This is a genomic window from Gaetbulibacter aestuarii (assembly GCF_039537665.1).
Classification (GTDB): Bacteria; Bacteroidota; Bacteroidia; order Flavobacteriales; family Flavobacteriaceae; genus Gaetbulibacter_A; species Gaetbulibacter_A aestuarii.
In genome coordinates this window covers 1845128-1902798 of sequence record NZ_BAABAY010000001.1, presented here as the reverse complement: position 1 = coordinate 1902798, position 57671 = coordinate 1845128, and the positions used below count along the sequence as shown (strand labels likewise).

50 protein-coding genes and 2 tRNA genes (2 of these 52 running past the window's edge) are annotated in these 57671 nt (G+C 36.7%); 32 read left to right on the top strand and 20 right to left on the bottom strand.

Annotated elements, in window-relative coordinates:
- The 6 genes from ABD682_RS08630 to tgt form a co-directional block, all read right to left on the bottom strand.
- A protein-coding gene (locus ABD682_RS08630) for an asparagine synthetase B (RefSeq protein ID WP_344740773.1) crosses the window boundary here: on the bottom strand, positions 1-221 show its 5' end (the start). The gene continues 1039 nt to the left of window position 1, outside the view; 221 of the gene's 1260 nt are visible here — the first part of the coding sequence; the start codon lies at positions 219-221; its stop codon lies beyond the left edge, outside the window.
- A 59-nt stretch (positions 222-280) separates the two neighbouring features.
- Complete coding sequence (gene dnaB, locus ABD682_RS08625) at positions 281-1822, bottom strand: replicative DNA helicase (RefSeq protein ID WP_344740772.1); 1542 nt, start codon at positions 1820-1822, stop codon at positions 281-283.
- A 168-nt stretch (positions 1823-1990) separates the two neighbouring features.
- Positions 1991-2944 (bottom strand): acetyl-CoA carboxylase carboxyltransferase subunit alpha, encoded by a 954-nt coding sequence (locus ABD682_RS08620; RefSeq protein WP_344740771.1) that lies wholly within the window; start codon positions 2942-2944, stop codon positions 1991-1993.
- Between the two features lie 61 nt (positions 2945-3005).
- Positions 3006-3914 carry a DMT family transporter gene (locus ABD682_RS08615; protein ID WP_344740769.1) on the bottom strand — a complete coding sequence of 303 codons (909 nt, stop codon included), beginning with the start codon at positions 3912-3914 and terminating at the stop codon, positions 3006-3008.
- Complete coding sequence (locus tag ABD682_RS08610; protein ID WP_344740768.1) at positions 3901-4977, bottom strand: LptF/LptG family permease; 1077 nt, start codon at positions 4975-4977, stop codon at positions 3901-3903. Before ABD682_RS08610 ends, ABD682_RS08615 begins: the two co-directional genes overlap by 14 nt.
- Positions 4978-5015: 38 nt before the next feature.
- The gene (gene tgt, locus ABD682_RS08605) at positions 5016-6146 is read right to left on the bottom strand and encodes a tRNA guanosine(34) transglycosylase Tgt (RefSeq protein WP_344740767.1); all 1131 of its coding nucleotides are present in this window, start codon (positions 6144-6146) and stop codon (positions 5016-5018) included.
- Positions 6147-6334: 188 nt separating this feature from the next.
- On the opposite strand from tgt, the gene ABD682_RS08600 reads away from it, so the two are divergent.
- Positions 6335-6973: an outer membrane beta-barrel protein gene (locus ABD682_RS08600; protein WP_344740766.1), complete on the top strand. Its 639-nt coding sequence runs from the start codon at positions 6335-6337 to the stop codon at positions 6971-6973.
- Between the two features lie 72 nt (positions 6974-7045).
- Here ABD682_RS08600 and ABD682_RS08595 read toward each other — a convergent pair whose 3' ends face one another.
- The gene (locus ABD682_RS08595) at positions 7046-8020 is read right to left on the bottom strand and encodes an FKBP-type peptidyl-prolyl cis-trans isomerase (protein WP_344740764.1); all 975 of its coding nucleotides are present in this window, start codon (positions 8018-8020) and stop codon (positions 7046-7048) included.
- 103 nt (positions 8021-8123) lie between these two features.
- Between ABD682_RS08595 and ABD682_RS08590 the strand changes: the two genes are divergently transcribed.
- Together ABD682_RS08590 and ABD682_RS08585 are read left to right on the top strand one after the other, a co-directional pair.
- Positions 8124-8507, top strand: a complete 384-nt coding sequence (locus tag ABD682_RS08590) for an RNA-binding S4 domain-containing protein (RefSeq protein ID WP_344740763.1) — start codon at positions 8124-8126, stop codon at positions 8505-8507.
- A gap of 75 nt (positions 8508-8582) precedes the next feature.
- Entirely contained in the window at positions 8583-9086 is a 504-nt protein-coding gene (locus ABD682_RS08585; RefSeq protein WP_344740762.1) for a phosphoribosyltransferase family protein, read from the top strand.
- Here the strand turns inward: ABD682_RS08585 and ABD682_RS08580 are convergent.
- Positions 9075-9599 carry a shikimate kinase gene (locus ABD682_RS08580; RefSeq protein ID WP_344740760.1) on the bottom strand — a complete coding sequence of 175 codons (525 nt, stop codon included), beginning with the start codon at positions 9597-9599 and terminating at the stop codon, positions 9075-9077. The two genes, ABD682_RS08585 and ABD682_RS08580, sit on opposite strands and share 12 nt — an antisense overlap.
- A gap of 134 nt (positions 9600-9733) precedes the next feature.
- Between ABD682_RS08580 and ABD682_RS08575 the strand changes: the two genes are divergently transcribed.
- The 7 genes from ABD682_RS08575 to ABD682_RS08545 all read left to right on the top strand — a co-directional run bounded on the left by ABD682_RS08575 (position 9734) and on the right by ABD682_RS08545 (position 15001).
- Positions 9734-9806, top strand: a tRNA-Lys gene (locus tag ABD682_RS08575).
- A gap of 58 nt (positions 9807-9864) precedes the next feature.
- A tRNA-Leu gene (locus tag ABD682_RS08570) sits at positions 9865-9949 on the top strand.
- 182 nt (positions 9950-10131) lie between these two features.
- The gene (locus ABD682_RS08565) at positions 10132-11031 is read left to right on the top strand and encodes a MerR family transcriptional regulator (RefSeq protein ID WP_344740758.1); all 900 of its coding nucleotides are present in this window, start codon (positions 10132-10134) and stop codon (positions 11029-11031) included.
- Positions 11032-11065: 34 nt separating this feature from the next.
- Positions 11066-12529: a phytoene desaturase family protein gene (locus ABD682_RS08560; RefSeq protein ID WP_344740756.1), complete on the top strand. Its 1464-nt coding sequence runs from the start codon at positions 11066-11068 to the stop codon at positions 12527-12529.
- Between the two features lie 3 nt (positions 12530-12532).
- The gene (locus ABD682_RS08555; RefSeq protein ID WP_344740755.1) at positions 12533-13372 is read left to right on the top strand and encodes a phytoene/squalene synthase family protein; all 840 of its coding nucleotides are present in this window, start codon (positions 12533-12535) and stop codon (positions 13370-13372) included.
- Positions 13373-13381: 9 nt separating this feature from the next.
- Positions 13382-13831, top strand: a complete 450-nt coding sequence (locus ABD682_RS08550; RefSeq protein WP_344740754.1) for a sterol desaturase family protein — start codon at positions 13382-13384, stop codon at positions 13829-13831.
- A gap of 15 nt (positions 13832-13846) precedes the next feature.
- Positions 13847-15001: a lycopene cyclase family protein gene (locus ABD682_RS08545; RefSeq protein WP_344740753.1), complete on the top strand. Its 1155-nt coding sequence runs from the start codon at positions 13847-13849 to the stop codon at positions 14999-15001.
- 32 nt (positions 15002-15033) lie between these two features.
- On the opposite strand, the gene ABD682_RS08540 is transcribed toward ABD682_RS08545, so the two are convergent.
- The 4 genes from ABD682_RS08540 to ABD682_RS08525 all read right to left on the bottom strand — a co-directional run bounded on the left by ABD682_RS08540 (position 15034) and on the right by ABD682_RS08525 (position 16971).
- Positions 15034-15462, bottom strand: coding sequence for a DUF5606 family protein (locus ABD682_RS08540; protein WP_344740752.1), 429 nt, complete (start codon positions 15460-15462; stop codon positions 15034-15036).
- A gap of 54 nt (positions 15463-15516) precedes the next feature.
- Positions 15517-16107 carry a peptide deformylase gene (def, locus tag ABD682_RS08535; RefSeq protein ID WP_344740751.1) on the bottom strand — a complete coding sequence of 197 codons (591 nt, stop codon included), beginning with the start codon at positions 16105-16107 and terminating at the stop codon, positions 15517-15519.
- Positions 16108-16152: 45 nt separating this feature from the next.
- On the bottom strand, positions 16153-16563 hold the full coding sequence (ruvX, locus tag ABD682_RS08530; RefSeq protein WP_344740750.1) for a Holliday junction resolvase RuvX: 411 nt from the start codon (positions 16561-16563) through the stop codon (positions 16153-16155).
- An 84-nt stretch (positions 16564-16647) separates the two neighbouring features.
- A complete protein-coding gene (locus ABD682_RS08525; RefSeq protein ID WP_344740749.1) occupies positions 16648-16971 on the bottom strand; it encodes a hypothetical protein in 324 nt (107 codons plus the stop codon).
- Positions 16972-17250: 279 nt separating this feature from the next.
- Here ABD682_RS08525 and ABD682_RS08520 point away from each other — a divergent pair, with 279 nt between their 5' ends.
- The 3 genes from ABD682_RS08520 to ABD682_RS08510 are packed head-to-tail and all read left to right on the top strand — an operon-like array spanning position 17251 to position 19868.
- Positions 17251-18066, top strand: coding sequence for a 2,3,4,5-tetrahydropyridine-2,6-dicarboxylate N-succinyltransferase (locus tag ABD682_RS08520; protein ID WP_344740747.1), 816 nt, complete (start codon positions 17251-17253; stop codon positions 18064-18066).
- Positions 18067-19113: a glycosyltransferase family 9 protein gene (locus ABD682_RS08515; RefSeq protein WP_344740745.1), complete on the top strand. Its 1047-nt coding sequence runs from the start codon at positions 18067-18069 to the stop codon at positions 19111-19113.
- Positions 19113-19868, top strand: coding sequence for a glycosyltransferase family 2 protein (locus ABD682_RS08510; protein ID WP_344740744.1), 756 nt, complete (start codon positions 19113-19115; stop codon positions 19866-19868). The genes ABD682_RS08515 and ABD682_RS08510 overlap by 1 nt, the downstream gene beginning before the upstream one ends.
- On the opposite strand, the gene ABD682_RS08505 is transcribed toward ABD682_RS08510, so the two are convergent.
- Both ABD682_RS08505 and ABD682_RS08500 read right to left on the bottom strand, forming a co-directional pair.
- Entirely contained in the window at positions 19865-20635 is a 771-nt protein-coding gene (locus ABD682_RS08505; RefSeq protein WP_344740743.1) for a Kdo domain containing protein, read from the bottom strand. The genes ABD682_RS08510 and ABD682_RS08505 overlap by 4 nt on opposite strands.
- Positions 20610-21278, bottom strand: coding sequence for a class I SAM-dependent methyltransferase (locus ABD682_RS08500; protein WP_344740741.1), 669 nt, complete (start codon positions 21276-21278; stop codon positions 20610-20612). The genes ABD682_RS08505 and ABD682_RS08500 overlap by 26 nt, the downstream gene beginning before the upstream one ends.
- An 87-nt stretch (positions 21279-21365) precedes the next feature.
- Here ABD682_RS08500 and ABD682_RS08495 point away from each other — a divergent pair, with 87 nt between their 5' ends.
- From ABD682_RS08495 to ABD682_RS08475, 5 genes are all read left to right on the top strand, one after another.
- Positions 21366-22163 (top strand): glycosyltransferase family 2 protein, encoded by a 798-nt coding sequence (locus tag ABD682_RS08495; protein ID WP_344740740.1) that lies wholly within the window; start codon positions 21366-21368, stop codon positions 22161-22163.
- Between the two features lie 2 nt (positions 22164-22165).
- Positions 22166-23098, top strand: coding sequence for a glycosyltransferase family 2 protein (locus ABD682_RS08490; protein ID WP_344740739.1), 933 nt, complete (start codon positions 22166-22168; stop codon positions 23096-23098).
- A 174-nt stretch (positions 23099-23272) separates the two neighbouring features.
- On the top strand, positions 23273-24691 hold the full coding sequence (locus tag ABD682_RS08485; protein WP_344740738.1) for a CCA tRNA nucleotidyltransferase: 1419 nt from the start codon (positions 23273-23275) through the stop codon (positions 24689-24691).
- 2 nt (positions 24692-24693) lie between these two features.
- Positions 24694-25719, top strand: a complete 1026-nt coding sequence (locus ABD682_RS08480) for a COX15/CtaA family protein (protein WP_344740737.1) — start codon at positions 24694-24696, stop codon at positions 25717-25719.
- A 32-nt stretch (positions 25720-25751) separates the two neighbouring features.
- Positions 25752-26264, top strand: coding sequence for an IS1096 element passenger TnpR family protein (locus tag ABD682_RS08475; RefSeq protein WP_344740736.1), 513 nt, complete (start codon positions 25752-25754; stop codon positions 26262-26264).
- A 6-nt stretch (positions 26265-26270) separates the two neighbouring features.
- On the opposite strand, the gene ABD682_RS08470 is transcribed toward ABD682_RS08475, so the two are convergent.
- Positions 26271-27332, bottom strand: coding sequence for a hypothetical protein (locus tag ABD682_RS08470; protein ID WP_344740735.1), 1062 nt, complete (start codon positions 27330-27332; stop codon positions 26271-26273).
- A gap of 289 nt (positions 27333-27621) precedes the next feature.
- Here ABD682_RS08470 and ABD682_RS08465 point away from each other — a divergent pair, with 289 nt between their 5' ends.
- The 6 genes from ABD682_RS08465 to uvrB all read left to right on the top strand — a co-directional run bounded on the left by ABD682_RS08465 (position 27622) and on the right by uvrB (position 44451).
- Entirely contained in the window at positions 27622-28518 is an 897-nt protein-coding gene (locus ABD682_RS08465; protein WP_344740734.1) for an ABC transporter ATP-binding protein, read from the top strand.
- Between the two features lie 20 nt (positions 28519-28538).
- Positions 28539-29363, top strand: a complete 825-nt coding sequence (locus ABD682_RS08460; RefSeq protein ID WP_344740732.1) for an ABC transporter permease — start codon at positions 28539-28541, stop codon at positions 29361-29363.
- A gap of 28 nt (positions 29364-29391) precedes the next feature.
- On the top strand, positions 29392-32097 hold the full coding sequence (locus tag ABD682_RS08455) for a T9SS type B sorting domain-containing protein (protein WP_344740731.1): 2706 nt from the start codon (positions 29392-29394) through the stop codon (positions 32095-32097).
- A 138-nt stretch (positions 32098-32235) separates the two neighbouring features.
- On the top strand, positions 32236-37146 hold the full coding sequence (locus ABD682_RS08450) for a T9SS type B sorting domain-containing protein (protein WP_344740730.1): 4911 nt from the start codon (positions 32236-32238) through the stop codon (positions 37144-37146).
- 116 nt (positions 37147-37262) lie between these two features.
- Positions 37263-42422: a T9SS type B sorting domain-containing protein gene (locus ABD682_RS08445; protein ID WP_344740728.1), complete on the top strand. Its 5160-nt coding sequence runs from the start codon at positions 37263-37265 to the stop codon at positions 42420-42422.
- Positions 42423-42447: 25 nt separating this feature from the next.
- Positions 42448-44451: an excinuclease ABC subunit UvrB gene (uvrB, locus tag ABD682_RS08440; protein WP_344740727.1), complete on the top strand. Its 2004-nt coding sequence runs from the start codon at positions 42448-42450 to the stop codon at positions 44449-44451.
- Positions 44452-44513: 62 nt separating this feature from the next.
- Here uvrB and ABD682_RS08435 read toward each other — a convergent pair whose 3' ends face one another.
- Positions 44514-44924 (bottom strand): TerB family tellurite resistance protein, encoded by a 411-nt coding sequence (locus ABD682_RS08435; protein WP_344740726.1) that lies wholly within the window; start codon positions 44922-44924, stop codon positions 44514-44516.
- 363 nt (positions 44925-45287) lie between these two features.
- Between ABD682_RS08435 and ABD682_RS08430 the strand changes: the two genes are divergently transcribed.
- Positions 45288-45554, top strand: a complete 267-nt coding sequence (locus tag ABD682_RS08430) for a DUF1456 family protein (protein ID WP_344740725.1) — start codon at positions 45288-45290, stop codon at positions 45552-45554.
- A 40-nt stretch (positions 45555-45594) separates the two neighbouring features.
- Here ABD682_RS08430 and sucC read toward each other — a convergent pair whose 3' ends face one another.
- The gene (gene sucC, locus ABD682_RS08425; RefSeq protein WP_344740724.1) at positions 45595-46785 is read right to left on the bottom strand and encodes an ADP-forming succinate--CoA ligase subunit beta; all 1191 of its coding nucleotides are present in this window, start codon (positions 46783-46785) and stop codon (positions 45595-45597) included.
- 199 nt (positions 46786-46984) lie between these two features.
- Between sucC and lysA the strand changes: the two genes are divergently transcribed.
- The 6 genes from lysA (at position 46985) to ABD682_RS08395 (ending at position 54456) form a co-directional block, all read left to right on the top strand.
- Complete coding sequence (lysA, locus tag ABD682_RS08420) at positions 46985-48220, top strand: diaminopimelate decarboxylase (RefSeq protein WP_344740723.1); 1236 nt, start codon at positions 46985-46987, stop codon at positions 48218-48220.
- Positions 48221-48528: 308 nt separating this feature from the next.
- Entirely contained in the window at positions 48529-49251 is a 723-nt protein-coding gene (locus ABD682_RS08415) for a hypothetical protein (RefSeq protein ID WP_344740722.1), read from the top strand.
- A gap of 280 nt (positions 49252-49531) precedes the next feature.
- Positions 49532-50869 carry an MFS transporter gene (locus tag ABD682_RS08410; protein ID WP_344740720.1) on the top strand — a complete coding sequence of 446 codons (1338 nt, stop codon included), beginning with the start codon at positions 49532-49534 and terminating at the stop codon, positions 50867-50869.
- Between the two features lie 8 nt (positions 50870-50877).
- On the top strand, positions 50878-51918 hold the full coding sequence (locus ABD682_RS08405) for a hypothetical protein (RefSeq protein ID WP_344740719.1): 1041 nt from the start codon (positions 50878-50880) through the stop codon (positions 51916-51918).
- 20 nt (positions 51919-51938) lie between these two features.
- Positions 51939-52988 carry a hypothetical protein gene (locus ABD682_RS08400; protein WP_344740717.1) on the top strand — a complete coding sequence of 350 codons (1050 nt, stop codon included), beginning with the start codon at positions 51939-51941 and terminating at the stop codon, positions 52986-52988.
- A gap of 145 nt (positions 52989-53133) precedes the next feature.
- Positions 53134-54456, top strand: a complete 1323-nt coding sequence (locus ABD682_RS08395; protein WP_344740715.1) for an MBOAT family O-acyltransferase — start codon at positions 53134-53136, stop codon at positions 54454-54456.
- A 68-nt stretch (positions 54457-54524) separates the two neighbouring features.
- Here the strand turns inward: ABD682_RS08395 and ABD682_RS08390 are convergent, their stop codons facing one another.
- Genes ABD682_RS08390 through ABD682_RS08380 form a run of 3 tightly spaced genes read right to left on the bottom strand, consistent with a single transcriptional unit; the run spans position 54525 to position 57332 of the window.
- Positions 54525-55034: a hypothetical protein gene (locus tag ABD682_RS08390; protein ID WP_344740714.1), complete on the bottom strand. Its 510-nt coding sequence runs from the start codon at positions 55032-55034 to the stop codon at positions 54525-54527.
- A 56-nt stretch (positions 55035-55090) separates the two neighbouring features.
- Entirely contained in the window at positions 55091-56473 is a 1383-nt protein-coding gene (locus ABD682_RS08385; RefSeq protein WP_344740713.1) for a M28 family peptidase, read from the bottom strand.
- Between the two features lie 7 nt (positions 56474-56480).
- Positions 56481-57332 carry a PPK2 family polyphosphate kinase gene (locus ABD682_RS08380; RefSeq protein WP_344740712.1) on the bottom strand — a complete coding sequence of 284 codons (852 nt, stop codon included), beginning with the start codon at positions 57330-57332 and terminating at the stop codon, positions 56481-56483.
- A gap of 278 nt (positions 57333-57610) precedes the next feature.
- Between ABD682_RS08380 and ABD682_RS08375 the strand changes: the two genes are divergently transcribed.
- Positions 57611-57671, top strand: the 5' portion of a protein-coding gene (locus ABD682_RS08375; RefSeq protein WP_344740711.1) for a hypothetical protein. It continues 722 nt past the right edge of the window; only the first 61 of its 783 coding nucleotides appear in the window; its start codon is at positions 57611-57613; its stop codon lies beyond the right edge, outside the window.

Sequence of the window (57671 nt, the reverse complement as noted above, 5' to 3'; positions counted from 1 at the left end):
CATTCCCGTTGAATATCTTCGGTATCGGGTAATAAAAAAGATCCGCCGCGATAATTCAGTAGCCATTTGGCCTTTAAATGTTTGCTTAGTGTCCAATAGGTGATGCCATAAGCCTTCAAATGGTTCTTCTGACCTTCGGCATCCATGGGAATCAGGATATAAGAGGCAAAAACCTGAAGAGACAGGCCATAAAATAACAACAGAAGCAGGTATTTTTTCATACCCTCCAAGGTAATGAAATTTTAAAATTCAGAACGAAACTTTAACAATTGAAAAAGGTTTAGAAAGGAACCTCATTCTCGTCATCGTCATTCAGTGAACTACCAAAAGCCTGGTCAGGATTTGCCTTATAATCATCGGGTTTAAAGGTATCATCGTTCGCTGCGGCATTCATTTTAGAATGAAATTCGTAAGGATAATCAAAATCATCCAGATTATCGAATTTACCAAGGTGCCCAATAAATTTCAATCGAATATTATCCAGACCACCATTACGATGCTTGGCTACGATAAATTCGGCTTGTCCTTCGGTTGGAGAACGTTCTTCATCGTCCCATTCATCAATTTTATAATACTCGGGACGATAGATAAAGCTCACAATGTCGGCATCCTGCTCTATAGCACCGGACTCCCGTAAGTCGGAAAGTAAAGGACGTTTACTTCCTCCTCTTGTTTCCACAGCTCTCGAAAGCTGTGAAAGCGCAATTACAGGCACATTTAATTCTTTTGCCAAGGCTTTGAGGTTTCTTGAGATCATCGAAATTTCCTGTTCACGATTACCGGTATTACTGCTTCCTCCCGTCATGAGTTGTAAATAATCGATCATGATCAATTTAATACCATGCTGAGAAGACAAACGGCGTGCCTTTGCTCGAAGATCAAAAATAGAAAGCGACGGTGTATCATCAATGAAAAGTGGCGCCTTTTCAAGATCCTTAACTTTAACGTTAAGCTGCTCCCATTCGTGCTTTTCTAATTTACCAGTACGTAATTTTTCAGAAGATAAGCCCGTTTCACTAGAGATCAAACGTGTTATTAATTGCACAGAAGCCATTTCCAAAGAAAAGAAGGCTACCGGAATATTTTGATCTACTGCAATGTTTCGCGCCATAGATAAGGTCAGGGCTGTTTTACCCATACCCGGACGAGCCGCTACAATAATAAGATCTGAAGGTTGCCATCCGGAAGTTAATTTATCGAGTTTATGAAAACCGGTGGGAATACCACTAAGACCTTCTTTATTTGAAATTTCTTCAATTTTCTTTTTCGCCTGAATCACTAAATCCTGAGCAGTTTCACTGGATTTTTTAATATTCCCCTGAGTAACTTCATAAAGTTTCGCTTCAGCTTTATCCAGAAGATCAAAAACATCTTTGGTTTCGTCATAGGAATCTTCAATAATTTCACTAGAAATTTTGATCAAACTACGTTGAATAAATTTTTGAAGAATGATTCGCGCGTGAAACTCAATATGTGCAGAAGAAGACACTTTTTGGGTTAAAGAAATGAGGTAAAAATCACCTCCAACCATTTCAAGTCTGGCATTTTTCTTTAATTGTGATGAAACGGTTAATAAGTCGATAGGCTCGCTATTTTCAAACAGCTGAAAAATAGCTTCAAAAATATATTGATGTGCCTCTTTATAAAAGGCATCCGGACTTAAAATATCGATAACTTCATCGACTCCTTTTTTATCAATCATCATGGCACCCAACACAACTTCCTCTAAATCAATAGCTTGTGGAGGAATTTTGCCTTTTTCGAGATTAATTAAAGTGCCTTTATCTACTTTATAGCCTTGGACTTGGTTTGGTTGTTTCATGAGAACGAAAATAAATAAAAAGAAGGATTACTAGCCTTTATTTCGGAATTCTATTGTTAACTACTCATTAACAATTGAACTGTTAATAAGTCAAAAATATTGTGAATAAGTGCAAAAAAAACTGAAGACTAAATCCTCAGTTTTTAATTCTATAAGTAAATTATCAGATTAGTCCTTAAAAACACCCATTTGAGAATATTTATCCATACGTTTAGCAACCAAATCTTTTGGTGATAAGTTTTTTAAATTCTCAAATGCCTTAACGATCGAAGTGCTCACTTTGGTAAATGTCTTTTCTCGATCACGGTGAGCTCCACCAAGAGGCTCTTTAATTATTTCATCAATTAATTTCAACTTTTTCATATCCTTGGCAGTCAGTTTTAAAGCTTCAGCAGCTTGTTCTTTGTATTCCCAACTGCGCCAAAGAATAGACGAACACGATTCTGGTGAAATTACTGAATACCAGGTGTTCTCGAGCATTAAAACGGTATCTCCCACGCCAATTCCAAGTGCACCACCGGAAGCACCTTCACCAATAATAACCGTAATAATGGGCACTTTTAAGCGTGTCATTTCAAGAATATTTCTGGCAATGGCTTCACCTTGACCTCGTTCTTCAGCTTCTAAACCAGGATAAGCGCCCGGCGTATCTAAAATGGTAACAACAGGAATTCCGAATTTTTCAGCCGACTTCATTAAACGCAAGGCTTTTCGATATCCTTCCGGATTCGCCATACCAAAATTTCGGTATTGACGCGTTTTGGTATTATACCCTTTTTGTTGCCCAATAAACATGAAACTTTGATCGCCAATTTTACCTAAACCACCGATCATGGCTTTATCATCTTTAAAATTTCTGTCGCCGTGAAGTTCCAGAAAGCTATCGCCGCAAATAGCTTTAATATAATCTAAGGTATAGGGGCGATCGGGATGTCTGGATAATTGTACGCGTTGCCAGGGCGTTAGGTTTTTATATATCTCTTTTTGGGTAGCTTTTAATTTCTTTTCGATCTGATCGCAGGTCTCAGTTACATCAACATCGCTCTCTTCACCTATCAACTGACACTTTTGGAGCTGATCTTCTAAATCTTTTATAGGGAGTTCAAATTCTAAATATTCCATAAGAATTCAATATTTTGATTTGTTCGTTTTGTTAGCTTACAAATATAAAACTTTAATTGTTTTATGACCTTAAGCGGGGTTTTCTTTTTTTAATTCGAATATTTTTCAGTAAGGCATTTATTAAAACGGTTGATATTATTAGGATAGCACCGTAATAAAACGAGGGCGACATAGACTCTTTCTCAGGAAATAAGAACACGGCTAGAATAATCCCATAAACAGGTTCGAGATTATATGTTAGAACTACTGTATATGGACTAATTACACGCATGACATGAACAGCTGCAATAAATGCATAAGCAGTACAAATAGATGCGAGAATAATAAGATACCAAAAATCTGAAGTACTTAAATTGAAAAAAGAAGCCTGTATAAATTCTGAAGAAAATATCAATAAATAAATTGATATAGCGATCATACCGCTTACAAACTCATAAAATGAAATTACCGTAGAACTATAAGATTTAATAAAGCGACCATTTAATACGGCAAAAAAAGCAGAAAGAAATGCAGATAGCACGCCCAAAATAATACCGGTAAGATGGTTTATTTCACTTTTAGTAATAATATAAACTCCGAAAATAACAATAAGCCCAAATAAAATCTCATACCAAATGATGCGTCTTTTAAAAATCAATGGTTCTATTAAAGATGCAAAAAAAGCTCCTGTTGAAAACATGGCCAGGGCAATAGAAACATTGGAGGTTTTTATAGAACCAAAAAAAGTAATCCAATGCAGCGCAATGATAATTCCCGCTAAAGCAAGTTTTACGACTGAACTTGATTTCAATTGAAGCTTAATACCTCTAATTTTTATGTAAACGAACATAAAAACACAGGCAAACACCATGCGATACCAAACCAAAGGAATGGCATTTATAGAGATTAATTGTCCTAAAATAGCTGTAAAACCTGCTATAAAAACAAGGAGATGTAAATGCAGGTAATTTTTCAGTTTAGCGTTTTGCATGATAAAGCATGTACATAGCCAGAATGCCGAAAATTATATTTGGAAACCAGGTGGCTATTATAGGATTAAAATCCGACTGCTCTGTCATCACACCAAAAATCTTATCAAAGAACACAAACACCATAGCAATACAAATACCTATGGCCAAATTTACACCCATACCCCCGCGACGCTTAATTGATGACACCGCAACCGCTATTATGGTTAGAATAAAAACAGAAACAGGCAAACTCCATTTTCTGTAAAGTACCAGCTTGAAACGCCCTACATTCGAAGAACCACGTGCCTCTTCTTTTGCGATAAACTGTTTTAAATCGCCATACATTTTTGTTTCCGCAGCGTAAATCACAGGAATTAAATCGTCTACATCGAATGAAAAAACCGTATCCTTTAGAACATTGTGCTCAATATGATCTTCATCCTTAAAAATATCGCGTTTGGTATAGTTTGTAAGACGATAGGTTGAATCCTGAGGATTATACTTGATGGTTGAAGCGGTAATTTTATATTTAAGTTTATTATCCTCAATATGTTCCAATGTAAAATTATGCCCCATATTATTCTTCACATCAAAGCGACTCACATAAATAATTTCATTGTCATTAATCTGTCTGAATACATTGGTATCGTCAACCGACTTCACTCCTTTTTTCAAATATTTATACGTGAAATCATTAAACCCTTCACTGGCTTTGGGAGCCAGATATAATCCAAGAAAAATGGATAAAATAGCCACAATTGTTGCTCCTATCAGGTAAGGTCGTAAAAAACGCGTAAAGGAAACTCCAGAACTTAAAAATGCAATAATCTCTGTATTATTAGCCAGTTTAGAAGTAAACCAGATCACAGATAAGAACAGGAACAGCGGAAATAATATATGTGCGAAATAAATGGTGAAATCATAGAAATACCAGAGGACTTCAGGAAGTGGCACATGATTTTCAAGAATCTTCCCAATTTTTTCAGCCAGATGTACTGTTATTCCTATTGGAATAAACAGTAATAACATCATAAAAAATGTAAACAGATATCGTTTTAATATGTACCAGTCAAGAATTTTCATAAAACTATAGGCTTCTTCAAAAGTAAAAATGTTAAAGCCTAAAGGCGTTTATCCATTTGTTTAACCATTTTATCTTTCCAACTTTTAAAATCTCCAGCTAAGATATGCTTTCTTGCCTCTCTTACCAACCACAAATAAAATCCTAAATTATGAATGGTTGCAATTTGTTTTCCAAGCATTTCATTCACAGTAAATAAATGACGCACATATGCTTTGCTGTATTCCGTATCTACAAACGTCATCCCCATGGGATCAATGGGCGAAAAATCTTCGGCCCATTTTAAATTTTTAATATTGATGGTGCCCTGAGATGTAAATAACATACCGTTTCTGGCATTTCTGGTTGGCATCACACAATCAAACATATCAACACCTAACGCAATATTTTCCAAAATATTGATAGGCGTGCCAACGCCCATTAAGTATCTGGGCTTATCTTCAGGTAAAATAGAGCAAACAACATCAGTCATGGCATACATTTCTTCAGCAGGTTCTCCAACTGACAACCCACCAATAGCATTTCCCACGGCTCCGGCATTGGCAATATATTCTGCCGATTGTTGTCTTAGATCTTTATACGTACTCCCTTGAACAATAGGAAAAAAAGCTTGCTCATAACCGTATTTAGGAGGCACTTTTTCCAAGTGTGTTTTGCAACGCTCCAACCAACGATGCGTCATATGCATGGAACGTTTTGCGTAGTGATAATCGCAAGGGTATGGCGTACATTCATCAAAGGCCATAATAATATCCGCTCCTATACTTCGTTGGATTTCCATGACATTTTCAGGTGTGAAGGTGTGATAACTACCATCAATATGCGATTTAAATTTCACGCCTTCTTCCTTTATCTTTCTGTTTGCAGATAACGAATAAACCTGATAACCACCGGAATCAGTTAAAATATTTCGATCCCAATTCATGAATTTATGAAGTCCTCCGGCCTTTTCCAGAATAGGCGTTTGAGGTCTTAAGTATAAATGGTACGTATTCCCCAGAATGATATCAGGATTAATATCATGTTTTAACTCGCGTTGGTGCACACCTTTTACCGAAGCAACGGTGCCAACGGGCATAAAAATAGGTGTTTCGATGGTACCGTGATCAGTTTTAATGATACCAGCTCTGGCTTTTGATTGAGGATCTTTTGCTTTTAAATCGAATGTCATTTGTAACTGCAATGCGTTCGCAAACCTACATATTTTTTTGCTCTTAATGGCGATTATTCAATTTAATATCCTTAACATTTCATCGAATTTCAAAAAATAAAAATGAACAAAATCTCAGTTGATTCAGAAATAATTTTGATTTGGCAACGTTTTTGTGTTGGTTAGCAAAATCTTTAAAAACGAACATTATGAGAATTATTAAAAATCAAACAATCACTTCAAAAAACAAAACATGGCTTACAGGTGCATTCCTTTTCGCCTTTTTATTAGCGGTAGCCATCCCGATGAAATCGCATGCGCAAGCTGCTACAGGTTTAGGAATTCGAGCCGGATTAAACTACAACGGTAACGGAAAGTATTTCTCATCTATCAGTGCCAATGCACAGAATCCGGACAAAAACATAGGATATCATATTGGTGTTTTTGGTAAGATAGGAAGTCAGGTTTATTTAAAACCGGAATTTGTTTACACCAATACGAAAAGTGACTACAATGATGGTGATTTTAAAATGCAAAAACTGGATTTGCCTGTTTTAGTTGGCGCCAAAGTGATAGGTCCTGTGAGTGTTTTTGCCGGTCCTGCTTTTCAATATATCCTAAACACCAAGTTTGATGGTATTACTATCAATGATGTTAAAAATGACTTTACAGTTGGATTGAATTTCGGTATTGGATTAAATATTGACAAATTGGGTATCGACCTCAGATACGAGCGTGGTTTCAGTAAAAATGAGGCGACATTTGTTCAGAGCATTGGTACAACGAGTCCGAGTAGAATTGACACGCGACCAGATCAGTTAATTTTAAGTTTATCTCTGATCTTGTAACATCACTAATGTTGAAACATAAAAAACCTCGCGATTGCGAGGTTTTTTTATGTTCTAATGTTAAATAAATATTTACTTATTTGAAGCCGTTTCGGTGGCATCCAGATATTTTGGAATACCATTGGCTCCTATATCGTTGGTGGGATCACCATCGTTATTAGTGTCTTCATTAATCGTTAAAACCCCATCACCATCATCATCTGCATCAAGAAAATCCGGAGTTCCATCACCATCGGTGTCGTCATCGGTTGTACTATCTCTATTTTCGTAATCCACGACAAATTCGTTATCACTGTTTAAATCTTCCAAATAAGAAGGTACACCGTCATTATCATGATCCATGACAGAGGTTTCCAGTAGATCAAATTTAAATGCTAAAACAGCATAAGGAGGAATATTGCTCGTGTATTCAGAAAAATAAGCCAGACCAGATGGTAAAAACATGGCTCCAACACCAGGATTTGTGTATGTTACCGTTCCATCACCATTGTCGGTGTACGAAGCTGCCATATTAAATTCAGTTAAAACCTTACGCCAACCGGTAATAACACCTTGAGTATTAACGCCGTCACCAATTAAATAAAAATCTGTAGGATTTGGCGATTCATCGAAGACCTTATTATCATCATTTGGTAGAAAACCTTGATAGAGTACACGAACCTGATCGCAAAAGTGAGGTGCTTTTTCTCCACCGCCTTGAGCAATTTTAAGAACATAATACTTGTATTCTGTATCAGAAAACGTAGTGGTATGTGTTTCAACGGCATCTATTAATAAGGTATTTTTATCCGGATCCGGCAGCACACCATCGGCGGGTAGAGCCGTAATCACTAGATCTTTCATACTTGGATTTGGATTGGCTTGAAGATCAGCAGAGTTATAATAATAGCTGCTCAAATAATCCTCCAATATAATGTCATCCTCAGCTTGTTGTTCAGTACGATCACGTAAAACCGGAGCTGCAGTAGCATTGTTGTTATTTTTACTACAAGAAAGAACGATTGAGGTTAATATAATGAAAAGTAAACTAAATTTTCCAATTTTCATACAGCACAAGTAATTCTAAGTTATTGCTTATTTTTGAGGTCGCAAGATACAATATTAAAGTATTCCTGCACAAAAACATTAACGTAGTTTTTAGAATAATTATATGCGGATTGATAAATATTTGTGGTGTATACGCTATTACAAAACTCGGTCTTTGGCTACCACGGCTTGCAAGAAGGGCCATATTAAAGTTAATAACGACACCGTAAAACCGAGTCGTGAGGTATACCCCCAGGATACCATAGAGGTTCGAAAGAACCAAATAAATTATAAACTCATTGTAAACGATATTCCCGATAACCGGGTTGGCGCCAAACTTGTAGATATTTATCGAACAGATAAAACACCTAAGGAGCAGTTTGAGGCTCAGGAATTGTTGAAATATTCAAAAGATTACTACCGTAAAAAAGGAACCGGCAGACCCACAAAAAAAGATCGCCGTGATATTGATGAATATAAAAATGATGGATTTGAAGATGAATTATGAAACCATTAAAAATCTATCAATCCTGAACCAAATAAATTAGTTAATTTTACAAAAGGAAATTAAACTTCGGTAATTATGCTTGTAAAAAATAACGTCATTCTAAATGAGCGAGAGATCAATTATAAGATAAGACGTATTGCTTTTCAAATTTATGAAAGCAATGTTGAAGAAACTGAAATAATTCTTGCAGGTATAGATAAGAATGGATACATATTAGCTAAAAAACTTAAAGCTGTACTCCAAAAAATTTCTCCAATAAACCCGGTTCTTTGCAAAGTAATTATCAACAAGAAAGAACCACAAGGCCCCGTTAGTACTTCTATTTCAGAATCGGAATACGCCAACAAATCCCTGATTCTGATTGACGATGTTTTAAATTCAGGAACAACCCTCATTTATGGCGTGAAACATTTTTTAAATGTCCCGCTGAAACAATTCAAAACAGCTGTTTTGGTAAACCGAAATCACAAAAAATATCCTATTAAGGCTGATTTTAAAGGTTTGTCATTATCCACTTCACTTCACGAACACATTGAAGTCCAAATTGATAAAAAACCCTACGAAGCTTTATTGGTTTAAGAATTCTGAAATTTCGTTAGAAATTGCTCCTACACTTTTGTTATCAGTAGTTATGCCCACTTCGGCTTGCTCATAGAATTGCCGTCTTTCAAAAAGGTGCTTTGCAACAAATTCAATCAGATCATCTTCTGATACGATGTGTGCTATTAAAGGACGTTTGCTTTTTTCATTTTTTAAACGGTTAACCAAGGTGTTAACAGAAGCCCTGAGATAAACCGTCTTAACTTGATCTGAATCCAGCAACATTTTCATGTTATCACCATAACATGGCGTGCCCCCTCCAAGCGATAAAACCAGATTATCTTCAGTAGATAAAAGCGCTTGCAAATAATGCGATTCGAGTTTCCTGAAACGAATTTCACCATTCAATTTAAAGATATCCGAAATCGTTTTTTGTTCTTTTTCCTCAATAAAATCATCCAAATCAATAAAGCCATAGTTTAAGTTTTCAGCTAAAACTTTACCTATTACCGACTTACCAGAGGCCATATATCCTATTAAAACTACAATCATATAAGCGCTATATTTTGATAATCAAAGCTTACGAAATGGTGCTGCAAAAAAACGAAAAAATCTTTTAAAAAAGCATTGTTTTATTGATTAAACATTTTATATTTGCACCCGCATTCCGCTAGTTGTCTAGCAATGACCGGGTAGCTCAGTTGGTAGAGCATCTCCCTTTTAAGGAGAGGGTCCTGGGTTCGAGCCCCAGCCCGGTCACAAAAAAAGTTAAGTATTATGCTTAACTTTTTTTATTTTTATACCCTTCTTTTTAAATGCGCACGTGGCGGAATTGGTAGACGCGCTGGCTTGAGGGGCCAGTATCCGTTTAGGATGTGGAAGTTCGAATCTTCTCGTGCGCACTTTAAAAAATTCCACTCGAAATTTGTTCAACTTTTTCATTTACCTCTGATAAGTAGGTGATTTTCCCCTGATATCAGTACTGTAAAGGTCTCAACAGAAATATTATTATTTTTTTTATTCTAAATTAATGTTGTTTTCTAAATAAATAGTTGTACTTTTGTTTAAGAAAAAATGGAAATAGATGAACAATATTCAGGTTAATTTCAGTATCAAAGACCTTGAAAATTTAACAGGAATCAAGGCGCACACGATAAGAATATGGGAGAAACGCTACAATTTACTCAGCCCGGATAGAACAGATACAAACATCAGAAATTATAACCTAAGCAGCTTCCAAAAGCTGTTAAATATTTCTTACCTAAATAACAACGGGTTAAAAATTTCAAAGATCGCTAAGTTAAAAGAAGAAGAAATTCCCATTAAAGTTCGTGAAATAGCTTCCAGAGCTAAAGTTGAAGACCACGCCATTAATGCTTTAAAAATGGCAATGATCAATTTCGATCAAGTACTATTTTACAATACCTATAAAAACCTCATTGAAACAAAAACATTCAGTGATATTTTCTATACGGTGTTCTTACCGCTTTTAAATGAGATTGGTCTGCTATGGCAAACCAACACCATTACACCGGCCCATGAGCACTTTGTATCGGTTCACATCAAGCAAAAAATCTTATTGAACATAGAGCGTATACAATCACTCGAACCTAAGCCGGAAAGTAAAACGTGCATCTTATTCCTGCCCGATCATGAAATTCATGATATAGGCCTGCTCTTTTTAAACTATGAACTTAGAAGTAAAGGGTATCATACCATTTTTCTTGGTTCTAGTGTTCCTATGGATAGCTTGGTAGATCTGCATGAGTTTTTTAATGAAATAACTTTTATATCCTATTTTACCGTGTATCCTGAGGTTGAAAAAATACCGGAATACATTGCTGAGTTCGATAGTACGCTTTTACTAAAAGAAAATACCAAATTTATGATCTTAGGGCCGAAACTCGCCGAAGTTAAAGACTTAAAATTACCTAAAAACGTTGCTACTTACGATTCTATTGAAAAGCTAGTTAAAGCCTTTTAATGAAATTTAGGATTAAAATAATTTCCCAAAACTAATGAGCGCAACGGTTAATATTATAGGTTCCGGATTTTCATCTCTAGCTGCTTCCTGTTATTTGGCAAAAGCAGGTTATACGGTACAAATTTTTGAAAAAAATAGTACGATTGGTGGTCGGGCCAGACAACTTAAGAAAGATGGATTTACCTTCGATATTGGTCCAACCTGGTACTGGATGCCCGATGTTTTTGAGCGTTTTTTTTCTGATTTTGACAAAAAGCCTTCTGATTATTACACCCTTGAAAAACTGAATCCTGCATACAGTGTTTATTTTGGCAAAAATGATTTTATTACCATTGAAGATACTCTAGCGAAGATTAAAACGGCATTTGAAAATGAAGAACCTGAAAGCTCAGAGAAACTTCAAAAATTTATTGACGAAGCCAAAAGCAATTATGATATTGCAATAAAGGACCTGGTATACAATCCCGGTTTATCCCCCCTTGAGCTGGTAACGCCGGCAACCATAAAAAAACTCAACCAATTTTTCAGCACCATCAAAAAAGATGTTCGCAAAGCTTTCAAAAATGAACGTCTTGTTAAGATCTTAGAATTTCCCGTTTTATTTTTAGGAGCTAAACCAAGTGATACACCCTCATTTTACAGTTTTATGAATTATGCCGATTTTGGATTGGGCACTTTTCATCCTAAAAAAGGCATGTATCAGGTTATTTTAGCCATGGAGAAATTAGCTAAAGAATTGGGTGTTGAAATCCATACCGATGCACCTGTCGATCATATTATTGTTGAAGACGGAAAAGCTAAAGGCCTTGTTGTTAATGGAAAGGAGCATTATTCCGATGTGGTTTTAAGTGGTGCCGATTATCATCACACGGAAACCTTGCTTGAAAAAGAGAACAGACAATACTCAGAACGCTATTGGAGCAACAAAACCTTTGCTCCCTCTTCCCTACTTTTCTATGTTGGATTTGATAAACCTCTGAAAAATGTAAACCATCACACCTTATTTTTTGATGTGGATTTTGATACGCATGCGGAGGCCATTTACGATGACCCCAAGTGGCCGGAAAATCCATTATTTTACGCAAGTTTCCCAAGTAAAACGGATGAAGCATCTGCTCCTGAAGGTAAAGAAGCCGGAATTTTTTTGATTCCTCTGGCGCCAGGAATTGAGGATTCTGAAGCCCTAAGAGAAACCTATTTTGAAAAAATAATAACACGTTTTGAAAATTTAACAACGCAAAATGTGAAAAATCATGTTATATTTAAGGAGTCCTTCTGTGTGAATGATTTTATTAATGACTATAATTCATACAAAGGAAATGCTTACGGCATGGCCAATACATTATTACAAACTGCTTTTTTAAGACCCAAATTAAAGAGCAAAAAAGTAAAAAATCTATTTTTCACTGGTCAATTAACGGTTCCTGGTCCTGGTGTACCACCGTCGTTAATTTCAGGAAAACTGGTATCAGAATTAGTAACCAAATACCATAGTTAGTTTATGAAAGATCTTTTCGACACCGTTTCATACCAATGCAGTAAAGTTGTAACAAAGCGTTACAGCACCTCATTTTCATTGGCTACAAAAATGTTGTATAAATCCATTAGAAATGATATTTACAACATCTATGGTTTTGTAAGATTTGCTGATGAAATTGTGGATTCCTTTCATAATTTCGATAAGGAAGATCTTTTTAAGCGCTTCACCGATGATCTTGAGTTTGCGTTAAGAGATCGCATCAGTTTAAACCCTATTTTAAACTCATTTCAATATACCTATCATAAATACAACATCGATAAACATTTGGTAGATGCTTTTATGAATAGTATGCGCATGGACTTACATAAAACTGAATATTTGTCTGATGAAGAATTCAAAAAATACATATATGGTTCTGCCGATGTTGTTGGTTTGATGTGTTTGAAAGTGTTTGTAAATGGCGATCAGGAAAAATATGATGAATTAAAAGATACGGCTATGGCCCTGGGCTCTGCGTTTCAAAAAGTGAATTTCCTAAGAGATCTTAAAGCCGACTATGAAGGTTTGAATAGAACCTATTTTCCGAATACAGATCTTTGTAATCTGGACGAAAAATCAAAAGAAGAAATTATTTTAGATATTGAACGAGATTTCGAAATGGGTTTGAGCGGCATCAGAAAACTACCTATTGAAGCTAAATTTGGTGTTTTTATGGCATATCGTTATTATAGTCAATTATTGAATAAGCTCAAAAAAACACCGGCATTAAAAATAAAAAATTCGCGTATTAGAGTTTCTAATCCTAAAAAAGTTGAACTTTTAATGCGCAGCTATGTTAAATATCAATTAAATTTGATGTAAAATAACTTTATGGATACTTTATATTGGATTCTAATATTTTTAGGAACTTATTGTTTCATGGAATTTATGGCCTGGTTTACGCATAAGTATATCATGCATGGTTTTTTATGGAGCTTGCATAAGGATCACCATCATAAAGATCACGACAGCTGGTTTGAGCGTAATGATGCCTTTTTCATCTTTTATGCCGTGGTAAGTATCACGTGCTTTCTACTTTGGAAATATGAAGGGTTCTGGGCAGGATTACCTATAGGAATAGGCATTTTTGCATACGGACTTTCGTATTTTTTGGTTCACGACATATTCATTCACCAGCGTTTTAAAATGTTCAGAAATGCCAATAACTGGTATGCCCGTGGTGTAAGACGTGCTCATAAGATTCACCACAAACATTTAGGTAAAGATGATGGTGAATGCTTCGGAATGTTGTTCGTTCCTTTTAAATACTTCAAAAAATAGAATTGTAGATCAAATATGGTGGGTAATAACCATTTCGACTATATCATTATTGGAAATGGTCTTGCCGGTTTACAGCTTGCCCTTGCTTTTTCAAAAGATCCATTTTTTTCAAAAAAATCAATAGGGCTTATCGACCCTTCCAAAAAGGATACCAATGATAAAACCTGGAGTTTTTGGGAAACCGGAACTTCAGTTTGGGATGTGTTATCGTATCAAAGCTGGAACAAGGCCGTAGTATTTGCCTGTGATGAAAAAATTAACTTAGACCTTAATCCCTACAATTATAAATCCATACGATCCCTTGATTTTTACAATTACAGTAAGGAAGTTCTTGAGGAGCATTCCAATATTCAATTCATTTTAGATGAAGTTACCTCTGTTTTTGAAGAAGCAGATCTCGTAAAAATTAAAGGAAAATCAAATAATTACAGCGCCGATTTGGTGTTTGATAGTCGTATACCCGAAGCTTTCCTCCAAAATAAAAAAGACATTCCCGAAGTTATGCAACACTTCAAAGGATATGTTATTAAAACGAACCAACCGGTTTTTGACAAGGGTCAATTAACCATGATGGATTACCGCCTTAAGGATGGAGAACAAACCACCTTTACCTACGTGTTACCCTACAGTGAACAGGAAGCTCTGGTAGAATTCACGTATTTTACAGAACACCTTGTAGAGGAAGCCGTTTACGATAGTTTCATTACAAATTATATCACCAATTACTTAAAAATTGAGAATTACACTATCGTGGAAACCGAGACCGGAAAGATTCCTATGAGTACTTTCCCTTTTGAAAAATTTAATACAAGAAAAGTAATAAAGATAGGAACGGCTGGAGGCTGGGTGAAGCCTTCGAGTGGTTATTCATTCAAACACACAGAAAAAAAAGTACAGCAAATTATTTCAAATCTTAAAAATGGAAAACCCACAGCATTGAACCTTTTTCGCAAACGCTATAGATTTTACGACAAAGTATTTTTAAGGGTATTAAAGGACGATAATGCGAAAGGGGAATGGATCTTCAAACAGTTTTACGCTAAGAACAAAACAGTACATATGTTTCGATTTTTAGATGAAGAATCCACTTTAATGGAAGATATGAACATTATTTTATCCCTAATTTCCTGGCCATTTATAAAGGCATTTTTCAAAACCTTATTTCAATAAAAAACCTCACTTTAAGTGAGGCCTTTTTAATCTTATTCTTCTTCGTCTTTTACGGTTTCTTTTTCTACATCAAGCGTATCTTCTAGTAAATTGTGCTCAACCAACAAATTATACCACTGGATCACTTTTTTAATATCGCTGGCATAAACACGATCTTCATCATATTCAGGCAACACATCAAAAAAGTATTCTTCCAGTTTTATTTTAGGATCTTTCGGACTTACAGAAGCTTTTTTGCCTTTTTCCTTAGATTGCATTTTTTTAAAAACCTCAGCTAACGGCACTTCTTCCGTAAGGGTATAAATCGCAATATCACTTAAGATACTTACATTTTGCTGAATCCCTACCGATAAGCGTTTTTTATCTACCAAAGATTCTGCGATAAAGCCACCACGTGTTTGGGTAATCAGCTTATACAATCCGGGTTTTCCGGAAATTGACAACACTTTTTCTAAACTCATAACTTAGTTTTTTAAGCGCACAAATATCTTTTGATTATGGCGTTATTGCAAATATTATCGTCTCTTTTTTTGGTTAGGAAAACGCATTTTGTAATCTACGTTTATTTTGCCTTTTGAAATGTTATTTAGTCTACTTTTAAGAAGTCGCTTTTTAAAACTAGATAGCTTATCCGTAAACAAAATACCATCAATATGATCGTATTCATGCTGAATAACGCGAGCGATTAAACCTTCAAAAGTTTCGGTATAGGTATTAAAATTTTCATCCTGATAAGTCATGGTGATTTTTGGCTGACGGTAAACATCTTCACGAACATCAGGAATACTCAAACATCCTTCATTAAAGGCCCATTCCTCCCCTTCTTCTTCAATAATATGAGCATTAATAAATATCTTTTTAAAATCCTTTAGTTCCTTTTGCTCTTCTTCAGTTAATTCTTCGTCATCAGCAAAAGGTGAGGTATCCACCAAAAACATTCGAATTGGCAAACCTATTTGAGGCGCCGCCAATCCAACACCATAAGCATTATACATAGTCTCGAACATATTAGCAATAAGTTCGTTTAATTTCGGGTAATCCTCCGGAATATCTTTTGCTTTTACTTTTAATACGGGATCGCCATAAGCGACTATAGGTAAAATCATGGCATTTATTTTTTGCAAAAATACAATTCTTAAGGCTAATCGCCACTATTTTGAATATAAATAACTCTGCAGGATCAAGGTTGCAGAAATTTCGTCAACTAGCGCTTTATTTTTACGTTGCTTTTTTTTCAAGCCGCTATCGATCATCGATTGAAATGCCATTTTCGAAGTAAACCGCTCATCAACCCGCTCTACAGGAATATTTGGAAATTTCTTATCTAATTTTTTTAAGAAAGCTTCAATATAAATTTCACTTTCAGATGCCGTATTATTCATTTGTTTAGGCTCACCAACAAGAATTAGAGAAACTTCCTCCTTAGCCAGGTAATCAGAAAGGAAGTCTAATAATTCTTTCGTGTTCACAGTAGTTAATCCCGAGGCAATTATCTGAAGTTCGTCCGTTATAGCTATACCTGTGCGTTTGGTTCCGTAATCAATGGCTAAAATACGTGGCATAAAATTTAATTTAGCTCAAAAATACAAATAAAAAAGGCTATCATGAAGATAGCCTTTTTGGAATATAACTTATTTGTACTTGGTTTAAGCTTTTTTGTCTAAATGGATTTTAGGAAATAATAATTTTATATTTTCCACTTTCTTTACACGCACTCTATTAAAGTAAATACGAATATCACTATTTGTTCTTGCGATAGATTCCTTAAGTTCAGAAGGACTAATTAGATCGTTCCCAACATTAGAGGTTGTGTTTATTTCTGTTGAATTAGCAACTGGAACAGGGTTTTTATGATCCTCTGACTGTGCTTGTGCAACAGATACACTTAATATTAAAATGAGGGCTATGTATAATTTTGTTTTCACTGCTTTGGTAATTTGAAACAAATATAGTTTCCAATTAAAGTTCATTCCCAAAAAATTAGTTGTAATTCACAAAAATCACGTCCATCTGTAATAACAACAATAATAGGGTGTTACAGGTATTTGTCATTTTTTTTATCGATGAAATGCACGGTATTTGGACTAAAAGTGTAAACAGAATTAAAGTCTTCAAAAAACCTCCATCATCTGTTAAATTGCTTCGATATACGGAATTTCGAAAAACTGATATTTACATGTAATTAACTAGCGTATAATTCTGTAAGTTTCAGGGATAGCTATTATATTTGCTCAAAATTAATGACAATCATGACAGAACTGAGAAATACAATAGAACAAGCCTGGGAAAACCGCGATCTATTACAACAAGAAAGTACCCAAAAAGCGATAAGAAGTGTAATTGACCAACTAGATAAAGGGACCTTACGTGTTGCTGAACCAACTTCCGATGGTTGGCAAGTAAACGAGTGGGTTAAAAAGGCTGTTGTACTTTATTTCCCGATTCAAAAAATGCAAACCATAGAATGTGGCCCCATGGAATTTCACGATAAAATGCCATTAAAAACAGGTTATGCTGAAAAAGGTATTCGTGTGGTACCCCATGCTATTTCAAGACATGGAGCTTACATTTCCAGAGGTGTGATCATGATGCCAAGTTATATTAATATCGGAGCTTATGTTGATGAAGGGACTATGGTTGACACCTGGGCAACAGTTGGAAGTTGTGCGCAGATAGGTAAAAATGTGCATTTATCCGGAGGTGTTGGCATTGGTGGGGTTTTAGAACCTTTACAAGCTGCTCCTGTAATTATTGAAGACAATGTATTTGTTGGTTCACGATGTATCGTGGTTGAAGGCGTTCGTGTGGAAACTGAAGCTGTTCTTGGTGCCGGTGTTGTACTTACCATGAGTACTAAAATTATAGATGTTACCGGTGATAAACCGGTTGAAATGAAAGGTGTTGTCCCTGCACGCTCAGTTGTGATCCCTGGAAGTTATTCAAAATCTTTCCCTGCGGGAGATTACAATGTCCCTTGTGCCTTAATTATAGGAAAGCGAAAAGAAAGTACGAACAAAAAAACATCGCTTAACGACGCGCTTCGTGAGCATGATGTAGCTGTGTAGGTGAAAATTTTAGTAATACAACAAAAAATGATTGGCGATGTGCTTACAAGCAGTATTTTGTTTGAGGCACTCCGCCAGAAATACCCAAAAGCGCAACTTCATTACCTTATCAATAAATCCACTTTCCCGGTGGTAGAGAACAATCCTTTTATTGATGAATTTATTTTTTTTACTGAAAAAGAACGGCGTATTGGCGCACTTTTAAAATTCGCGTTTCAAATAAGACATCAAAATTATGATGTGGTAATTGATGTTTATTCCAAGCTTTCAAGTAATATAATAACTGCGCTTTCCAAAGCTAAAACCCGGATATCTTATTTCAAACATTATTCTACCTTATTTTATTCTCATAACATTAAGCGAAAAACTCATGGTAACCAATTGGCATTGGTAAATCGCCTACAGCTATTATCGGTTTTAGGTATGGAATCCGATATTATTAAGCCAAAAATATATCTGAGACCGGAAGAAATCAAAACGCAAAAAACCTATTTGGAAAAGCAGGGTATCGATTTGAAAAAACCGTTGTATATGATAAGCGTTTTAGGAAGTGGCGAAAATAAAACCTATCCACTACCCTATATGGCTAAGGTCATAGATCAGGTTGTTGCGGAAACCAATGGACAGGTACTATTCAATTATATGCCAAACCAAAAAGAAGAAGCCAACATGGTTTATGAATTATGTAAGGAATCTTCAAAGGCCCATATTCATTTAGATATCTTTGGAAATAATCTGAGGGATTTTCTGGCGATCACAAAACATTGCACAGCCTTAATAGGTAATGAAGGTGGAGCTATAAATATGGCTAAAGCGCTGGATGTAAAAACTTTTGCTATATTTTCACCATGGATCACTAAAGAAACCTGGGGATTCTTTGAAAATGAAACCGAACATGTTGCTGTTCATTTAAAAGATTTCAAACCTCAATTATTTGAAAAAGCAGAGGGTAAAAAATTGAAAAAAGAAGTTAAATCCATGTACCATGTTTTCAAACCTTCGTATTTTACTGACGCTTTAAAACGCTTTTTAACCGCATCCAAATAATGAATAAACTCACGGCCTTAATACCAACCGGAAATGAAATTCACAACATCGAAGATGCCATAGCCTCTGTGGATTTTGCTGATGAAATTTTGGTAGTAGATAGTTTCAGCACGGATGGCACTTATGAAAAAGCTCTTGAAAAGGCATCGCGCGTTATTCAACGCAAATTCGATTACTTTTCAGCTCAAAAAAACTGGGCTATTCCACAAGCCAAACATGAGTGGATTTTGCTGATTGATGCTGACGAACGCGTTACAAATGATCTCAAATTAGAAATTCAAAATATCCTCAAAAATCCAAATCCTGATATCGTTGCCTATTGGATTGGCAGAAATAACCATTTTATGGGAAAACAGGTACATTACAGTGGCTGGCGTAATGATAAAGTAATCCGGCTTTTTAAGCGTGATTTATGTATCTACGAGGATAAAAAGGTACACGAAGAAATTATTGCGAATGGAACTGTTAGTGAATTAAAGCACAAATTAAATCACAATACATACACCTCATTTGATGCTTACGTAGATAAAATGAATCGCTATGCTTGGTTACAAGCTCAGGATTATGATAAAAAAACCAAATCAATAACACCCTATCATGTTGTTGTAAAACCTTTTTGGGGGTTTTTTAAGCACTATATTATTCAGGGTGGTTTCAGAGATGGCTTCGTAGGATTTACTATTGGCTATATGCAAGCTTATGTTGTATTTATGCGCTATGTTAAACTTTGGTTACTCAGAAAAAACAGACGTTAATCATATTTCTTCCAAAACTTCAATCGTTTTTTTAAACGTTGTTTGCGGTGATATTTAGCTTGAAAGGCTTCTGTTTGCTGCCACATTAACTGAAATACTTTCTCAAAAGGTTCTCCGATACATTTCGCATATTCATCACTCATTATTTCAACCATAGATTTATGAATGGTTAATCGTGCAAAATTCTTGATCCGTGTTTCTAAATCCAGATTACCAAACGACATGCGGTTCAAATCAACTAAATAAAAATCATATGAATCCTTATTTATTTTAATGAGTGTGTTCCCGGGTGAATGATCCAAAAAATGAATCTCCTTTTCATGTAGATCAAACGTAAATCTGGTAAACGCTCGTAAAATTGCTTCGTGATTCGGGTAATTCAGATTAGTAGTCAATGCTCTGTAGGTAAGGTCGGCCTCCACATGAACACTGAGGTAATAACTATTTTTGAATAAAAAAAGCGTTTCAAATTCATAAAAAGCTATGGGATCCGGAGTTCCAACACCAAGTTCTTTAAGTTTATTGGCATAAGTATAGGATCGCTCCGCTTTACTTTTTCGAAAGAATTTATAGGCAATCTGATTGATAATATTGGGAACACGAAATGATTTTACGATTACTTCCTGATACCCCAACCGGAATTCCTTCAAGGTATTCCTATCCTGGTTTCCAAAAGCCTTACCTGCCGTTTCAAAATTTTGAATAATAGCATCGATATCAGCTTCCAGATCGGCATACTTTTTATGAATTTTCTTCGAGCGTATCATGAGTTTTTTTTACTACCGTAGCAAATTGCACATACTGCATATCTAATTGTGTAAAAAGCGTTAACGCATAGAACAAGTAGGGCTTGATGGATTTACTTCGGTTGATCCCCTTGTGGATTAAAACGTTGTAACCCAAATCTTCATACATGCGTCGGATACTTTTTTTGGTGAAAAACCGTAAATGGGTTCGGTCCATAACACCGTAATCTTCGTAACGCCAGTCTTTATTAAATAGCACCCTTTTAAACGTATTAAAATGCCTTACGTTGGGTATAGAACTAATAATAACACCCTCCGGTTTTAATTTACTTTTTACACGTTTTAATACCTCATAAGGGTCAACCAAATGTTCCAAAACATCATTAAAATAAATGGCATCAAAATAATTTTCGGGTAAATCATCCATGTAGTCTTCACACCTCCCTACAAAAACCTGATCCAGGACATCTTTAGCCTCATTTCCCGGACCTTCCGTAAATTCTATACCCCAAACCTCAGCATCATTTTGCTTTTTAATAACCAGAGCAAATGCACCGTTTCCGCAACCAACATCCAAAACGCATTGGGCATCAGGTGGCAAAAACTGCAACATTTCAGAACGAATGTTGTCATAATACCCTTGCGGTTTGTTGTCGTAGTCCATGTTCCAAAAATATAAAATTTAAAAGAGCAACATCACATAAAGTCATTTTTAATAAAAAACCTTATTTTGCAACATAAAATAATACCTATGCAACCCTTCCCAACCAGTACATTAGTAACACCCACCTACAATTGGCCGCAGGCTCTGGAGCTTTTATTACTCAGTGTTAAAAACCAGTCGGTATTGCCAAATGAAGTTATTGTTGCTGATGATGGTTCGCGAGAAGACACAAAAGCCCTTATCGAAGAGTTTAAAAAAGATTTTCCGATACCTCTAATTCATATTTGGCATGAAGATCTCAAAAACCGCAAACCGGCAATAATGAATAAAGCGATCGCTAAAGCTCAATACGACTATATTATTGAAATTGATGGCGATATCATCATGCATAAAGATTTTGTAAAGGATCATTTGCGATTATCTCAACTCAATGCGTTTTTGTACGGTAGTCGCGTGAATATTCAGGAATCATTATTACCGAAACTATTCAAAACAAAACAAACGAAATTTCACTTTTTCTCAAAAGGCATTAAAAAACGGGGACGTACTCTACGCATTCCCTTTTTAAGTAATCTTTATAAAGAAGAAGACAAACGCTCCTCGAAACTTCGGGGGTGCAATATGTCGTTCTGGCGTTCTGATTTTATTAAAGTGAATGGTTTTAATGAAAATTTAGTGGGCTGGGGTATCGATGATAGTGAGATGATCCAACGACTACTTAATATTGGAGTAAAAGGAAAGCGACTGAAGTTTTCAGGTTTAGCCTATCATATTTATCACAAAGAACAAGATAAAAGCCATATTGAAATAAATGAATTAATTGAAAAGGAAACTACAAATAAAAAAGTAACTTACATTGAAAAAGGCGTAGATCAATATTTATAATTATGGCTTGCGATATTTCCATCATTATTATCAATTACAACACCGCAAACTATACCATAGATTGCATTGCCTCCATATTGAAACACACACCGTCTGATTTGGATTGCGAGTTTATTATCGTTGATAATGCTTCTGAGACCAAAAATTATTTTCTCTTAAAAAACTATATTGATAGTATTTCAAATAAGATCAATATAAAACTCATTAGAAGCCAGATAAACACCGGATTTGGAGCCGGTAACATGATTGGTGCGCAGCAGGCCACCGGTAATTATTTAGCCTTCATAAACAACGATGTTATATTTGAAAATGACTGTTTAAGTGCCCTTAAAGAATTTATGGATAATCATGAAAATGCTGGTGTTTGCGGGCCTCAAGCCTTTAAAGAAGATCACAGTATTTTACCGACCATCGACCATTTCGCCTCACCACTTCGTGAATTATTTGGAAGAAATATCCTTGAATTCCTGAATCAAAAAACATATCCGGAAAGAAAAAAATTATACGCAAAACCACAACGGGGTCAATTTGTAGCTGGAAGTTTTATGTTTTTCAGAACTACAGATTTTGATCAGGTTGGCGGTTTCGATACGAATATTTTTCTTTATTACGAGGAAACCGATATTTGTAAACGGCTTGCCAAAAACAAAAAGTCTGCCTGGTTAGTTCCTAGCGGACGCTTCATACATTTTCATGGTGCTAGTACACCGAAATCGATTGCCCTAAAGATCGAACTAAAAATCTCTCTTTTGTATCTTACTCGCAAACATTACGGAATGATTTCATATTGGATCATACGTTTTTATTTGCAACTAAAATATTTCTTCAGCAGTCTGGTAAAACCAAAACACTGGCCGCTTTTTTTCGCCTTGATCAAAGGAGCTCCTTTAAGCATGTCGCTTAAACACAAACAAAAAATTCAGAGAATTTCATAAGGTTTAAAGCAAATAAATAAAATACGCTTGATACTTTAAAAGCTGTATTTCATATTGTAAATTTGCAGGACGAAATTTTTAAACCGGTTTTAATTCAAGCCGAATTTAAACAAGCAGCATGACCCGGTAAACTTTTAACGGTATAGAAAGGTACCGGTTGGGATAAGAAATAACATGAACCATAAAGCAGCATTACACAATCCAATTTTTGAGATCATTTCCAAATCGGCAAAAGCATTACATGTTGACACTTATGTTATTGGTGGTTTCGTAAGAGATTATCTTTTAAATCGCTCTGAAAAAAAAGATATTGATATCGTTTGTGTTGGCGATGGCATTGCTCTGGCGAGAGAAGTTTCGAAAAACCTCCCTGATAAACCAAAAGTCCAGATATTTAAAACATACGGAACGGCCATGCTGAAATATCAAGATGCCGATATTGAATTTGTTGGAGCACGAAAGGAATCCTATACAGAAGATAGTAGAAACCCGGCTGTTAATCCCGGAACATTGGAAGACGACCAAAACCGAAGAGATTTTACTATAAATGCTCTGGCTCTAAGTTTGAATCCGGACACCTATGGCGATCTTCTGGATCCCTTCAATGGTGTTGAAGATTTGAAAAACAAATGCATTAGAACACCTTTAGATCCGGATATTACCTACAGCGACGATCCGCTGCGAATGTTACGTGCCATAAGATTTGCTGCTCAATTACATTTCACCATTGAGGATGCGTCCCTAAAAGCAATCACTAAAAATGCGCATCGCATTGATATCATTACCAAAGAGCGTATTGTGGTAGAGCTCAATAAGATTCTGGAAAGTAAAAAACCCTCCGTTGGTTTCCTGATTCTTGAAAAAACCAAATTACTTAAACGCATTTTACCGGAATTAACAGCCCTGAAAGGTATCGATGAGATCGAAGGGCAACGGCATAAAGACAACTTTTATCACACTTTAGAAGTTGTAGACAACATTTCCGAAAATACTGATAATTTATGGTTACGTTGGGCAGCGCTGCTTCACGATATAGGAAAAGCTCCCACAAAAAAATTTAGCAAGAAAGTAGGATGGACATTCCATGGTCATGAATTTGAAGGTTCTAAGATGGTATTTCGTTTATTCAAACGCTTAAAAATGCCATTGAATGATAAAATGAAATTCGTTCAAAAAATGGTTTTGATGAGTTCACGACCTATCGTTTTGGCACAGGATATTGTAACTGATTCCGCCGTAAGGCGCTTAATTTTTGATGCCGGAGATCATGTGGATGACCTCATGACCTTGTGCGAAGCAGACATCACAACAAAGAATCCGAAAAAATTCAAAAAATACCGCAACAATTTTAAAATTGTCCGTGAGAAAATTGAAGAAGTGGAGGCTCGCGACCATGTTAGAAATTTCCAACCGCCTATTTCAGGTGAAGAAATCATGAAAACCTTTGATCTAAAACCTTCTCGTGAGATTGGAGTGATCAAGGAAACTATCAAAGAGGCCATTTTAGAAGGCGAAATTCCAAATGAGCATGAGGCTGCTTACCAACTTATGCTAAAAACTGGCGAAAAATTAGGTTTAAGTTCAAAGAACTAAAAATGAAAAAACGATTCAGAAAAACAGCAAAGATCGCCTTGGTTATGGTGTATCTTGTGATTGTGGCTGGCGCCGTAGTAAGGATGACTGGTTCCGGTATGGGCTGCCCGGATTGGCCCAAATGTTTTGGCTATTATGTACCGCCCACCCATATTTCAGAATTGCAATTCAAACCCAACCATTTCTATAAAAAAAATGTGGTCATAATTGTTGACGAAACTCTTAAAGTCGCCAAATCAGATTTTACGTCAAAAGACACCCTTAATCTGGACCATTGGGATACCTATACCAAACACGACTATGCTATTTTCAACCCGGTACAAACCTGGGTTGAATATGTGAATCGCTTGATTGGAGCACTTTCCGGAATTCCTATTTTAATTTTTACTGTAATGTCTTTCTGGCTCTGGCGCGAAAAGAAACGCTATGTTATCCTATCATTACTTACCGTATTTGGTATGGGTTTTCAGGCCTGGCTTGGTAAAACGGTTGTCGATTCTAACCTGGCACCTTTTAAAATAACCATTCACATGGCCATGGCTATTGTAATTGTCTTTCTCATCCTATACTTATTATACATTTCAAAACCAGAGAAAACCCATCAAAAATTCAACAAGCGTTTCAACACTGTAGTAACTATAGCTATCGTTCTTACCTTTATCCAGATCATCCTCGGAACCCAGGTGCGCCAATATGTAGATGAACAAATTAAGAATGTGGGCTATGTAAAAAGTCTGTGGTTGGAAAATCCAACGCTTCAATTCTACGTCCATCGTTCTTTATCCATATTAGTGCTTTTAATAAATAGTTGGCTCTTTTTAAGGAATCGTCGTTTAAACCTTGGACATTCCAAATTGAACTGGATAATGCTCTGCATTTTTGCTGAAATTTCTACAGGGATCGCGATGTTCTATTTTGATTTTCCAGTGGCCTCACAGCCCATTCATATCGTGATCGCCACCATACTGATCGGGGTGCAATTCTACATACGATTAGAAAGCCAAAAGCCATCGGTAATCACAACATAAATTGTATCTTTGTACCCAAATTAATTAGCGAAATGATTTACAGATTCAGAGTGGTTCTTGACAATGATACCGACGAGGATATTTTCCGTGATCTTGAGATCCGTGAAACCGATACTCTCGAAGATTTGCACAATGCCATAACCCAATCCTTTGGCTTCGATGGTTTAGAAATGGCCTCGTTCTATGTATCTAATGACGAATGGGAACAAGGTGAAGAAATCTCCATGTTCGATGTTGGGGAAGGCAACGAATCACCGCGTTTAATGAATGAAACCGAACTCAGCAGCGTAGTTGATGAAAGCCAAACCAAACTCATTTATGTTTACGACTTCCTAAGCATGTGGACTTTCTACGTGGAACTAGCTGAGATCGTTGAAGAAGCCGAAGGCACAGATTACCCAAACCTGATGTACGTTCACGGGCAAATACCGGATTCGGCACCTGAAAAAAACTTTGAGGCAGAAAACCTTAATGATTTAGATGGTTTCGACAATAATCTTTTAGGTGATTACGACGATCTGGATTTCGATGAAAACTGGAATTAACCGGTATTACATTAAATTTTCCGGCTTAACATTTTCATAGTTTCGTGTTAAGAACGCCAGGGAATATTTCAAAATATCACCCATATTTTTAGAGCGTTTAAACTTAACATCATTGGTGTATTCGTAAATTTTCATCTTGAGCATGGTAATATGCGCTTCTTTTGAGATAGAATCCGCCCGCATACAAGCCAATAACTCATCGATCCTGTCATGAAAACTCTTTAAGCGTTTAACTAAAATTGAGCGCTCCTCAATTTTATATTGATCGATAGAAAGGCGTTGAAAACATTCCTGAACCAATTCCACCATTTTTACATTCTCCTTGAAAAATTGAGGTCTGTAAATATTGAATTTCCCTTCATAACACTGCTGATCAAAATCAATGGCGCGTATTTTATAAACCACATGATCAAAATCGTGCGTCGGAACAATCACATAATTATAAGATCGCATATCGCCTAAAAGCCGGATCATACATCGCTCATTAAACTTCACAAACTCCTTGGCTATTTGCATCTTTTCCGATTTATCACATTTCGGCAAGAACGATTTTATAAACTCATCCCCCGGAATTCCAGCAATATGTTCCTCGATAAGTGTATTCTTATACACCAAAAAATTTAAATTATAAGGCGATAACATGTGCTCTAATTCTAAACCATACACACGAGAAGAATCTGCCGATTTCACATAAAAATAGGTGTAATTATCATTTAAAATATTCCGGATCTTGATCCGAAATGGCTTCGAATTACCAAACGTACAATAGTCTATCGCGTCCACATTCAAGAACGGGATCGTATTCTCATTCCCGTCAGAATGCAGGATCGTGTAAACTTTCTTTAACGATAATTCAATCTCCTCACGCTCAAACTCATTGTAATAAACCCGCACCCAAAGCGTATCATTATCCTCCTTGTCATACACCACCACCGAGCCCTGAAAACGCAACAGATCATCATAAAAAATAGGGATTTTCATATCCCGATTATATTCAGACAAATAATCATGTAATTTATTCGTAATCGGAAACGATGGCTTTTTCTTCGAAATCTTTAAATCTTCCATACACACTGCAGTTACTCAAAAATACTACTTTTATAACGAATCCTCCTATTATTTTTTTTGGCGTTACCCCCGCCAAAAAAGGCGGCGGTCGGGCTATCCGCTACAAGTCCTCGCGCTAAGCGCTGCGGGCTTTCCACTACTATCCCTAACGCGGCTTCCCAATAAAATTTAAAAGACTTGCTCAAATCAAACGATGCCATACAATGTAACAAATTTTTAAAACGGTCGTCGTACATTTATAAACTAACCAGGATGTATTCTAAACCATGCATCTACAAAAACACGAAGCTTGGAACCCATTTTAACGCTCGAGCATCTTACTAAAAAATACGGCTCGCTCACCGCAGTAAGCGATTTATCATTCACCATCAATAAAGGCAACGTTTACGGTATTCTAGGACCAAACGGAAGTGGAAAATCCACAACCCTCGGAGTTGTTCTCAATGTAGTTAATAAAACGGCAGGGAACTTCAAATGGTTCGATGGAAACACCACAACACACGATGCCCTAAAGAAAGTAGGCGCTATCATCGAGCGCCCAAATTTTTATCCGTACATGACGGGTTATGAAAACCTGAAATTAGTATGCAAGATCAAAGGTGTTGATACAAGCAAGATTAAAGAAAAGCTGGAAATTGTTGATCTTTTTGATCGCAAACATCATAAGTTCCAAACCTATTCATTAGGGATGAAGCAGCGTTTAGCCATCGCTTCTGCCCTGCTCAACGATCCTGAAATTCTTATTCTGGATGAGCCCACAAATGGCTTAGACCCCAAAGGCATTCATCAAATTCGCGAAATAATAAAAGACATTGCAGCTCAAGGAACAACCATTCTGCTGGCCTCTCATTTATTAGACGAGGTTGAGAAAGTGTGCAGCCATGTCGTAGTGCTTAGAAAAGGTGTAAAACTGTATTCCGGACGCGTAGATGAAATGGTTTCCAGCCATGGTTTCTTCGAATTAAAGACAACGCAACAAACAGAATTAATTGCCTTATTGGAAAAAAATAAAGCTTTCGGCAGCATAAAAACCCAGGGCGATCTCATAACCGCTTTTTTAAACGAGCCAATGAAATCCGATGAGTTAAACAGCTTTCTCTTTAAAAACAACATTGTATTAAGTCATTTGGTACAGCGTAAGGAAAGCCTGGAAGAACAATTCCTGAAACTCACAGATAACAACTAACCAATCAAAAAACGAAGTTCATGGTCCGATTATTACAACTCGAATTACAAAAATTATTACTGAACAGAACCAGTAAGATCCTCATTTTTGTATCCTTTATATTACCTTTTTGTGTTATCCTTTTATCCTCAATCAAAATAAACGTTTTTGGCTTATTTACTCTGGAATTAGGTGAATTAGGTGTTTTTAATTTTCCTATCATCTGGCATTTAACAACCTTTTTTGCCTCACAGTTCAAGTTCTTTTTCGCGATTGTTGTTGTGAGCATGATCGGTAACGAATACAGTAATAAAACCTTGAAGCAAAACCTGATCGACGGTTTGAGCAAGAAAGAGTTTATTTTGTCTAAATTCTATGCGATAGCATTTTTCTCTCTGGCCTCAACCATACTCATTGGTTTGATTACGCTTTGCATCGGTTTATACTATTCCAGTTATACAGAATTCAATATTATTTTCAGACAAACCGATTTTCTCCTCGCCTATTTTGTAAAATTACTTGGGTTTTTCAGTTTGTGTTTGTTCTTCGGAATGCTTGTAAAACGTTCTGCCTTTGCCCTGGCATTTCTATTCATATTATACCTTTTAGAATGGATCATTTTCGGCATCATAACCTGGAAATTCAACGTCGATATTGCGGAAAAGATTCAGAATTTCTTTCCACTTAAATCCATGTACAAGCTCATCGATCAGCCATTTCAACGGATCGCCATGACCAAATTCCCGGAGAAAACAGCTATGGCCTACGATTACGCCGTACATTGGTATGAAATCGCTATAGTGCTCGGTTGGACAGCATTATTTGTATTTTTATCTTTTGTTTTATTAAAAAAGCGGGATTTATGATATATTTGGTAGCCATTGCTACTAAAAAATGAAAAAGATTGTATTTCTTGCCCTTACATCCTTTCTAGGATTTGTATGTTTTCCTCAAAAGGAAGCTACAAACTGGTATTTTGGTAGGAATGCAGGGATCAATTTTAACCTCAATACGGCAACGGTATCCAATCTTACAAACGGACAATTAAGTACGATCGAAGGTTGTACTTCCATATCTGATGCTAATGGGAATTTAGTATTGTATACCGATGGTTCTACAGTTTATAACAGCGTTCATCAGGTTATGGCCAATGGCTTTGGTTTATTAGGTGATGCCTCTAGTACCCAATCGACTATCGTAGTTCCAAAACCGGGAGATCCGGATCAATATTACATTTTTACAGTAGGTTCAAACCAAACTCAAACAGGTTTAAACTATTCTATTGTTGACATCACCATGAATGGCGGTCTTGGTCAGGTTGTTACCAAAAACGAATCCTTATTACCCATTTGTTCCGAGAAAATTACGGCTGTTTTGAAAGACTGTATTACCAAATCAATTTGGGTAGTAACCTTTGGACCAGAAGATCCCTATGGTTCATTTTTTAATACCTTTTACGCTTATGAAGTTACGGATACAGGAATTAATCTAAACCCTGTAAAATCTACCTTCAATACCAATGCTGATGATGCTCGTGGTTATTTAAAACTTTCTCCGGATGGTACTAAAGTAGCTTGCGCTAATGCCCAGAGTGGCTTATTTATTTATGATTTTGATGTTGCTACCGGTACGGTGTCCAACGAGGTTTCGTTGCGTATAACAAGCTCCAATACGAGCACGGTTCCTTATGGCGTGGAGTTTTCACCAGACAGTCAATTACTATACGTTCATGCCTCAAATGATTATTTTGATTACGATAATCCTGAATCAGCGGAAAACCCAAACAATCACAATTCAGTTTTAGTACAATACAAACTTAATGCCGCAAATATTCAAACCTCTGAAACCCTTTTAGATAGCAGAAATTTATATCGCGGAGCACTTCAATTAGGCCCGGATGGAAAAATCTACAGAGCATTAAGCGCAACTTATACCCAGGGAACTTCTTATTTAGGTGTTATTAGAAACCCTAATGCTCCGGGAACTGCGGCCAACTATCAGCACAATGCTATCAATTTAGGACCCAGACAATCGTCGCAAGGTTTACCTCCATTTATAGCATCATTCTTCAATAAGGACATTGATATTATTAAGAATGGAGAAAGTTCATCAAATTTAGCACTTTGTGACGGCGATATCTATACTTTGATTTCTGAGGATTATCCCGGAGCAAGTTATTTATGGACTCGTGATGGCACTGTTCTACCTGAAACTTCTTATAAACTTGATATTGATCAGGAAGGATTTTATCAGGTTTATATCGATCCAAATAATGGGGATTGTGCCATTGAAGGAGAAGCCTATGTTATTTATAATGAAAACCCCCAGGCCTATAACAGCTCTATTTTACAGTGTGATGAAGACGGCATTAAAGATGGCTTAACTACTTTTAACCTCAATGAAGCTATACCAGATATCACAGGTGATAACCCGGATGTTGAAGTGCAATTTTTTACCGATCCAACCTTAACGAATCGCATGGATGGCAGTTCATTCAACAATACCATAAACCCACAAATTATTTATGTAAAGGTAGTAAATAGAGAAACCTCCTGCAGCAGCACTTCGGAATTGACGCTTAGTGTAAGTTTAACGGATTCTCAAAACGCAGAACTTATTTTATGCGATGATCTTGTTGAAGACGGTATACAGCAATTCAATTTACGAGATGCCGATTCTCAAATTGTGAACGGACTTCCAACGGGATTAGATATAAATTATTATGAAACCTATGAAGCCGCCTTGCTTGAAGAAAATCCTTTACCGGATACTTATAGTAACAAAACGCCATATGCACAAACCATTTTTGCTCGCGTAGAGAATCAAAATAATTGTTATGGGATTAGCGAATTGAGTTTAATAGTAAATGAACTACCTCCTGTATCGAGTGAAGCTACTTATGTGTATTGTCTAAACACCTACCCACAAACCATAACACTTAATGCCGGCGTGATTAATGATAATCCCCAAAATTACAGCTACCAATGGTCTAACGGAGACACAAGCTACACCACGGAAGTTAATGAAATTGGGATCTATACTGTTGTTGTTACAAATGCCAAAAACTGTACTAAGGAGCATAAAATAACCGTTAATCCATCAAATATTGCCAGTATTGATAATATTGAAGTTAAAGATGTATCCGATAACAATACCATAACCGTCATGGCTTCGGGTGAAGGTGAATACCAGTTTGCTTTAAATAATCAATACGGAGAAACAGTACAGGAATATCAATTGGAAAATGTGTTTGAAAACGTCTCGCCAGGCTTTTACAACGTGCTAGTTAAAGATGTGAAAAATGATTGTGGTATAGTTTCGACGAAGGTTTCGGTAATAGGTTTTCCAAAATTTTTCACCCCTAATAATGATGGTTTCAATGATTTTTGGCAAGTCTATGGGGTTTCTAATACCGTTCAACCCGAAACTAAAATTAAAATTTTCGACAGATACGGTAAATTACTGAAAGAATTAACGCCCCTAGAGCCGGGTTGGAATGGTACTTACAAAGGTAAACCACTCCCAACGGACGATTATTGGTTTATTGTTGAATTACAGGACGGAAGAATTTTTAAGAGTCATTTTACCTTGAAAAATTAGATATTTGATTAAAATTGTGCATTTCATCGGATTTTTTTTTATTTTATCGATATTTTACCTAAATTTCGGAATGTAATTCGCTATAAATCAAGACGCTAATATTTATTAATTTTTTACGAACAAAATTACCTAAAGCCCATGAAATTTGTTCATTACTTAACCTACTTATCATTGTTTTGTGTTTCTTTTACACAGGCACAGCAAATTACTGTGGATAACACTGTTCCTCTAGAACCTCTTATCCAAAATAACTTAGTCACCGGTTGTGTGGACATTTCCAATATTACCTCTGCAGTAAATGGTAACAGCTTTGGTTTTCCGAGTTACGGATATTTTGAAAAAGGAAGTTCCAATTTCCCATTTGCAAACGGTATTATCTTAAGTACAGGTGATGCTTCTAAAGCCGGAAATAATCCAATATCACCGAATTTAAACGACGGTTATAACAGCTCCTGGGGTACAGACCCCGATATCAATGCTGCGCTTGGTGTGAGCAATACTGAAAACGCGACTTCTATTGAATTCGATCTGGTTTCTATTTCCAGTCAGTTTCAATTCAACTTTTTATTTGCATCCGAGGATTATGAAGGTATAATACCGTGTCAGGTTTCGGATGGTTTTGTCTTTTTAATTAAACCTACCGGAAGCCCCGGCCCTTATCAAAATATCGCTTTAGTTTCTGGAACTTCCGATCCGATATCTACAGGCACCGTTCATACCGATCTTTCACCGGCCTGTGGCGCTCAAAACCCTTCAGCTTTTGGCGGTTTTAATTTTGGCGATACAAATTATACAGGGCGCACCAATGTTTTGAGTGCTTCAACCACAATTCAACCAAATGTATCCTATCACATTAAATTAATCATAGCCGATCAATACGATGGCCGTGGTGATTCAGCAGTTTTTATTGAGGGAAACAGCGTTAAAATATTAGATCTTGGTGATGACATTTCTACTTGTTCCGGGAATGCTGTTTTGGATGCCAACATCAACAATGCTCTAGCATCTTATGCCTGGTTCTTAGATGGAAACCCAATACCTGGGGAGATAAATTCAACGTTAAACGCCACGCAATCGGGAACGTATCGGGTGGATGTTACAGTACCTTTAAATGGTAATGATTGTACAGAGACTGATGAAATAAATGTGGTTCTGAATAGCACGGAATACATTGAACCTATTACAGATTATGAAACTTGTGATTACAACAATTCCGGAGATAACATAGAGTTCTTTGATCTTTCAAATAAGAATACAGAACTGGCTGCTAATGTGACCTTCTCGAATAATTATACCTTTTCATATCACTACACAGAAAATGATGCTCGAAATAATTTAAACGCCATAACAGCGCCCATTCAAAATACTACTAATCCGCAACCTGTTTTTGTTCGAATTCAAGATCTGGATACAGGATGTTCTGCGTTTACTACTTTTAATTTAGTTGTAACCCCATTACCGGTTGTTACTGCGCCTTCCGCCCTTGATGCCTGTGATACTGATGCTAATCCAAATGGTTTCACCGTAATTGATCTAACCTTTAAAAATGATGAAATTACAGGTGGCGATCCCAATTTTGCGGTGTACTGGTATGCCAGTGAGAGTAATGCCTGGAGTGGTATCAATCCATTGCCGGCTACAAGTTACATAAACGCTTCCACTCCCAACAATCGGGTGTATGCGCGTGTAGTTGATTTACAAACATTGTGTTCGAATGTTGTTCCTTTAGATATTAACATAACAGTTAGTCCTGAAGTGAACAGGGATGTTCAATATTTAGATGCTTGTGACACGGATCACAATGGTAATGCTTTTTTCGATCTGACTCAGGTAAGAGATAACGTCCTTCAAGGTTTAACCGGAGTTACTGTGAATTATCACGAAACCTTTGAAGATGCGCAAAGTGGATCAAATCCAATACCTGATCCTTCAAACTATGAATACACCAACCCTAATGGCGAGCCGGGCTTGGCCCAAGTTTACATGAGTATTCAAGATGATGCTACAGGTTGTATTTCAGTGGTAATTATTCAGGCTCATACCAATTTATTACTGACAGCTACAAATGTTGAAGATTATGCGCTTTGTGATAGTAACGACAACCAAAACGACACACAGGATTTCAATCTTAATACTATAGAAACCCTGATTATTGGTAATTTACCCTTTGATATTACCGTTGATTTTTATGAATCTGAAGCGGATCGAACTGCTGATATTCCTATTGACAAATCTCAACTTTATTCTGCCACTAATCCAACCACATTATTTTTAAAAATTAGTTATGGTGACGGCAGCTGTCCGGAATATGAACAAATTGATTTGCTGGTAAATCCTATTTTATTGTTTCAACCTGCAAATCCGATACCGTATTGTGATGATGATGATGATGGTATTGTGAATATAGACCTTCATTCACTGGATGACCTGGTTACTTCCGGTAATACAGATTTTGTAGTTACTTACTTTAAAACAGAGTATGATGCGAACAATAATATAAATTCTTTAGGAAATTTTTATACAAATACAGATCCCACAGAAACGCTATACGCGCGTATCGAGAACAGCGACTCGCAATGTAGAACAGTAAATCCATTCGATATACAAATATTGGTGGCACCAAGAGCAACTGACCCTTCCCCGATTGTAGTTTGTGATGATGATCAGGATGGTTTTTCTATTGTAGATCTAAGTGCAAAAATTCCGGAAATTGTTGACGATCCTTCCATAGTGGATATTCAGTTTTTCACTTCTCAGGTCGATGCGGAGTCGGATACAAATCCGATACCCTCTAGTCAGCTAACTAATTTTAATGCACAAACGCAATCTATTTTTATTAGAGTTGAAAGCAATCAAAATAATTATGGCTGCTATAATTTGGTAAGATTGGAAGTTATAGTAAATACGTTACCTATCATACCTGATATTAGCAATTTCCAAATTTGTTTGGACGATGGAAGTACCACCACGCAATTTTTTATGCGCGATAAGGATTTTGAAATATTAAATGGTCAAACAGGTAAAGAAGTTCATTATTTTGAAGATCAAGCCATGACCCAGGAAATAGATAAGGATAATGCATATACCAACACCTCAAGTCCGCAACCAATATATATTAGGGTTGAAAATATTACAGATCCAAACTGTTTTGCTACAGGTTCCTTTATTTTACAAGTTTCGGCTGATCCTATTTATAACGCCCCAACGGCTTACATTACTTGTGACGACAGCACGAATGATGGCGTAGAGCAATTTGATCTGAACATAAAATTAGATCAAATGAAAGCCGGACTTGCCAATCCTGATGATTTGAATATCTCCTTTCATTTAACCTATAACGACGCTGATAATAATGTGAATTCAATTCCCTTGATTTATAGCAATATCAGCAATCCACAAACAATTTATGTGCGCATTGAAAGTTTAGATTCACTTTGCTACGTGATTGAAGAATTTGCCTTAAATATTGTTCCTGCACCTGATGTAACGCCAATGAGCGGACCATTAGCGCAGTGCGATGATGATTATGATGGCATTGCAACCTTTAATTTAGAAAATGCCGATTTTCAAATAAATGACCGGATTCAATCCAATATCATCGTCAATTATTTTGAAACGCTGAATGATATTAATCCGGACGATGCTTTAGATAATTCTAAGGAAATTTCGGATCCTCAGAATTACGTTTCCGGGAATAGAATAGTTTACATTAAAATTGCTAATACCCTGACAGGTTGTGTAACCATTCTGCCTTTAGAACTTTTAGTTCATATTCCACCGGTAACCTTTCCTTTGGATACTGTTGAGATTTGTGACACTCCAGATCAACTTTACGATCTTACTAATGTGGATACAAAATTAGTGGCTGCATCCAAAATACCGGATGTTAATATTTCCTATTTCAGCACCTTGGCCGACGCGGAAAATAATACAACGCCTTTAGTGAACCCTTATAATTATACGGCATCCAACCAAACCTTGTATGCTCGTGTTGCGGATGCTATCACGGGATGCCCTTTTATTGTATCATTTAACCTTCAAATAGATCCAAATCCGATAGCAAATACACCACCGAATCTTGTTGACTGTGATGATGATTTTGATGGCGTTTTAGGATTTGATCTTTCTGTAAACACTGCTTCGATTCTTGGATCGCAATCGCCTTCATCATTTACTATAGATTATTTTATTACACAAAGTGATGCCGATTTAAATATCAATGCAATTCCGAATTTGTATTCGGCACAAAATGGTGACGTCATATACGCCCGCGTGGAAAATATAAATACAGGCTGTTATGATACTACGCAATTCCGTATTTACGTCAATCCGCTTCCTGTGATTCCGATAGATGATGTTGTTCCCCTTTGTATAAATAATTTACCTTTAATAATTAATGCTGATACAGGAAACCCATCTGATACCTATCTATGGTCTACAGGTGAAACCACTCCAAGCATCCAATTAAACAGTGAAACGGATATTGGCAATTATTACGTTACAGTTACCAACCAAAATACACAGGGACCAAATTGCAGTTACACTAAGGATTTCTCGGTTATAAAATCTGAAAATGCCACAATTAATTTTACCACAAAAGTAGATTTCTCCGATCCGAATAGTATTACCGTGGATGTTAGCGGGTTTGGAGATTATGTATTTATTCTTGATGATGGAGAACCTCAACAATCCAATGTGTTCGAAAATGTAACTTATGGTCTTCATCAAATAACCATTCGTGATTTAAATGGTTGTGAAGATGTTTACACCAGTGTAGTGGTTATAGATGTACCTAAAGTAGTAACACCAAATAGTGATAATTACAACGACACCTGGCATGTTATTGGTATTGACGAAATTCCGGGAACTCAAGTTTACATATACACACGTTATGGCAAATTAATTAAAACCCTGACCCATAATTCAGATGGTTGGGATGGCACCTATAACGGAAGACCAATGCCCGCTGATGACTATTGGTTCGTAGCTAAGGTTGTCCAAGATGGCAAAACCTTCGACGTTAAGGGACATTTCGCATTGAAACGGTAAATTAAAAGCCTTTGGCATTTCACTTTTTTCCAAAAAACGTTAAAAGGAAACCTTTGGACATTTTTTAAACCTTAAATTAAGTTTTTTAGCATATTTTAGAGTTTCGCTAAAAAGCTATGAATTACCAACTAAGCTCCATATTTAAAAACGCTTTTGTTATACTTTTTCTGTGTTCTAGTTTATCAGTAAATGCACAGTTAAGTAAAACGCATTACATACCTCCTTTAACCAACGCAGAATTAGGTAATGCTAGTCCTAATGAGCAATACATTTATATTTCAACACCAAGTAATACTGATGTAAATTTTACAATAAAACCCGTGGGGCTGGGTGTTGCCGGATATATTTCTGGAGTGGTATCCAATCAAATTCCAGTGGAAATCCCGATGGATACAGATTATGGTCAACTATTTGTTCCCGCAAATCAAACCAGCACGGTGATGAATGATAAGGGGTATATAATCGAGGCTGATAGTCCTGTTTATGTTTCAGTGAGAATGCTCGCAGGTGGCAATAACAGGCCTCAGGCAGGTGCCCTGGTTAGTAAGGGATTAGCGGCTTTAGGGAATACCTTCCGGGTAGGCGCTTTTGATAACCAAAATCCTCAAACAAACTATCTGAACTTTGTTTCAGTCATGGCAACTGAGGATAATACAGTGGTGAATTTTAGCGATATTCCTAACAATGTTATCATCGATAATTACGCAGGATCAAAACCAATAAACATTACCCTAGATAAAGGTGAGAGTTATATTTTAGCAACAACCTGTACCAATTATATATCAACTGATCCTTCCCAGGATAATCGCGCAGGTCTAATTGGGGCTCTTGTGACTTCAGATAAACCTATCGTGGTTAATTGCGGATCCGCAAATGGTAGCTTTTTTAATGGAACAGGACGTGATTATGGCATAGATCAAATTGTCGGTCTATCCAAAGTGGGATCAGAATACATTTTTATCAAAGGCGATGGGGAAAATGGTTGGGAAAATGTTTTGATTGTAGCGCATTCCAATAATACTTCCATATATCTTAACGGAAATACTACACCAATAGCCACAATAAATGCTGGTGAATATCATATCATTGAAGGAAATTATTATTCTTCAAGTGGCAATATGTACATTCAAACATCAGAACCGGTTTTCGCTTATCAAGGTGTAGGTGCCACAAGTTCTGAAGCCAATCAAGGGTTGTTTTTTGTACCACCATTAAGTTGCGAAACTAAAGGAAATATTGATAATATTCCTTATATCGATAGTATTGGTCCTTCTTACTTTCCTGGTGGAATTACGGTTGTTACAAAGGCTGGCGCTATTCTCACAGTGAAACAAAACGGCATTCCTATTAGTAACAATATTCAAGGGCCATTTCCGGTACCTGGAAAAGCCGATTATGTTACCTATAAAGTATTGAATATCTCCGATATCGTTACTGTAGAATGTTCTGAGGAATTGTATTGTGCCTATTTCAATTATAATGATGCAGCAACCTCCGGAAGTTTTTACTCCGGCTTCCCTAGTCCGCCGGAAATTAATTTTACTCCTGATTTTAACGCGTTGGGAATATGTCTGGGAAATATCACACTTGAGGTTGCCAATCCTGACAGCTTTGATAGTTTTGAATGGTATTATGATGATGGAACCGGATATGTAGCAACCGGAAACACCAGTTTACAATATGTCCCTCCGGCCATCGGAAATTACAAACTTATTGGTGTTATAGACTGCACAGGCACCACTCTGGAATCCTATGAAATTCCTATTGGTTTGTGCCCCGAAGATATTGACAATGATGGTATTCCGGACAATATTGATATTGATAATGATAACGACGGCATTTTAAACTGTACGGAATCTTTTGGAGATCAAACTATAGATTTAAGCGATCCGTTTTCAGGAAATATTCCAGTAGGATCTTATTCGTTCAGCGGAACTGTTACTACCCAAGGTAATGCTGCAATAGCACCTATATCAGGAATATTTGATGGCACGTTTCAAAGCGATGTCCCTGTGAAAACCAATACAAGTTCTACAAGTGTTACTTATAATTTAACGTTTAATAAACCGTTGAATTTGTATTTAGCATATGGCAGTTCTTCGGCTTTTGGCAATAAAGAAATTGGTCCTGACGAGGAGTTCGTACTCAGAGTTCCAAATACACGAACGATAACACTTTTGGATCCGGACGACCAGCTTTTGATAGATACCAATTACGATGGGATTTATGAAAGTGGCGTTACCATGGTCTCTGCTTTTGAAATACGATTTAAACGGAATGGTAATGCTTTACCCCTGGCGACTGGAACATTTGGTTTTTATATGAACAATGTAGATAGTGTAACCTATATTCACACCAATACTTCAGATATAGAAAGTAAACAAGCCGTATTTCAAATTGTGGCTACCTGTGTAGCCCGTGATACCGATGGCGATGGTATTCAGGACGCTCTGGACCTGGATAGTGATAACGATGCCCTACCTGATTTTCTTGAATTTACGGGAACGCTTTTAACCTTTTCAGGAATTGATAGTAATCAAGATGGATTAGATGATGTTTTCGACATCAATGCTTCTGCATTAGACACAGATAGCGATGGCGTATGGGATGTTTACGATTTGGATAGTGATAATGACGGTATTTTCGATTGGATTGAATCGGGAGCTTTCACCCTGGTGAATGATTCTAATTCAGATGGCATGGTTGATGGTCCTTACGGATCAAATGGCTGGGATGATAATGCAGAATCTGCGGCGGACAGTAATCAATTAGCCTACCAACCAAATGATTCAGAAAGCGATGCTATTTACAGTTATATGGATTCTGACAGTGATGGCGATGGCTGCAGTGATGTTATTGAAGCCGATTTCTCCGATGGCAATGGTGATAATTATTTAGGAGATAATCCGCCAACCATAAATACCCAAGGTTTGGTAAATAATGCTTCCGATGGTTACACGAATCCGAATCCTGACTTTTTAATTGCAGCACCAATAACCATAGATGTTCAACCTGGTGATATAGCTGTTTGTGAAGGTTCAGATAATAATATTTCCCTGGTCTCCTCAAGTTACGATTCCATTCAATGGGAAGTTTCCACGGATGGTGGTCTCACCTGGAATACCATCGTAGATGATGCCAATTATAGTGATTCCCAAACCAATAGTTTACTAATTACCAATACGCCACTTGCATTTAACAATTATAATTACAGAGCTTTTTTAAATCGTTTGGGAAATGGATGTGGTTTGTATTCAGATGTCATGATCCTCACTGTAAATGCATTACCCGGGTTAAATTCGCCCGTCGAATTGATCCAATGTGATGATGATGATTTGAATACTTTGGGATACAGTTATTTTAATTTAACTGAAGCTAATGATAAAATTTCATCAAATGCGGCTAACGAAACCTTTTCGTATTACACAACTGAGGCCGCTGCCATAGCCGGTGATCCTGCCAGACCAGAATACATTTCAAATCCGACTACTTTTGAAAACAGAACAATCAGTAATGACATTGTTTGGGTACGTGTAGAAAATATTTTCAACTGTTCGAGTACGGCTGAACTGCAACTGAAAGTTTCCTCTACATCTATTCCATCAAACTTTTTAATAAGTTATAATGAATGCGACGACTTTTTGGATATCAACGGCAATGATACAGCTGAAAACAACGATCGAGATGGTATTTCCACTTTTGACTTTAGTGCAGCAGATACGACCATTAGAAATTTAATTCCGGTAGGGCAAAATCCAGCACCACCTCGTTATTATAGAAATGAGGCCGATGCTCTGGCGGAAGAAAATGAAATAACCGATATTACAAATTATCGCAATATTGGATACCCAAATTCACAATATATTTATGTTCGAATCGATAGTGAAATTTCGAATGATTGCTTAGGTCTCGGTCCTCATATTCTTTTAACTGTAGAGCCGCTACCTGTTGCAAATTCCGTAACCATAGACAGGCAATGTGATGACGATACTGATGGAATTTTTCCTTTTGACACTTCAAATATTGAGTCCACCATTCTAGGAAATCAAGATCCGACTGATGTCACAATAAGCTACACCGACCAATCAGGTAATTCGCTCCCAAGCCCCTTACCTAACCCCTTCTTTACAGCATCCCAGACTATAACCATTCGGGTAACTAACAGTACGACATCAGATCCTGATGGTCCTTGTTACGACGAAACAACCCTTGATTTTATTGTTGATGAACAACCCATAGCCTATCCTGTGAGTCCCATAATCGTTTGCGATGGAGATGCCGGTGATATTGATGATGATGGGCGTTATCCTTTTGATACAACAAATCTAGGTTCAACCATTTTAGGTAATCAATCTAATATGGATATTTTTTACAACTACATCGATGAAAACGGACAACAAATTAATCAAGCTACTACCCTGCCAAATCCTTTAATAAGTTCCAATCAAAGTATTCAGGTAGATGTTATCAATCCGATTAACACAACATGCATAGCCACTACTTTTGTAGATTTAGTGGTAAATCCTTTACCTGAATTTTCTGTTGAAAGTCCAAGAATTGTTTGTACCTCCGATCCAACCTTTGTAATTACGCTCGATCCTCTGGAAGCAAATCCTTCTGAAACTTTTGATTATGAGTGGTATTTCGAAGGAAACCTGATTTCTAATAACCCTGTTTTGGATAATGTAAGCTCTCCGGGAATTTACACTGTTACTTTAACTAAAACCGATGGTAGTAATTGTTCAAGAACCCGAACAATTGATGTCCAGGCTTCGGAATTGGCTAAAACAACTATTGATGATGTATCCATTGTTGATATTTCGGAAAACAATACCATAACTATTAATACTGATAATATTGGTCGCGGACAATATGAATTCGCTTTACAAGAGGAAAATACAGGTTTTTTAAGTTTTCAATCAGAACCTGTATTCACGAATGTACGCGGAGGATTCTACACCCTTATTATTCGAGATGCTATCTGTGGTTCGATAGAAATACCTATTTCCGTTGTTGGTCATCCAAAATATTTCACACCAAATGGCGATGGCGTTAACGATCTTTGGCAAATCAGAGGCATCAGTAGCAATGTGCAACCTAATAGTATAATTTCTATTTATGATCGCTACGGAAAATTACTAAAACAACTCTTGGCAACCTCGCCCGGTTGGGATGGTACCTTCAAAGGACGTCCCATGCCTGCCAACGATTATTGGTTTAAAGTACAACTTCAAGATGGACGTATTTTTGGAGGTCATTTTGCGTTGAAACGATAAGACTTATTTTGTTTAATTTTGCTAAATGAAATTCAAAATAAAATCTGGATTCGAGCCCACCGGCGATCAACCTGAAGCAATTAACCAATTAGCCGAAGGCATAAATAGTAATGAAAAATACCAAACACTTCTTGGCGTAACCGGTTCGGGTAAAACCTTTACCGTAGCTAATGTAATTCAGGAAGTGCAGCGCCCTACGCTGGTTCTTGCTCATAATAAAACACTGGCAGCCCAATTATATTCGGAGTTCAAACAATTCTTTCCTGATAATGCGGTAGAGTATTTTGTGTCGTACTACGATTATTATCAACCGGAAGCCTATATTCCTGTAACCGGGGTTTACATTGAAAAAGACCTTTCTATTAATGAAGAAATAGAAAAAATGCGGCTCAGCACCACGTCTTCACTACTTTCAGGAAGGCGTGATGTTCTGGTGGTAGCCTCGGTATCCTGTTTGTACGGTATTGGTAATCCTATTGAATTTCAAAAGAATGTGATTACTTTAAAAAGGGATCAGGAAATCTCAAGAACCGAATTATTGCACCGACTGGTTCAAAGTTTATACTCCAGAACGGAGGCCGACTTCAACCATGGTAATTTTAGAATAAAAGGCGATACCGTTGATATTTTCCCAAGTTATGCTGATGATGCCTTCAGAATTCATTTTTTTGGTGATGAAATTGAAGCTATTGAAGCTTTCGATATCCAAACGAATGAAGTCATCGAAAAATATGATCGACTCAATATTTATCCGGCGAATATGTTTGTTACTTCACCAGAGGTTTTGCAAAATGCCATTAAAGATATTCAGGATGATCTGGTAAAACAGTATGACTATTTCAAGGAGATTGGTAAACATTTAGAAGCAAAACGTTTAAAAGAACGTACAGAATTCGATCTGGAAATGATCCGGGAGTTAGGCTATTGCTCCGGTATTGAAAATTATTCACGCTATTTGGACGGGCGTGCTCCGGGAACACGACCTTTCTGCTTGCTTGATTATTTCCCGGATGATTATTTAATGGTAGTTGATGAAAGTCATGTCACTATTTCTCAGGTTCATGCTATGTACGGTGGAGACCGTAGCAGAAAGGAAAATTTGGTAGAATATGGCTTCCGTTTACCAGCGGCCATGGATAATCGTCCTTTAAAATTTGAAGAATTTGAGGCGCTGCAGAATCAGGTTATTTATGTGAGTGCCACACCGGCTGATTATGAGCTTCAAAAAACCGGTGGCGTTTATGTGGAACAAGTGATCCGTCCTACTGGTTTACTGGATCCTGTAATTGAAGTGCGCCCGAGCCTGAATCAAATTGATGATCTTATTGAGGAAATTCAACTTCGCGTTGAAAAAGATGAACGTACATTGGTTACAACTCTAACCAAACGCATGGCCGAGGAACTCACAAAATACTTGGAGCGTATTCAGATTCGTTGTCGTTATATCCATAGTGATGTTGATACCCTTGAGCGTGTAGAGATCATGCAGGATCTGCGTAAAGGGCTTTTCGATGTGTTGGTAGGGGTAAATTTACTACGTGAAGGTCTGGACCTTCCGGAAGTATCTCTGGTAGCCATTCTTGACGCCGATAAAGAAGGGTTTTTAAGATCTGCTCGATCCTTAACACAAACCGTTGGTAGAGCAGCCAGAAACCTTAATGGTAAGGCCATTATGTATGCAGATAAAATTACGAACAGCATGCAAAAAACTATTGACGAGACGAACTACCGCCGCGATAAACAAATAGCTTACAATTCGGAGCACAATATCACTCCAAAAGCTCTAAACAAAACCTTAGATAATGCTTTAGCCAAAAATTCAGTGAGTACTTACAAATATGAACTGGAAGCTGCAAAAGCGGCCGAGCCGGAAAGTGAGTATTTAACAAAACCAGAGCTGGAAAAGAAAATTAAGCAAAAACGAAAAATGATGGAGGAAGCGGCTAAAGCTTTAGACTTTATAGTTGCTGCTCAGCTTCGGGATGAAATAAAGGGTTACCGGGAAAAACTAGAAAAGCTAAAAGTATAACTTCTAGCTTTTCGTAATATCCATAAAGGATTCAACACATTTAATTAATCTTAGCAAATATTTTAATTGTACTGTGTTTTAAACACATCTATAAGTACATCCGGTGGTACAATTTTATTAGGGAAACTTTCCATGAGATCCAAAACCTTGGTAATAGCTTCATGACTCAAACCCATGCGTAATCCAAAATTATATAATTTAACCACACCTTGTCTTTGATTTTCTTCGCTTTGGTTTTCAATATTCATTAATAAAACTAATCGATGAAACTGAACAATACGCTCACTATGAGATTTTAAATGAATATATGAAACGGGATTATCAATTAAATAATCAAAATCCTCTCGCGTGATTTCTAGTTGTTTGGCAACACCTAATAGAAAATTGTATTCCAGGCGTTTAATTTCTTTATCAAATTTCGCAAAGGCTATCATTTCCGATAATAGGCTTAGCTTTTCTACTCGATTAACCATATTGAGGGGATTAATTAATTTACAACTTAAAGTTAAGAAGAAGAACCAATTCTTAATCGTTGATATATTGTCACTTATCGAAAATACGAGCGTATTTAATCGTTTAATTTATTTATTTCATCTCCTCCACAATAAATTCGTCTAAAAAAAATGCATTTTATCATTTGGAGCTCACCGACTTTTTCTTTTTTGTTTAAATTTATTTATTTGATTTTCAATGAATTATAAAATTTTTATATAAATTGTACTACAGATTTTTTTTCAAACTAGTTCACGTATCTTTGTAAAACATAGCAAAACGTCAGATTTTTGAATTAGACGATTAAAAATCGATGAAATGCAAAACCAAAAGAAACGACAAGAATGGCATTAACAAACAATGATATTTTAAAAAAATTACGTGTAGCGCTTAAACTTCGTGACGATGATATTGTAACCATTTTAGGTCTGGTTGATTTTCGAATTTCGAAAAGTGAATTAGGCGCATTTTTCAGACGGGAAGATCATCCAAAATATGTAGAATGTGGCGATCAGATTTTAAGAAATTTTCTAAATGGATTAGTGATCCATTTACGAGGCCCGATGCCAGAAAAAGAAAAAACCAAAGCACAAAAAAAGAGCAACAATTAATTGTTGCTCTCCTCTATTTATTTCTGAATTTATTTTCCTCTTAGGCTAAAACCTTTTGTACCTTATCTGCGGCTTCTTGAAATTCTGTAGCACTAAGTACATCTAAACCTGAATTATCAATAAGCTCTTTCGCGATATCGGCATTTGTTCCTTGTAAACGTACGATAATTGGAACGTTAATGGATTTCATATTCTTATAGGCATCAATTACTCCCTGCGCAACACGATCACAACGTACAATGCCACCAAAGATATTGATCAAAATCGCTTTAACATTCGGATCTTTCAATATAATTTTAAAAGCGGCCTCAACACGCGCAGCATCCGCAGTACCTCCCACATCCAGGAAGTTTGCAGGCTCACCTCCGGCTTGTTTGATCAAGTCCATTGTAGCCATTGCTAATCCGGCACCATTAACCATACAACCAACGTTTCCGTCAAGGTCTACATAATTCAAACCAACTTCCTTGGCTTCAACTTCAATAGGGTTCTCTTCTCGTAAATCTCTTAAGTTTACGTAATCCTTGTGTCTGTATAACGCATTATCATCGATAGTTACCTTCGCATCCACAGCCATTATTTTATTATCACTGGTTTTCAAAACAGGATTGATCTCGAATAAAGAAGAATCAGATTTAACATAAGCCGTATATAGCGCAGAAACGAATTTTGTCATTTCCTTGAAGGCTGTACCGGATAATCCCAGATTGAAAGCAATCCGTCTGGCCTGGAATGGTAATAAACCTACGGTAGGATCGATTTCTTCATTAAAAATTAAATGTGGTGTTTTTTCAGCAACAGTTTCAATATCCATTCCACCTTCAGTTGAATACATGATCATGTTACGACCGGTAGCTCTGTTTAATAGGACAGACATATAAAATTCACTCGGCTCACTTTCACCGGGATAGTAAACATCTTCAGCAATTAATACCTGATGAACCTTTTTACCCTCAGCTGAAGTTTGCGGAGTAACAAGGCGCATACCAATAATTTGCCCTGCTATGTCTTCAACTTCCTTTAAATTCTTAGCCAGTTTAACACCACCGCCTTTTCCACGTCCACCGGCATGAACCTGGGCTTTAATAACGTACCACTTCGTGCCTGTTTCAGAGGTTAATTGTTTTGCTGCGGTAACAGCTTCGTTAGCATTTTGGGCTACAATTCCGCGTTGCACACGCACGCCGAAACTGCTTAATATTTCTTTACCTTGGTATTCGTGTAAATTCATAACTTGCTTAATCGTTTTAAGAGTTGCAAAGGTAAATAATACCACTTACTTACCCTAATAAATAGGAACGAAAACTTTTTCGTATATCAACCCACACTAAATTGTTATTTAATTAACAAAATGTTTAAATTGTATAATAATTGAAGTATTTATTTTTTATTGAGGTGAATAAAATATCTTTGACAAAAAATTAAAATCCATGACGCCAGGTCAATTAGTTAATATCGCCAACGAATACGGAAGTCCGTTGTATGTTTACGATGCCGATAAAATCGCATCACAATACAACCGACTTATTAAGGCCTTTAATGAGGTACCACAGTTACAAGTAAACTATGCCGTTAAAGCGCTTTCAAATATTTCAATTCTAAAATATTTACGAGGTTTAGGTGCAGGTATAGACACGGTTTCTATTCAAGAGGTTCAATTAGGATTGGAAGCAGGATATAAACCCGAACAAATTATTTTTACGCCAAACGGTGTTTCTATAAATGAAATTGAAGCGGCCGCTAAAATGGGCGTTAAAATAAATATTGACAACCTGTCTGTACTGGAACAATTTGGAACGAAACACCCCGAAATCCCTGTGTGTATTCGCATTAATCCTCATGTTATGGCAGGCGGGAATAGCAATATTTCAGTTGGTCATATCGATTCAAAATTCGGTATTTCAATTCATCAGATCCCACATATTTTACGCATTGTTGAAAATACGAAAATGACCATCAACGGTATTCATATGCATACAGGTAGTGATATTTTAGATATTGAAGTGTTTTTATATGCCAGCGAAATCCTTTTTGACACAGCGAATCATTTTAAGGATTTAGAGTTTATCGATTTTGGTTCCGGATTTAAAGTACCCTATAAGCCCGGGGATATTGAAACCAACATCGAAGAACTTGGAAATAAATTATCCAAACGTTTCAACGCCTTTTGTAAGGAATACGGCAAAGATTTAACCCTTGCTTTTGAACCCGGTAAGTTTCTGGTGAGTGAAGCAGGATATTTCTTAACCGCTGTTAATGCTGTAAAACAAACCACCTCAACGGTGTTTGCACAGGTTGATTCTGGATTTAATCACCTTATTCGCCCCATGTTTTATGGGTCTTATCATGACATTACAAATATTTCAAATCCAAATGGAAGAGAACGATTCTACACCGTAGTTGGTTATATCTGCGAAACCGACACTTTTGGGAATAATAGAAGGATCAATGAAATAACCGAAGGCGATATTCTATGTTTTAAAAATGCCGGAGCCTACTGTTTTTCAATGGCCAGTAATTATAATTCTCGCTTGCGTCCTGCAGAAGTATTATGGTACAACAACGAAGCACATCTTATTCGAAAAAGAGAAACATTCGATGATATTTTAAGGAATCAAATTGAAGTTGATTTTGAAACGAAAAAGCTTCAAACCGCAAAGAATTAAAAGTAAAACATGCTTGTAAAAAAGTCCTTATTTCCATAAGGGCTTTTTTATTTCAATTAAAAATTACAATATAATATACTGATTTTTAGTTAAAAAGATTTTTTTATTAAAAAATTTAGCTATATTTAGAGTCTCCCTATTACTTTTCTATAGCAGGAATTAAGTCGAAGTTTTATTGCTTTTTATAACCTGCCTCATAATTCCGGAACAATTATTTTAGCTCCCAAAGATTGATTTTAATTTTAAAAGTACCCGTTGGATTATAATCTAACAAACAAATATATTAACAATTAAAACCAACTAAAATTATGAGAAAGTTATTTCTTCTATTACTTGTCTTACCGCTTGTAGCTTTTGCTCAAGAAGATGAGTCTTTTCTATTAAACATTTCTGAGATTACCGTAAAACATGGCCACAATGCACAATTTATGGAAGGTGTAAAAACCTGGAAAAAATGTTATAAAGACAACAAAGGGGATGAACCCTGGAACATGTGGCGCCGCGTTCAAGGCGAAGGAACCGTTTATGCACTAACAAGCCGTATGGCAAATTGGGCCGAAATGGATGAAGATGGTGACGAAGCCAGTAAAGCTTGTCGCATGCAAGTTGTAAATTTAATTATGCCGCATGTTAAAAGTGTAAATTATAACATTGCCAGATACATGCCTAAAATTAGTTCTATGGGCTCTAATGACAATACAGTCGTTTGGGTTTGGAACGTACAAACAAGCAATTCCAGAGATTTTATGGCTGTTGTTAATGAGATAGCCGCTTCTTTACAAAAGGCGGAAGGTACGAAACGTGGCGCCTGGTATGGTCTTCAAGGCGGCGGACCTGACGCAGCAGATTATTTTGTAGCAGTACCATTCAAGAATTTTGCAGGAATGGACGTGGATCGTGACGGCGTTTGGAACGTTTATGAAAAACAAAATGGTAAAAGTAAAACGGACGCTTTGAGAAGTAAAATGAATGCGTCTATCTCGAATGAGTGGACCTACATTTATTCGCTTGATAAAGAGATGTCCTTTTAGACATTTTTAGAGTTATGTCGATATAAAACGCTTAACATTTGTTAAGCGTTTTATTTTTTATTGAACACGAAACCTGTTAAATCTGTTACTTTTTGTTGTAAGTAATCAATATTTTAAGTAATATTAATAACCATTCCCTAAGTCTTTTAAATAATAGCTAAATAAAAGACTGTTTTTTAAATGATATTTTTGAACCACCATCAGGACTCTGTGAGGAGTGCAGATTTTTGTATTCGTATTTTAATTTTCAAAGAATCTAACCTTCACCTCGTCCGAAAATATGAATGCATTTAAAAGTGCCCTTCAATTAACTAAAGGAAAAACCTTTTTTTTATCTGAAAACACTGCACTAAGGTATTTAAACTTTTCTGCGCTTTATTTCGCACAAGGCGCTCCTGAAGGGATTACCTTTTATGCTATTCCCGCCTGGCTCGCCATGAATGGAAAAACACCAACAGAAATTGCAACCTACGTAGGCGTCATTGGGATTCCATGGAGTTTAAAAATTCTTATTGCTCCCGTAATGGATCGTTTTACAATTCTATCAATGGGTAGAAAACGCCCCTGGGTTCTTTTCGGACAATTATGTTTAATTATCAGTTTTTTAGTTATTGGTTTTGTTCCTGATCCAATTAACAATCTCTCGGGCTTAATGCTCGCAGGTTTTTTCATCAGTTTTTTTGGTGCCTTTCAGGATGTAGCTACAGATGGTATGGCAGTAGAACTGGTACCTGAAGATCAACAAGCACGAGCCAATGGCCTCATGTGGGGTTCTAAAGTTATAGGAGTATCCTTAACTCTGGTGGCAGGTACAGCACTTATAAACACACTGGGATTTTCAACCGCCATACCATTCATGTCTATTGCGTTTGCTTTTTTCATTATGGTTCCTTTGTGCTTTAGGGAACGCCCAGGTGAAAAACTTTTGCCCTGGACCCAAGGAAAGGCCTCAGAATTTGGAAAGTCCATTCAACTTAAAAGTTGGAAAAAAATTCTTAAAAATCTTTTTAAGGTTTTTATTCTCCCCTCGAGTTTACTCCTGGCCGTCGCCATTGGTTTCAACGGATTATTGAACGGGTTTATGGATACCTTATTACCCATATACACCATTCAGGAACTCGACTGGACGAATACAGATTACTCACAGGTTTACTCTATTGTTACTGTAATAAGCGGTTTGTTTGGCATGTTTATAGGAGGCTTTATGGTTGATTATTTCGGAGAGAAAAAAATGTTAAGCATTTACTTAGTTCTTTATATAGCAGCTTTATTCACCATGACTTTAATGGCTTCTTTCTGGGGTTTTACAGCTGTGGTGTTTGGTTTTATTCTTGTTATAACCTTGCTCTTCGTTTTCATGAGTATCGGTTTTTTCGCATCAGCCATGAAACTCAGTTTTAAAAGGGTGGCAGCTACCCAGTTTACTCTTTACATGGCTATTAGTAATACCGGAAGAGCTTATGGAAGTGATTTGGTAGGAACCCTTAAGGAACTATTTAGTTGGGAGGAGATTTTTATGCTCATAGCGATTTCACCGGCTATCAGCTTAATCACCATATTTTTTATCAACTTCAAAAAACATAAGAAATACATTAAAATACTCGATCACTCTAAATAATTATTATTATGAAATTAAAGCTTTCCCTTTTTATAGCTGTCTCGCTTACGCTCGCAGGAATAGTGTGCTGGGAACTTTACTGGCGTAGCAAACCAGATGAGTACAAAGCAGTACTTGAAGATGATCGCTATTTATGGGCCGAGCACCGCAGAAAAGTAGAAACAGCTACCGCTGAAGATGTCGTAATTTTAGGATCGTCAAGAACCGGATTTGATTTTAATACTCATGTTTGGGAAAAAACACAAGGACGAAAACCTATTAATCTGGCAGCTGACGGTAAACCACCAAGACCATTTCTGGAGGATATCGTTTACAATACAAATTTTAAGGGAACTCTCGTGATCGGAATCACACCATTAATGTGGTTTTCTGATCCTAATGATCCCTGGGCAAGCGGCACTAAACAATGGGTAGAACATTATCATAACCAAACCTATGCGCAAAAACTGGGTTATGTATTAAGTAAACCTCTGGAGCGCAATTTAGTTTTTTTAACCTCTTCTGAACTCGAGTTTTATAACGATCTAGATCTTAAATCCCTTATTGGAAGAATTTACATTCCAGGTCGCGGTGAAGAACCTTTTATGCTTTATAATTTTAGTTATCATGATGAGGATCGTAATCTTATGATGTTTCCTCGTATGAGAACTGATCCTGAATTCGCAAAACGCGTTACGGATGCCTGGGAAAAATTTCTACCCTATTTGCCTGATTATGAATCAGTAAAAAATTATATCCCGCAAATTATAAAGGATTATGTAAAAACTATTAACGACTTCAAAGCCCGAGGTGGTAAAGTTATTTTCATCAGGCATAAATCTGAGGAACCTTGGACAAAACATGCTATGCGCCTTTTACCAAAAGAAAAGGTCTGGGATCGATTCGTTGCTGCTGTAAATAGTCCTTGTTATCACTACAAAGATTACGAATTTATGTCGAGATACACACTGCCAGATTGGTCTCACATGTACACGGATGATGCAAAATTATATACCAAAGATATAGTAGAAAAACTGATAGCTGACGGCTACTTGAAAAAATTCAATTAACAAACCAAAACCAACCTTTTATGAAATTAAAACACGCTTTAATTACTGCTATTATAGTAACACTAATAGCAACAGTTTGCTGGGAACTGTATTGGCGCAGCAACAATTACTACCCAACACTAAACGACGAAAAAGCACTTTGGGCCCTGGAGCGATCTAAGGTCGAAAAAGCCACAAACGAAGATGTCATTATTTTAGGTTCTTCAAGAGCTTATTTTGACATTCAGCAGGATGCCTTTAATAAAATAATGGGAAGATATCCTATACAACTGGCCTCAACCGGCTCTTCTCCTCTTCCTACATTTCACGATATTGTAAATAATACGTCATTTACAGGTACCATAATAGTCGGTATAGCACCGGGTTTATTTTTTTCAACTGTCTATCCCGGAGCGTCACCCTGGAGGAGAGCACAATCTAAAGTTGATTATTACCAGGATCAAACATATGCTCAAAAAATGAATTTTAGACTCTCCATTCCATTACAAAAAAATCTGGCATTCATGTCTGCCGACGAGGAAGAATGGAGTGATGATATTGATTTAAAATCGCTACTCCGACGAATAAATATAGGAAACCGTACAGAACAACCCCCGATGCCACCTTTTTACAGTTTTGGTGATGTATCGATCCCAAGAAATATGCGAATGACAGATAGAACTGTTCAGGACACTGCTTTTGCAAACACCGTTAAACGCGTTTGGTATTTTTTTGGAAGTGATGCACCTGCACCCGACAAAAAATCTACCATGGCATATTTCATGGACGATTATAAAAAATTCACAGCACGAGGAGGGCAGGTTATTTTAATGCGTTGCCCTTCTAGCGGTGGCGTAAGAATGGGAGAAAATATGGGACTTCCCAGATCAGGTTTCTGGGACGACCTGGTAAAACAGACCGGAGCTCCAAGTTACCACTTTGAAGATTACGACGAGTTAAAGGGTTTAATATGTCCCGAAGATTCTCATTTAAGTGGCACCGATGCTGATTACTATACAACAACGCTTTTAAACCTGTTAATTCAAGATGGTGTTCTTAAAAAGAATAAATCCGAATACGCTTTAAAATAAGTTAGTTAGTCTACAAACAAAACAACAATCACAAACCTAATACCATCCAATCATGTTATTCAACTCATTAAGTTTTGTACTTTTTTTAGTTATTGTACTCGCACTGTACTACGCTCCAATTTTAAGCTGGAAAGGTAAAAAGAGAATGTTATTACTTTCCAGTTATATTTTTTATGGTATGTGGAATCCTCCACTTATTATTTTACTGTGGATTTCTACCATGATCGATTGGACCGCCGGACAAAAGCTGGCAGTTCTCGATGATCCGAAAAAACGAAAATTTTGGCTTTTGGTAAGTATGTTCGTAAATCTGGGATTCTTAGCCTTCTTTAAATATGGCGATTTTTTATTAGAAAATTTTGTTCACATCATGAACCTAATAGGAATTGATTTTCAGGCAAGACCGATGGATATTATTCTACCTATGGGAATTTCTTTTTACACGTTTCAAACCATGTCATACACTATAGATATTTATAAGAAACAAATTGAACCCGCTAAAACCTTTTTGGATTTTGCACTATATGTTACGTTTTTCCCGCAATTAGTTGCAGGCCCAATTGTACGTGCAAAAGACCTGATAAGTCAATTTTATGAAGAAAAGAAAGCCACTGCCGATCAGTTTATCTGGGGAATATTTTTATTAACCATCGGACTTTTCCAAAAAGTTGTGCTGGCCGACACCTTACTTTCCGGGACCTCTGATACCGTTTTTGGAACCAATGACGTTTTAAACGGTGTGGATGCCTGGGTTGGGACTATAGCCTTTTCCGGTCAGATATTTTTCGACTTTGCAGGTTACTCAACCTGTGCCATCGGCATCGCTTTAATGTTAGGTATTATTTTACCGGATAACTTTAAATACCCATACGCTTCACTTGGATTTTCAGATTTATGGCGACGTTGGCACATTTCTCTTTCCAGTTGGTTAAAAGACTACCTGTATATTCCATTGGGGGGAAACAGACACGGATTAACAAGACTATACGTGGCCTTGATGTTAACCATGTTGCTGGGTGGCCTTTGGCATGGTGCGGCATGGACCTTCATGATCTGGGGAGGGTTACATGGAACGTATCTTATTATCGAACGTTTGCAAAGACGCTACATACCATTCAAGATCACGAAATGGAATGGTATATTTTTAGCCTTTTTAACCTTCTCATGCGTCAATATAACCTGGGTTTTTTTCCGAGCACGAAGCTTTCAAAAATCCTGGGATATGATAAAATCCATGTTCTATGTAAATACCGATGGGGCTAAAATATTAGATAATTTCACCATTTTAAAAGTGAGTGTCCTCGTAGCTATCTTATTTTTGTGCCATTGGATTATGAGAAACACTTCAATGAAAGAAGTATCTTTAAAAACTTCACCTTACGTCCTTGGCGGCGTTTGGGCCGTCATGGCATTTTTGATCATCATAGCTCAGGGAAGTGGTGAGCAATTTATCTATTTCCAATTCTAAGGATAACATATTTAAACCTTAAAATTAAAAAAGTGCGTTCTATTGAATTTATTTAAGAACGCACTTTTTTATTCTCTAACCTTTCCTGAAAATACGCTGGCTTTGGAGTTATAAGGATTACCGGATGCGCGACGTAAAAGTACGAGCTGTCCGCAATGCCAAATAGCATCTGAGATGGGGCCATTTATAATGTTCCAAAACGGAAAGCGATCATTATCAAATTTTGATAGATCTGTAGTATTTTTTAATAGTTCAGAGGACGTCTTTATATTCTCTAAAGTTTGTTTTCGCTTTTCTTCAAAACTCATGGCCTTAACATCCGGCTGGTTTTCAATATTTACGGCCAAAGTATTCAATATAAATTGCGATAATCCGTAAATGTGATCAACGGTTTCCTCTGAAGATCTCCCGGAATCGCCTGGTTTGTAGTTAAGATCCTCAGGACGTAACCCTTCTGTTGCCCAATAATAACGAAATCCAAGACCATCTAACATTCGAGATGCTACAGTACCGGCCGAATAATCACCACTTTGCTGCGGAATTTCATAATATGGTAACTTGTGTTCAGTTTGTGCCATACAAACAGATGTTATTGTAAAAACTACAGCTAAAAATACCGATTTCATTATAAATTCTAATTGGTTCCATATTTGTCAATCAAATACACCATCGAGGCCATCGTGGCAGCACCTAATTCAAGTTCACGCTTATCAACGGCGTCAAAAGTATCATTGGCAGCATGATGATAGTCAAAATAACGCTGGGAATCCGGGCTAAGCCCTGCAAGAACAGTCGTACCGTTTTTAAGTCTTCCTACATCAGCACCACTGTGACCCTGTTCAAAATAATGAATTAAATACGGTTTAAATAAGGGTTTCCAGGCTATTATTTTTTCAAATTGTTCGTCGGTACAATCAAAACTAAAACCCCGCGGCGTAAAACCTCCGGAGTCACTTTCCAAAGCAAAAATATGTTTCTCGTTATTCTGTTTTGCTAATTCGGCATATTTAGTACCTCCGCGCAAACCATTTTCTTCATTCATAAATAAAACAACACGAATGCTGTGTTTTGGTTTTATACCTGATATTTTTAGAAGTCGCAGTACATCCATAGATTGCATGCATCCTGCGCCATCATCATGAGAACCATCCGCCAGATCCCATGAATCCAAATGGCCTCCAACAACTATATATTCATTAGGAAATTCGCTTCCCGTAATTTGCCCAACAACATTATAGGATTGTACATCGTCAAGTTGTCTGCAGTTTTGCTTAAAGTAAAATTTAAGATCTTTATCTAAGGACAACATAGTACTTAACAGTTCGGCATCATTCGTACTAATGGCCGCCGCCGGAATTTTTTGGTTATCAGGTAAATCACCATAGCTCATATTCCCTGTATGGGGAAAATCATCCAAACGCAAATTCAAAGAACGTACAATGACCCCAACGGCTCCATACTTCGAGGCTTCTCTTGCGCCTTTTGTTCTTTGATCATTGGCATCGCTGTAGGCGTTGAATGTTTCAATAAATTTCGGATTCATAGGACGATTGAAAAAAACGATCTTTCCCGCTATGCTATCTTTCCCAATTCTGGCGAGATCATCAAAGGTTTTTACTTCTACAACCGGCGCTTTTATACCCAAAGAAGGCGTTGCCACAGAGCTTCCAAGAGCACAGATATTCACTGTAGTGGATTTCCCTGATGAGGATTCAATATACGCGTATTCCTTACCGCCACGCACCCATTTAGGAACCATTACGGGTTGAAGCCAAACTTTATCAAACCCAAGTTTTTCCATTTCTTCCTTGGTCCATTCTACGGCTTGTTGCGCATTAACAGAACCTGACAACCGACCTCCAATCTGATTCGACAAATAATTGAGCCAATCGTAACTTTTACCCTGAGTGAGCGAGTTGTTATATATGGATTTGATCACATCCTGATCGGTTTGTGCTTGAACTACATTCAGAGCTGAAAAGCCGAAACATAGCATGATTACTATTAATTTTTTCATAGGGTAATTATTCATTATTTAATTGCGATTTATAGGCTTCTAAATTAGCCTTGATTTTATCATCTAACTCTGGTTCTTTAATGTCTTTGTATTTGGTCAGGGAGTCGTGTAAAATACTGGCCACCAAATAACGGGCTGTTGGTTTATCATCAGCCGGAATTGTATACCAGGGCGCATGAGGCTTTGAGGTTCTATTGATAGCTTCCTGGTAACATTCCTGATAACGATCCCAAAGTTCACGCTCCTTAAGGTCTCCTGGCGAAAATTTCCAGTTTTTGTTCTGTTTTCTTAGACGTCTCAGGAGTCGATTTTTCTGTTCTTCTTTGGATAAATGCAGGAAAAATTTAAAAATCAAAGTACCATTCTCTGATAAATGCTTTTCAAATTGATTGATCTGATCGAAACGTTTATTCCAAAATGCCTCATTTATATCTTGTAAACTCGTAACACCGGGCAACCTTTCTCCCAGAATATACTCCGGATGAACCCGGGTTACCAAAACATTTTCATAATGTGTTCTATTAAAAACACCAAATCGGCCGCGTTGTGGTAAAGCAATGTAATGGCGCCAAAGAAAATCGTGGTCCAACTCTAATTCCGTAGGAACTTTAAAACTGGTTACATCCACACCGCGAACATTAAAATCTTTAAAAACTTCACGAATTAAACTATCCTTTCCGGACGTGTCCATTCCTTGTAAACAAACCAGAACAGCATACTTATTATGCGCATACATGGTATTCTGCCAGTCCCCAAGATCTCGCCTAACCTTTTTTAATTTTTTCTTTGCTTTATCGATTACGACTTTTGTTTCGCGCTTTTTTAAAATGATGTTTGAAGTAACTTTGTAATCGTCCATATGAGCGGTTTAGGACACTAAATATATAAAATGCAATCCACTTAATTAATCATTTTTAAGTTAACTCATAAATTGATGGTCCCAAATTAAATCTGGTCTTTGAAATCAAAAGGATATTAAACCTTGATTTCATGTGAATTACGAAATTTAACCTTCTGCATTTAGGTATTTCAACTATTACATAAATCCGTTAAAAAACGAATTTTTTCGATAAAGTGCTGTTTTATAGATTTTTTTCTTACATTCGCACTACCTATTTATGTTAAAACCACCTGAAAATGAAAAAAATCTACTATCTATTTTTCTTTTTTTTAAGTTATTCGGTCATAGCCCAAACGG

Bases quoted from the DNA above. Each gene is read 5' to 3' on its own strand.
- dnaB (WP_344740772.1), bottom strand. From the start codon at position 1,822: ATGAAACAACCAAACCAAGTCCAAGGCTATAAAGTAGATAAAGGCACT.
- ABD682_RS08620 (WP_344740771.1), bottom strand. From the start codon at position 2,944: ATGGAATATTTAGAATTTGAACTCCCTATAAAAGATTTAGAAGATCAG.
- ABD682_RS08615 (WP_344740769.1), bottom strand. From the start codon at position 3,914: ATGCAAAACGCTAAACTGAAAAATTACCTGCATTTACATCTCCTTGTT.
- ABD682_RS08610 (WP_344740768.1), bottom strand. From the start codon at position 4,977: ATGAAAATTCTTGACTGGTACATATTAAAACGATATCTGTTTACATTT.
- tgt (WP_344740767.1), bottom strand. From the start codon at position 6,146: ATGACATTCGATTTAAAAGCAAAAGATCCTCAATCAAAAGCCAGAGCT.
- ABD682_RS08600 (WP_344740766.1), top strand. From the start codon at position 6,335: ATGAGAATTATTAAAAATCAAACAATCACTTCAAAAAACAAAACATGG.
- ABD682_RS08595 (WP_344740764.1), bottom strand. From the start codon at position 8,020: ATGAAAATTGGAAAATTTAGTTTACTTTTCATTATATTAACCTCAATC.
- ABD682_RS08590 (WP_344740763.1), top strand. From the start codon at position 8,124: ATGCGGATTGATAAATATTTGTGGTGTATACGCTATTACAAAACTCGG.
- ABD682_RS08585 (WP_344740762.1), top strand. From the start codon at position 8,583: ATGCTTGTAAAAAATAACGTCATTCTAAATGAGCGAGAGATCAATTAT.
- ABD682_RS08580 (WP_344740760.1), bottom strand. From the start codon at position 9,599: ATGATTGTAGTTTTAATAGGATATATGGCCTCTGGTAAGTCGGTAATA.
- ABD682_RS08565 (WP_344740758.1), top strand. From the start codon at position 10,132: ATGAACAATATTCAGGTTAATTTCAGTATCAAAGACCTTGAAAATTTA.
- ABD682_RS08560 (WP_344740756.1), top strand. From the start codon at position 11,066: ATGAGCGCAACGGTTAATATTATAGGTTCCGGATTTTCATCTCTAGCT.
- ABD682_RS08555 (WP_344740755.1), top strand. From the start codon at position 12,533: ATGAAAGATCTTTTCGACACCGTTTCATACCAATGCAGTAAAGTTGTA.
- ABD682_RS08550 (WP_344740754.1), top strand. From the start codon at position 13,382: ATGGATACTTTATATTGGATTCTAATATTTTTAGGAACTTATTGTTTC.
- ABD682_RS08545 (WP_344740753.1), top strand. From the start codon at position 13,847: ATGGTGGGTAATAACCATTTCGACTATATCATTATTGGAAATGGTCTT.
- ABD682_RS08540 (WP_344740752.1), bottom strand. From the start codon at position 15,462: ATGAGTTTAGAAAAAGTGTTGTCAATTTCCGGAAAACCCGGATTGTAT.
- def (WP_344740751.1), bottom strand. From the start codon at position 16,107: ATGATTTTACCTATAGTCGCTTATGGCGATCCCGTATTAAAAGTAAAA.
- ruvX (WP_344740750.1), bottom strand. From the start codon at position 16,563: ATGCCACGTATTTTAGCCATTGATTACGGAACCAAACGCACAGGTATA.
- ABD682_RS08525 (WP_344740749.1), bottom strand. From the start codon at position 16,971: ATGAACTTTAATTGGAAACTATATTTGTTTCAAATTACCAAAGCAGTG.
- ABD682_RS08520 (WP_344740747.1), top strand. From the start codon at position 17,251: ATGACAGAACTGAGAAATACAATAGAACAAGCCTGGGAAAACCGCGAT.
- ABD682_RS08510 (WP_344740744.1), top strand. From the start codon at position 19,113: ATGAATAAACTCACGGCCTTAATACCAACCGGAAATGAAATTCACAAC.
- ABD682_RS08505 (WP_344740743.1), bottom strand. From the start codon at position 20,635: ATGATACGCTCGAAGAAAATTCATAAAAAGTATGCCGATCTGGAAGCT.
- ABD682_RS08500 (WP_344740741.1), bottom strand. From the start codon at position 21,278: ATGGACTACGACAACAAACCGCAAGGGTATTATGACAACATTCGTTCT.
- ABD682_RS08495 (WP_344740740.1), top strand. From the start codon at position 21,366: ATGCAACCCTTCCCAACCAGTACATTAGTAACACCCACCTACAATTGG.
- ABD682_RS08490 (WP_344740739.1), top strand. From the start codon at position 22,166: ATGGCTTGCGATATTTCCATCATTATTATCAATTACAACACCGCAAAC.
- ABD682_RS08485 (WP_344740738.1), top strand. From the start codon at position 23,273: ATGAACCATAAAGCAGCATTACACAATCCAATTTTTGAGATCATTTCC.
- ABD682_RS08480 (WP_344740737.1), top strand. From the start codon at position 24,694: ATGAAAAAACGATTCAGAAAAACAGCAAAGATCGCCTTGGTTATGGTG.
- ABD682_RS08475 (WP_344740736.1), top strand. From the start codon at position 25,752: ATGATTTACAGATTCAGAGTGGTTCTTGACAATGATACCGACGAGGAT.
- ABD682_RS08470 (WP_344740735.1), bottom strand. From the start codon at position 27,332: ATGGAAGATTTAAAGATTTCGAAGAAAAAGCCATCGTTTCCGATTACG.
- ABD682_RS08460 (WP_344740732.1), top strand. From the start codon at position 28,539: ATGGTCCGATTATTACAACTCGAATTACAAAAATTATTACTGAACAGA.
- ABD682_RS08455 (WP_344740731.1), top strand. From the start codon at position 29,392: ATGAAAAAGATTGTATTTCTTGCCCTTACATCCTTTCTAGGATTTGTA.
- ABD682_RS08450 (WP_344740730.1), top strand. From the start codon at position 32,236: ATGAAATTTGTTCATTACTTAACCTACTTATCATTGTTTTGTGTTTCT.
- ABD682_RS08445 (WP_344740728.1), top strand. From the start codon at position 37,263: ATGAATTACCAACTAAGCTCCATATTTAAAAACGCTTTTGTTATACTT.
- uvrB (WP_344740727.1), top strand. From the start codon at position 42,448: ATGAAATTCAAAATAAAATCTGGATTCGAGCCCACCGGCGATCAACCT.
- ABD682_RS08435 (WP_344740726.1), bottom strand. From the start codon at position 44,924: ATGGTTAATCGAGTAGAAAAGCTAAGCCTATTATCGGAAATGATAGCC.
- ABD682_RS08430 (WP_344740725.1), top strand. From the start codon at position 45,288: ATGGCATTAACAAACAATGATATTTTAAAAAAATTACGTGTAGCGCTT.
- sucC (WP_344740724.1), bottom strand. From the start codon at position 46,785: ATGAATTTACACGAATACCAAGGTAAAGAAATATTAAGCAGTTTCGGC.
- lysA (WP_344740723.1), top strand. From the start codon at position 46,985: ATGACGCCAGGTCAATTAGTTAATATCGCCAACGAATACGGAAGTCCG.
- ABD682_RS08415 (WP_344740722.1), top strand. From the start codon at position 48,529: ATGAGAAAGTTATTTCTTCTATTACTTGTCTTACCGCTTGTAGCTTTT.
- ABD682_RS08410 (WP_344740720.1), top strand. From the start codon at position 49,532: ATGAATGCATTTAAAAGTGCCCTTCAATTAACTAAAGGAAAAACCTTT.
- ABD682_RS08405 (WP_344740719.1), top strand. From the start codon at position 50,878: ATGAAATTAAAGCTTTCCCTTTTTATAGCTGTCTCGCTTACGCTCGCA.
- ABD682_RS08400 (WP_344740717.1), top strand. From the start codon at position 51,939: ATGAAATTAAAACACGCTTTAATTACTGCTATTATAGTAACACTAATA.
- ABD682_RS08395 (WP_344740715.1), top strand. From the start codon at position 53,134: ATGTTATTACTTTCCAGTTATATTTTTTATGGTATGTGGAATCCTCCA.
- ABD682_RS08390 (WP_344740714.1), bottom strand. From the start codon at position 55,034: ATGGCACAAACTGAACACAAGTTACCATATTATGAAATTCCGCAGCAA.
- ABD682_RS08385 (WP_344740713.1), bottom strand. From the start codon at position 56,473: ATGAAAAAATTAATAGTAATCATGCTATGTTTCGGCTTTTCAGCTCTG.
- ABD682_RS08380 (WP_344740712.1), bottom strand. From the start codon at position 57,332: ATGGACGATTACAAAGTTACTTCAAACATCATTTTAAAAAAGCGCGAA.